Source organism: Streptomyces sp. NPDC001544 (assembly GCF_042894285.1).
GTDB lineage: Bacteria > Actinomycetota > Actinomycetes > Streptomycetales > Streptomycetaceae > Streptomyces.
The window spans coordinates 229,329-286,717 of the sequence record NZ_JBIAVN010000001.1; the positions used below are offsets into that span (position 1 = coordinate 229,329).

The following is a 57,389-nucleotide window of genomic DNA, read 5'->3' on the forward strand; positions in this document are numbered from 1 at the left end:
CCGTAGGCGTTGCGCTTGAAGTAGCGGCGGGCGCCCTCCAGGAAGGCGTCCCGGCCGACGTACGCCACCAGCTGCTTCAGCACGGAGGCGCCCTTGGCGTAGGTGATGCCGTCGAAGTTGAGCTTGGCGTCCTGCAGGTCGCGGATGTCGGCGGTGATCGGGTGGGTGGAGGGGAGCTGGTCGGCCCGGTAGGCCCAGGCCTTGCGGCGGTTGGCGAAGGTGATCCAGGCGTCGTCGAAGCGGGTCGCGCCGACGCTCGCGAACGTGCCCATGAAGTCCGCGAAGGACTCCTTGAGCCACAGGTCGTCCCACCACTCCATGGTGACCAGGTCGCCGAACCACATGTGCGCCATCTCGTGCAGGATGACGTTGGCCCGGCTCTCGTACGACGCCCGCGTCACCCTCCCGCGGAAGATGTACTCCTCGCGGAAGGTCACGAGCCCCGGGTTCTCCATCGCGCCGAGGTTGTACTCGGGGACGAACGCCTGGTCGTACTTCCCGAAGGGGTACGGGTAGTCGAAGTGGTCGTGGAAGAAGTCCAGGCCCTGCTTGGTGATCAGGAAGACGTCGTCGGCCTCGAAGTAGGGGGCGAGACCCTTGCGGCACATGGCGCCGAGCGGGATCTCCAGCCGGGTGCCGTCCGCGAAGGTGCGCGTGTAGAGGTCCGTCACGTAGTGGTACGGGCCCGCGACCACGCACGTGATGTACGTGGAGATCGGCTTCGTCTCCGCGAAGCGCCAGACGCCGTCGGTGAGCTCGCCGGTGCCGTTGCTCCACACCGTCCAGCCCTCGGGCGCCCGCACCTCGAAGCGGAAGGGGGCCTTGAGGTCCGGCTGCTCGAAGTTCGCGAACACCCGGCGGGAGTCGGCCGGCTCGTACTGGGTGTAGAGGTAGACCTCGCCGTCCTCGGGGTCGACGAAGCGGTGCAGGCCCTCGCCGGTGCGGGAGTAGGCGCACCGGGCGTCCACCGTCAGCTCGTTCTCGGCGGCCAGGTCCTCCAGGATGATCCGGGCGCCGTCGAAGACCTCACCGGGGTCCAGGTCCTTCCCGTTCAGGGTGACGGCGGTCACGCCCGGGGCGACCAGGTCGGCGAAGGTGGAGGCGCCCGGCTCGTTGCAGCGGAACCGGATGGTGGTGACCGAGCGGAAGGTGCGCGGCACCCCGCCCTCGGGGTCCCCGTCACCGACCGCGGACCGCAGGTCGAGGGACACCTCGTACCCGTCGACGGACAGCAGGGCGGCCCGCTCCCGGGCCTCGTCGCGGGACAGATTCTCACCGGGCACGGGCGGCAGCTCCCTCATCGTCGGACACACGGCTGAACAGCACCGATCCTGCCATGCGCCCCTGGCGCCGGACACCGGGAATACGTCGGCGGGCATGTTGTTGAGGGGCTAAACGACCCGTTTTTCGAGGAGAGCCATGTCCGAGACCACGACCGCCTCCGGCAAGACCCCCGTCGACTTCTGGTTCGACCCGCTGTGCCCCTGGGCCTGGATGACCTCCCGGTGGGTGCTGGAAGTGGAGAAGGTCCGGGACATCGAGATCCGCTGGCACATCATGAGCCTCGGCGTGCTGAACGAGAACCGGCTGGACGAGCTGCCCGAGGAGTACCGCGAGCTGCTCGAGACCAAGGCGTGGAAGCCGATCCGGGTGGTGACCGCCGCCTGGCAGAAGCACGGCGACGACGTCCTCGGCCCGCTCTACACCGCGCTCGGCACCCGCTTCCACAACAACGGCGAGGGCCCGACCCTGGAAGCCATCGCGGGCGCCCTGGAGGAGGTCGGCCTGCCCGCCGACCTGATCGACTACGCCGAGCAGGAGGACTTCGAGTTCGACGCCGAGCTGCGCGCCTCCCACAAGGAGGGCATCGAGAAGGTCGGCCAGGACGTCGGCACCCCGGTCATCGCGGTGCCGGGCCCCGACGGCGAGCAGATCGCGTTCTTCGGCCCCGTCGTCACCCCCGCCCCCAAGGGCGAGGAGGCCGCCCGCCTGTGGGACGGCACCCTCGCGGTCGCCTCCGTCCCCGGCTTCTACGAGCTCAAGCGGAGCCGGACCAAGGGACCGGACTTCAGCAACCTCTGACCGTCAGGTCTCCTCGGGAGGGGGGAACCAGCCGCCGTCGGTCCAGTTCCAGTTGCGCTGGTACCGGCGGCACCCCTCCCGGGTGCAGCGGACGTAGGACTCGGGCGGGTGGTTCGGCTTCTCCTTGCGGACGTGTTCCTTCTCCTCGTCGGTGAGCGGGCGGAACGCCTGCAGGGGGCCGCCGCAGCTCGGGCATCGTTTGAACTCCATGGACCGCCTTCCGTAGGGCACGGACACGGACTCCAACGGCGCGGGCGGCCCCGCGGTCACCGCCGCGCCCGGTCCCTCGCCCCGGCCAGCCGCTCCAGGTGCTCCTCGTAGCCCTTCGCGTAGTACACCGCCCGGTCGGCGTCCGGCTCCACCACGAGCGCCGGCCGGGTCCAGGCGTCCGCGTCCAGTGCCACCCCGTACCGCTCGGCCGCCGCCAGCACCGCGCCGCGGGCGCCCACCTCGCCCTCGACCACGCGTAAGGGGCGGCCCAGGACGTCCGCCAGCAGCCGGATCCAGGCGGGGCTGCGGGTGCCGCCGCCGCACACCGCGAGCGTTCCCGTCAGACCGGCCGCCGCCAGGCAGTGCCGGGCCGCGTAGCCGATGCCCTCGCAGGTCGCGCGGATCAGGTCGGCCGGGGTGGACTCCAGGCTGATGCCGGTGAGTTCGGCACGCAGCCGGGGCTCGACGAAGGGGGCGCGCTCGCCGGAGGGCGCGAAGTAGGGGAGCACCCGGACGCCGTGCGCGCCCGGCGGGGTGTCCGCCAGCAGGGCGTCCACCTCGTCGTGGTGCACGCCCGTCGTGGACAGCACCCAGTCCAGGGCCGCCGTGCCGACCATCGCGGGCATGGCCCGCAGCCGGTGGCCGGGGCGGTCGGTGGAGATGTACAGCCCGGCCGGTTCACCGGTCAGGTCCAGGCCGGTCGTGGCGACCAGGCTCGCCAGACAGGTGCCGACGATCAGCAGACCGTCACCGGGACGGGTGACCCCGGCGCCGAGCGCACACGCGGGCAGGTCGTACGGCCCGTTGACGATCCGGGTGCCGGCCGGCAGGCCCTCCCCGCGGGCCCGCCCGGTGGCCACCGGGTCGGCGACCGGGGCGAGCAGACGCCTGCGGTGGGTCAGGCCGAGCAGCTCGACCACCCGGTCGTCGTAGCGGCGGGTGCGTGGGTCGAGGAACGGCATCGACGCGTCCGACACGTCCGTCACCGCCCGCTCCGCGCCCGTCAGCCGCTGGAACACCATGTCCTTGCAGTAGACGGCCGCCGCCGCGGCGTCCAGCGACCCGGGCTCGTACCGGTCGAACCAGGCCAGCAGCGGGCCCGGACACCCCGGGAACATCGCGCTCCCCGTGCGCCGGAACACCGCCTCGAAGGTGCCGTCCGCAAGCCACCGGTCGAGCAGTTCGTGCGCCCGGCCGTCCATCCAGGAGGCCGCCGGCCGTACCGGTCGGCCCTCGGCGTCGACCAGCCACACCCCGTCGCCCTGCCCGGTCAGCCCGGCCAGCTCCACCGGCCCGGGCACCCGGGCGGTCAGCGCGCCGAGCACGGCGACGACCGCCCCGTACACCTCCGCCATGTCCTGCTCCACGTGCCCGCCGCGCAGCTCCAGCCCCACCGGACGGGCCTCGACGGCCAGTTGGCGTCCGGAGCCGTCGAACGCGGCGGCCTTCACCATGGACGTGCCCACATCGATCCCGATGTACATGACCCCTCCCGGTACGAGCTGTACGGCCGTCACGTCAGACAGTGCGCCAGCGGCTCCCCGCGCACCCAGCGCCCCACCTCCGCCGCCGCGATCCGCGCCGCCTTCTCGGCCACCGCCCGGCTCGCCCCGCCCAGATGCGGGGTCAGCACGACCCGATCGGCCAGCGCCGACAGCCGGGAGCGCGGCGGCAGCGGCTCGACCGCGTAGGTGTCGAGGGCCGCCGCCGACAGCCGGCCGCTCTCCAGCGCGTCGCACAGCGCGTCCTCGTCCAGCAGCGGACCGCGCGCCACGTTCACCACCACCGCGCCGGGCGGCAGCAGCGCCAGCTCACGGGCGCCGACCATCCCGCGGGTCTCCTCGGTGAGCCGGGCGTGCAGGGTGATCACCCGGGAGCGGCGCAGCAGCTCGTCCAGGGAGCCGAGCCGTAACCCGTGCACCTCCCCGCGGACATACGGGTCGTACACCATCACCCGCGCCCCGAAGGCGCACAGCACCCGGGCGACCCGGCTGCCCACCGCCCCGTACCCGACCAGGCCGACCGGCAGGTCCTCCAGCTCAAGACCGCTGTGCTCGTAGGTGTAGTAGGCCGCGCCGGCCCAACTGCCCTGCCGCGCCAGCAACTCGTGCGCCTGCGGGATGCGGCGCAGGGCCGCGAGGAGCAGACCGACGGTGAACTCGGCGGTGGCGGCGGCGTTGCGGCCGGGCGCGAAGCACACCCGGACGTCATGGGCCCTGGCCGCGTCCAGGTTGACGTTGACCGGGCCGCCCCGGCAGACCACGACCAGCCGCAACCGGGGGCAGGCGGCGAGGACACGCGCGGTCACCGGGCCCATCTGGGTCACCAGCACCTCCGCGTCCGCAGCTACGTCGATCAGCTCGTCCTCGGCGTCGCTCGCCTCACTGACCTCGGCGACCGGGCCGAACGGCTCCAGGGGCCAGCCAAGGGTCAACTCCCGTACTTCGCAGGCGGTTTCCCGGTGGACCGCGTCAGTGATCAGTGACGGCAGGACGAAGTGGTCACCGGCGGCCACGACCCGCACGCTGCCGACCGGGGTCATCGGTCCCCGCCCCCCTCCGGGCGGGTGACGCACACCTCGTACGGCACCTTGTGTTCGTCCAGGTCGCGCAGCGCCTCGGGCGAGGCGCCGTCGTCCACGAGCAGCAGGTCGAAACGGGTCAGCGGGGCGACCCGGTGCAGGGCGACCCGGCCCAGCTTGGTGTGGTCGACCAGCAGGACGTTACGGGCCGCCGAGTCGAGCATCGCCCGCTTCACGGACACGATGTGCTGCTCCTGGTGGTAGGCGTGGCCCCCGTGGACGGCCGACGTCGACGCGAAGCACACGTCCACCCGGAGCTGCTGCACCGCCTCCACGCAGGACACCCCGAGGAAGGAGGAGTGCAGCGGGTCGTAGTCCCCGCCGAGCGCCATCAGACGGATGCCGCGCCGGTCGGCGAGGAGGTTGATCGCCTCCAGGAAGTTGGTGACGACGGTCAGCGGGGTGATGTCGGCCAGGCGGAGCCGGCGCGCCAGCTCCAGCGCGGTCGTGGAGTCGTCCAGGAGGACCGCCATACCCGGCTCGACCGACTTCAGCGCGTGCTCGGCGATCGCCGCCTTCTGCGCCCGCATGGTCTTCAGCCGGTACTGCACGTTCGACTCGAACACCCCGGACGGCTGGGCGGTCACGCCGCCCCTGAACTTGCGCACCACGCCCTGCCGTTCGAGTTCGTCCAGGTCCCGGTGGATGGTCATCAGGCTCACCCCGAACCGCTCGGCCAGGTCCGCCGCGGTGGCCGAGCCGTCGGCCAGTACGAGTTCGGCCATGGCGGCCTGGCGGGCCGCGGGGCCCTGCTGCGCGTTGCTGCTGCTCATCGCTTTCCACACCTCGAGTCGACCCGATAACAGAGCGTGTAACAGCGAAAGAAGGCGGTCAACCCCTCGTGCGGGGTGAAATCTCAGTGCAGAGTGGGAAGTTCACAGGGGACGTCGCGATGTGTGGGAGGTCCGGATGGGAGCCGGGGCCGGGGCCTGGCTGGGCATCGACCTGGGGACGCAGGGTGTGCGCGCGCTCCTCGTGACGGCCGACGGCACGGTCGTCGGCCGCGGGTCCGCGCCGCTGCGGCGAGACCGGCGGGAGGGGCCGCGGCACGAGCAGGATCCGGGGGAGTGGTGGGAGGCGGTGTGCACCGCCACCCGGCAGGCACTGCCCGGGGTGAGCCACGTCGACGGGCTGGCGGTGTGCGGCACCTCCGGGACCGTGCTGCTGACGGACACGGACGGGCCCGCGCTGATGTACGACGACGGTCGGGCCTGGGCGGAGGCGGCGCGGCTGCGGAACGCCGGGCTCGCGGTGCAGGACACCTGGGCGCTGCCGAAGGTGCTGTGGCTGCTCCGCAACGGTGGTGGCGGAAAGAGCGGCGGCGTGAAGGGCGGCGACGCGAAGGCCGCCCACCAGCCCGACGTGATCAACGCCCGGCTCGTCGGCCACCCGGTCCCCACCGACTCCAGCCACGCCCTCAAGACCGGGTACGACCTCCGGCGCGACACCTGGCCGGACGTCCCCGGCCTCCCGGCGGACGCGCTCCCCGGCGTCGTACGTCCCGGCACCCGCCTCGGCGAGGTCTGCCCGGCCGCCGCCGAGGCCACCGGCATCCCCGCCGGCACGCCCGTCATCGCGGGCATGACCGACGGGTGCGCGGCACAGATCGCCTCCGGGGCGCTGCGCACGGGCGCCTGGAACTCGGTGCTCGGGACGACCCTGGTGCTCAAGGGCGCCACCGCCGAGCCGGTCCACGACCCCACGGGCGTGGTCTACAACCACCGTGCACCGGACGGGAACTGGCTGCCCGGGGGCGCCTCCGGCGTCGGCGCGGGAGTGCTGACCGCGCGTTTCCCGCGCGCCGATCCGGCCGCACTGGACGCCCGCGCCGCCGCCTTCGAACCGTCGAACGCGGTCGCCTACCCGCTCGTCTCACCGGGCGAACGCTTCCCGTTCCGCGCCGCGAACGCCACCGCCCTCCTCCTCGGCGACCCGGTGTCGGACGCCGACCTGTGGGCGGCCCTCCTGCAGGGCGTCGCCTTCACCGAACGCCTCTGCCTGGACTACCTCCACCACCTCGGCGCCCCCCTCGACGGCCCCCTCGCCTTCACCGGCGGAGCCGCCCGCAGCACCTACTGGAACCAGCTCCGTGCCGACGTCCTGGGCCGCCCCGCCCGAGTGCCCGAACTGACCGAACCCGCCCTGGGCATGGCCGCACTGGCCGCCTACGGCACGGGCGCCGCGCCCACGCTCACCGAGGTCACCGACCGCATGGTCCGCATCCGCACGGTCGTCGAACCCCGCCCGGGGCACACCGCCCGCTTCACCGAACCGTACGCCCGCCTCGTCGACGAGCTCCGGACACGCGGCTGGCTGCCCGGCCCGGTCGCCGCGCACGCCCGCGCCCGCCTGGACCGGGATACTGCGGACTCATGACGACCACCCTCCTCCTGGCCCGGCACGGGCAGACCGTCTGGCACGCCGAGAACCGCTACGCCGGGACAAGCGACATCGCCCTCACCGACACCGGCCGCATCCAGGCCGAGGCGCTCGGCCGGTGGGCCGCCGCGCACCCGGTCGACGCGATCGTCACCTCCCCCCTCTCCCGGGCCGTCGCCACCGCCGAGCCCGCCTGCCGCGCGCTCGGACTCACCCCAGGGCGCGAACCGGACCTGCGGGAATGCGACTTCGGAGTGCTGGAGGGCCGTACGCTGGCCGAGTTCGCGGCCGAGGACCCCGCCGCGGCGGACGCCTACCGCGCCGACCCGGTCGCCCACCCCTTCCCGGGCGCCGAGAACCCGCTGGCCGCCGCCGAGCGCGGTACCGCCGTCCTGCGCCGGGTCGCCGCCGGCCACCCCGGGGAGCGCGTCCTCGTCGTCGCCCACAACACCCTGCTGAGGCTGGTGCTGTGCTCGCTGCTGTCCATCCCGCCGGCCGACTACCGCCGGGTGTTCCCGCGCCTGGTGAACGCGGCCGTCAGCGAGGTCCGCATCGACGGGGACACCACGTCGCTGCTGTCGCTGAACGTGCCCTGCGCGCCGCAGGCCTGACTCAGGGCCGCCGCAGCAGACCCCGTTCCATCGCCACCACCACCGCACGCGTCCGGTCGTTCACGTCCAGCTTGGCGAACAGCCGCAGCAGATGGGTCTTCACGGTGGCCTCCGAGATGACCAGACGGCGGCCGATCTCGGCGTTGGTCAGCCCGTCGGCGACCGCGCCCAGGACATCCGTCTCCCGGGCGGTCAGCGGCTCCTGCACCGGGCGCCGCATCCGCGCGACCAGCTTCTCCGCGACCCGGGGCGCCAGCACCGTCTCCCCGCGTGCCGCCGACCGGATCGCCTCGGCCAGCTGCTCCCGCGTGGTGTCCTTCAGCAGATAGCCGATGGCACCGGCCTCGACACCCCGTTCGATGTCGGCGTCGGTGTCGTACGTCGTGAGGATCAGCACCTTGGTGCGCGGGTGGCGGGCGACGATCTCGGTGGTCGTGGCGACCCCGTCCAGCTTCGGCATCCGCAGGTCGACCAGGGCCACGTCCGGGTCGTGGCGGGCCACCAGGTCGAGAGCCGCGCGGCCGTCGCCCGCCTCCCCGACGATCTCGATGCCCTCCTCACCGCCGAGCAGGGCGACCACCCCCGCCCGCATCACCGTGTGGTCGTCCACCACCACGACCCGCAGCCTGTCCCCGCTCATGCCGCCCCCTCCCCGCCCGACGGCAGCACCGCCAGGATCCGTGTCCCGTCCCCGACCGAACTGGTCACCGTCAACCGGCCGCCCAGCTCCGCCAGCCGCTTGCGCATACCGTCGAGACCGAACCCCGTCGACGCCTCCACGACGAACCCGGTGCCGTCGTCGGTGACCTCCAGTTCCACCCCGTACGGCCGCTGGGCCAGCACCACGCCCACGGTGGAGGCGCGGGCGTGCTTGCGCACGTTGGCCAGCGACTCCTGGGCGCAGCGCAGCACCGCGATCCGGGTCGGCTGGTCGCAGACGAGATCGGCCAGCTCGGCCTCCACGGTGAGCCCGGTGTCCTCCGCGAACCGGGCCAGGATCCGGCGCAGGGTGTCCGCCACGGATCCCGCCGCAGCGCCTCCCGGCGCCCTGCCCGAGCCGACCAGCTCCCGGGCCTCGGCGAGGTTCTCCCGCGCGGTGGACTCGATGGACCGCAGCTGCCGGGCGGTCCGGGCGGGATCGGTGACGAGCCCGGCCCGGGCCGCCTCGGCGAGGACCACGATGGACGCGAAGCCCTGTGCGAGGGTGTCGTGGATCTCCCGGGCCATCCGCTCCCGCTCGTCCGCCGCGCCCTGCCGCTGGTGCGCCTCGGACAGCTCGGCCTGGGTGCGCTCCAACTCGACGATCAGACGGGCGCGTTCGGTGCTCTGTTCGACCACCGAGTGCGCCCACAGCCCGATCAGCACGCCCACCGCGACCACGATCAGCGTGGACACCGCCGTCTCGCCGAAGAACTCCGCCGACCACCCCTGCCGCACCCAGCTGCCCGCGAGCGTCCCGGCGGTGGCCAGCCCCAGGAAGGCCATCGACGCCCGCCGGGTCCGCCCGAACATCCAGTAGTGCGGCAGCGTCACCATGAACAGGGCCGCGTAACTGGAGCCCAGATAGGCCAGACCCCCGAGCGCGGTCACCAGCACCCCGAGGTAGCCGTGCGGCCGTACGACGGGGCCCGCCGGGAAGCGGTGCAGCACCGCGAAGCTCACCGCCACGCAGGCCAGCAGCGCCAGCGCAGCGTAGGTGTCCCGGCCGGAACCGCCCAGTGCGGCGATCCCGACGGCCATCGCGGCGAACAGCACCCAGCACACCGCGTTCCAACGGCGCAGCGACACGGCCCAGAAGGCGTCGGCGGAGGGCTCGGCGAGAGCGGTCATACCGATCAACGTACGTCGACCAGCGCGTTGTCGGGGACGGGTCGGGTGCGCGAGACCGGTCGCACCGGCCACCAGCTGCGCTCGCCGAGCAGCAGCAGTGCCGCGGGCAGGATCAGGATCCGTACGACGAACGCGTCCAGCAGGACGGCCGCCGCCAGGACGAAGCCGATCTGCTTCATCTCGATGATGTGCAGGAAGACGAAGCTCACGAAGACCGTCGTCATGATCACGGCCGCGCTGGTCACCACGCTCGCCGACCGGCGGACCCCGTCGAGCACCGCCTGCCGGGTCGGGGTGCCGGCGAGGACCGCCTCACGGATCCGGCTGACCACGAACACCTGGTAGTCCATGGACAGTCCGAAGAGGATGACGAACAGGAACAGCGGCACGCGCGAGCCGATCGACCCGGTGGAGTGGAAGCCGAGCAGCCCCTCGGCCCAGCTGTGCTGGAAGACGAGCACGAGCAGACCGAGCGCGGCCGCCGCGGACAGCACGTTGAGGGTGACGCCGATCAGACCGAGGACGACGGAGCGGAACGCGTACAGCGTCGTCAGGAACGTCACCAGGAGCAACGCGCCCAGGACGAGAGGGAGTTTGCCGTCCTGGTGGGCCGGATAGTCGGTGTAGCGGGCGACGTCACCGCTCACGCCGTACTCGGCGCCCGCGACCTTGCCGACGGTGGCGGGCAGGTAGTCGTGCCGGAGGTGGTCCAGAGAGGCGTACGCCTGCGGGGAGTTGCCCAGGTGGGGCACCCTCAGCTCCAGCGTGCTGATCCGGTGGTCGGCGGAGACCCGGATCCGGGACGCGTCGGTGAACAGCGGGTCGGCGGCGGCCCGCCGGGCCAGGGCGCGCAGTTGGGCGCCGACCTCCGCGGCCCGCGAGGCGTCGGCCCGTACGACGACCTGGTGGGTGACCCGCTGCTCGGGGAACGCCGCGTTGAGCCGGTCGTAGACCCGCATCGCGGGGATCGCGCGGGAGTGCGTGTCCCGGCTCATCTCGGTGATCCTCAGCCCGGTCAGCGGGAGGACCAGGGCGAGCAGGGCGAGGAGCGAGCAGCACAGCGTGGCCAGCGGGTGCCGGGCGGCGGGCCGCAGCAGCGCCGCCCAGAACCGGCCGCCGTCCTCGCTCCGGATCCGCCGGGAGGGCTTGCCCCGCACGGCCCGCCGCCGTGCCCGGCGCTCGGCCCGCCGGCCCAGCAGGGTCAGCAGGGCGGGCAGCGCGGTCAGCGAGCTGGCCACCGCGACCAGGACGACCACGATGGTGCCCGTGGCGAGCGAGGAGAAGATCACGTCGGAGGCCAGGTACAGGGTGGCGGTGGACGCGACGACCGCGAGCCCGGAGACCACGACCGCCCGCCCGGAGGTGGCCGCCGCCAGCTCCACCAGGGCCTCGCTGCTCAACCGGCCGCCCGAGCGGGCCCGTTCCTCCCGTTCCCGCTTGAGGTAGAAGAGCGTGTAGTCGACGCCGACCGCCAGCCCGATCATCAGGATCACATTGGTGCCCACCCCGGTGTCGGGGGTCAGGTGCGAGGCGACCATCGACAGTCCCACGGCCGCCGCGATCGACGACAGCGCGAGCAGCAGCGGTACGGCGGCCATGGTGACCGAACCGAAGACGACCAGCAGGGTGAGCAGGGTGACCGGCAGCGTGATCTTCTCGGAGAGGGCCAGGTCGTCGTCGCGCTGCCGGTCGACTCCCTTGCTGGTCGAGGCGGAGCCGGTCTCCTGGAGCAGCAGCTCCGGGTGGGCCTTCTGGGTGGCGGTGGTCTGCGCGACCAGCGCGTCGACCTTGTCGTCCGCGTCCCGTTCCTCGCCCCTGATGGACACCTCCACCATGAGGATGCGGCCGTCCGAGGACCGCACCGGGGCGGCCACGCCCGCGACCTCGGGCAGTCGCTTCATCCGGGCGGTGAGCTCCCGCGCGGCGGATGCGGCCCGGTCGCCCAGGGGGCCGGACCGCGCCGAGATCAGCACCTGCTCGGTGGACAGCCGCTCCAGGTGCCCCTCGGCCGCCATGGCCTCGGCCCGGCCCGCCTCGCCGACCCGGTAGTCCGCCGTCGTCGCCTCATGGGTGCCGACGCCGCCGCCGACACCCAGGCACAACGCCACGAACAGCACCCAGCCGACGACCGCCTTCCAAGGGTGCTGCGCACTCCAGCACGCGATGCGCACAGTCAGTGATTTCATGCCCCACAGCCTTGCTGTGCAAGGTGGTTGGGGGACACGGGTACCCGGTTGAACTCGGCGTCCACCGATCGGTGGACGCCGAAGGAGGGGAAAACCCCCGTGAGTCACGTCCTCACGGGGGTCTCCCTTGTGCCGCCCGCCGCCGTGAAGGGTGAGAAGACGATCACGAGGCGGGACGATCGGTGCGCGCGCCGTCCGTCAGGGCGCGAGCAGCAGCACGTCCGCGCGGGACTTCGCTGCCTGGTGACGGCGGGCGACGTCCTGCCAGTTGACGACCTGCCACATGGCCTCGACGAAGTCGACCTTCTGGTTCCTGTACTGGAGGTAGAAGGCGTGCTCCCAGGCGTCGAAGACCAGGACCGGGACCGAGCCCTGGCCGACGTTGCCCTGGTGGTCGTAGACCTGCTCGACGATCAGACGGCCGCTGAGCGGTTCGTACGCCAGCACGCCCCAGCCGGAGCCCTGGGTGGTGGCCGCGGCCTTGGAGAGCTGGGCCTTGAAGGCGGCGAAGGAGCCGAAGGACTCGGTGATCGCGTCGGCCAGGTCACCCACGCCGTCCTGCGCCAGCGGCTCGCCGCCGCCGTCCTTCGGGCCGGTCATGTTCTGCCAGTAGATGCTGTGCAGGATGTGCCCGGACAGGTGGAAGGCCAGGTTCTTCTCCAGGCCGTTGACCGAGCCCCACGACGCCTCGTCCCGCGCCTGCGCCAGCTGCTCCAGCGTGTCGTTGGCGCCCCTCACATAGGCCGCGTGGTGCTTGTCGTGGTGCAGCTCGATGATCTCGGGGCTGATCACGGGGGCGAGCGCGGAGTAGTCGTAAGGCAGGTCAGGAAGCGTGTAGACGGGCATGACCGGTCCCCTCGGAAGCTTATTGCACATTGCTTGCAACTGCACGCTAGCAACAAAAAGCCCCCGCGGGTGTACCGCGGGGGCGTTTCGGGGCGGGATGGGTCAGGATGTGGCGCGCGTCCGCTGCCGGATATAGCCGACCACCGCCAGGAACAGGGTCATGCCGCCGGACGAGCAGAGCTGGATCCGGGTGCCGGGTTCACGGGCCATCAGGACGAAGACCGCCGCCATGGCCGCCAGTGCCACCCAGGTCAGCACCGGGAACGCCCACATCCGTACGGCCAGACGCTCCGGTGCCTCCCGCTCCACTCGGCGGCGCAGCAGCAGTTGGGAGACGGCGATGAAGACCCAGACGATCAGGATGACCGCGCCGATCATGTTCAGCAGCCAGGGGAAGACGTCGTCGGGCCGCCAGTAGCTCAGCAGCACGCAGACGAAACCGAAGACGCAGGAGGTCAGCACGGCGACGCGCGGTACCCCGCCGGAGACCTTCGCCAGCAGCCCCGGGCCCTGGCCGCGCATGACGAGGGAATGGGCGATGCGCGAGGAGCCGTAGACGTTGGCGTTCATCGCGGACAGCAGGGCCACCAGCACGACGACGTTCATGAGCTGGCCGGCGCCCGGGATGCCCAGCCGGTCGAGGGCGGCGACGTACGGGCCCTTCTCGACGACCGCCGCGGAGTCCCAGGGGACGAGGGTGACGACCACGGCCATCGAGCCGATGTAGAACAGCGCGATCCGCCACATCGCCGTGCGGACGGCACTGGCCACGCCCCGCACCGGGTCCTCCGACTCGGCCGCCGCGATGGTGACGGTCTCCAGGCCGCCGTACGCGAACACGGAGGCGAGCAGGCCGACGACCAGGCCCTCGCCGCCGTTCGGGAGGAAGTCGGTGAGGTTGGCGGCGCCGGGGGAGTCGGTGCCGGGCAGCACGCCCGCGACGGCCAGCACGCCGAGGATCAGGAACAGGCTGATCGCGCCGACCTTCAGCGCGGCGAACCAGAACTCGAACTCGCCGAAGTTCTTCACGGCGGCCAGGTTCGTGCCGCAGAACACCACCATGAACAGGGCCACCCAGGCCCACTCCGGGGTGCCCGGCAGCCAGCCGGTGACGATGTGCGCGGCGCCGATGCCCTCCAGGCCGACCGCCGTGCACAGCAGCACCCAGAAGGACCAGCCCGCGGCGAAGCCCGCCCACGGGCCGATCGCCCGCTCGGCGTGCGCGGAGAACGAGCCCGACGACGGGTACGCGGCCGACATCTCGCCGAGCATCCGCATCACCAGCATCACCAGGAGGCCGGAGAGGGTGTAGGCGACGACGATCGACGGTCCGGCGGCGGCGATGCCCGCGCCGGAGCCGACGAACAGGCCCGCGCCGATCACGCCGCCGAGGGCGATCATCGACAGATGGCGCTGCTTGAGACCGTGGGAGAGGGAAGTGTCCGGCTCCGGTGGAGCGTTGACGGTGGTGCGGGGCATGGGCGCGGCTCGTCCAGTGCAATAGATGGGCAAAAACGCCCACAGTGTGGGCGGCCCCTCCCCTCACGCGAAGGAGCCGCCCAGCATCCGGACGCCGGCCGTACGGACGGTGTGCGTACGGTTACGCGGCCACGGGTGTCTGTACGGGCGTGTAGTGCGAGGCGTCGCCTTCGATCGAGTAGCTCTCCTTGCCGTCGACGCCGACCGGGACGTCACCGGCGACGGTCACCCGGTTCAGGCGGCGCGGCTGTCCGTCGTAGTTGTCGATGGCGTAGTGCTGGGTGATGCGGTTGTCGAACAGGACGAGCTGGTTCGGCGACCAGCGCCAGCGCAGGACGTTCTCCGGGCGGGTGACGTACGTCTGGAGCAGGTCCAGGATCTTCCGGGACTCGCCGGTCGACAGGCCGACGATCCGTTGGGCGAACCCGCCGATGAACAGGCCGCGTTCGCCGGTCAGGGGGTGCACGCGGACCACGGGATGGGCGGTGCGGTACGTGATGGACGTGAACTGGGCGCGCTGCGCGGCCTTCTCCTCGTCGATCGCCTCGTCCGGCACGGCGTAGTCGTAGTCGTTGGTGTGTTCCGCCCACAGGCCGTCGGCCAGCCGTCGCAGTGGCTCGGGCAGGTCGCGGTAGGCGGCGGCCGAGCTGGCGATCAGGGTCTCGCCGCCGTACGGCGGGATCGTGATGGAGCGCAGGGTGCTGGCCTGCGGCGGGTTGAGGACGAAGGTGACGTCGGTGTGCCAGTGGTTGGCGCGGCCGCGCTCGCTGTCCACGGGCAGCACGTTCGGGGCGCCCTCGACGGCGCCGACCGTCGGGTGGGCGGTGGTCAGGTCGCCGAAGTGGCGGGCGAAGGCCTGCTGGCCCTCGTCGTCGAGGTGCACGTCGTCGAAGACCAGCGCCTTGTGGACGTTGAGGGCCTCGCGGATCGCGGCGACGCTCTCCAGGTCTAGGGGCTTGGAGATGTCGATGCCAAAGACCTGGGCGCCGATGTTGGCGGTGACCTTGGTGATCTGGATGTCGCTCATGGGTGGGGGTCCTTTCAGACGAGGGCGGGAGCGGGAACGGGCGGGTCGGAGAGGTACTGGTTGGCGGGGCGGGGAAGGCCGTAGCGCTCCCGCAGGGTCCGGCGGGGGCCGTACTCGGTGCGCAGCAGCCCGCGGGCGCGCAGGATCGGGACGACGTGCTCGACGAACGCCTCCAGGCCGGAGGGCAGCACGGCCGGCATGATGTTGAAGCCGTCGGCGGCGCCCTGGGTGAACCACCGCTCGATCTGGTCGGCGACCTGCTCCGGCGTCCCGGCGAAGGTGAGGTGCCCGCGCCCGCCGCCGAGCCGCCCGATCAGCTGCCGGACGGTGAGCCGTTCACGCCGGGCCAGCTCCACCACGAGCGTGTAGCGGCTCTTGGCGCCCTCGATGGCGGACTCGGGAGGCAGGTCGGCGGGCAGTGGGGTGTCCAGCTCCAGGGTGCCGGGCTCCAGTTGCAGCAGGTTCTCCAGGCGGCCCACCCCGTGCGTGTACACGATGTGGTCCTCCAGCACCTGCTCGTTCGCCCGCGCCTCGGCCTCCGTGGAGCCGAGTACGGGGACGATCCCGGGTAGCACCTTGATGTGCTCGGGGTTCCGGCCGGCCGCCGACGTACGGGACTTGAGGTCGGCGTAGAAGCCTCGCGCGTCCTCGACGGTCTGCTGGGCGGTGAACACCGCCTCCGCGTACCGGGCGGCGAAGGCCTTGCCGTCCTCGGAGGAGCCCGCCTGGACGAGGACGGGGTAACCCTGCGGGGAGCGCGGCACGTTGAGGGCGCCGGCGACGCTGAAGTACGTGCCCTTGTGCCGGGGCGGATGGACCTTGGCGTCGTCGCCCCAGACCCCGGCCGCCTTGTCGGCGACGATCGCGTCGTCCTCCCAGCTGTCCCACAGCTTGAGGGCCACGTCGAGGAACTCGGCGGCGCGGGCGTAGCGCTCGGCGTGCGCCGGCTCGGCGTCGAGGCCGAAGTTGCGGGCCGCCTCGGCGCCGGCGGTGGTGACGATGTTCCAGCCGGCCCGGCCGCCGCTGATGATGTCCAGGGAGGCGAACTTGCGGGCCAGGTTGTAGGGGGAGTTGTAGGAGGTGGAGGCGGTGGCGATCAGACCGATGTGCTCGGTCGCCGTCGCCAGCGCGGTCAGCAGGGTGAGCGGTTCCAGGGCGCCCGCGGGGCGCTGGGCCAGATTGCCCCAGAGCTGGGGGCCGTCGGCGAGGAACAGTGAGTCGAAGGTGCCGCGTTCGGCGATCCGGGCCAGGTTGACGTAGTGGCCGAGGTCCACGTGGGCGTACGGATCGCTCTCCGGGAGCCGCCAGGACGCCTCGTGGTGGCCGGTGCTCATGAGGAACGCGTTGAGGTGGAGCTGTCTGGTCATGCGGTGCCCTTTGCTTACGAGCGCCGGTGCGGTTCATCAGCCCGTCCGGCGTGTGGGGACGAGGCCCGTTCAGGGCCGAAGCGGGGGTCCGGGGGCGGCAGCCCCCAGGGACGGTCACGACAACCGACGGTCACAGCCGACGGAGTCACCCCGCGTCTTCGGTCACGCCCAGCGCGGCGAGCAGCCGCTCCCGGTACTCACCCAACACCGGCTCGCGGTAGGAACGCGGATGCGGGCGGTCGATGGTCAGGTCGAGGCCGATGCGGCCGGAGTCGAGGACGAGAACCCGGTCGGCGAGCACGATCGCCTCGTCCACGTCGTGGGTGACGAGCAGTACCGAGGGCCGGTGCCGCTCCCAGAGCTGCCGGAGAAGATGGTGCATCCTGATGCGCGTCAACGCGTCCAACGCGCCGAACGGCTCGTCCGCCAGGAGGAGTTCGGGTTCGCGGACCAGGGAGCGGGCGAGCGCCGCCCGCTGGGCCTCGCCACCGGACAGCTCACCGGGCCAGGCCCGCTCGCGGCCCCCCAGGCCCACCTCCTCGAGGGCGGCCCGGCCGCGCTCCTCGGCGTCCTTGCCCTCGGTGCCGAGGAGCACGTTGGCCAGGACCCGGCGCCAGGGCAGCAGCCGCGAGTCCTGGAAGACCACGGACACCCGCTCGGGTGCGGTGAGCTGCCCGCTGCCCTCGACGCCGTGGTCCAGGCCCGCCACCGCCCGCAGCAGGGTCGACTTGCCGGAGCCGCTGTGCCCGAGCAGGGCGGTGAACTGCCCGGCGGGCAGGTCGAGGTCGATGCCGTCGAGGACCGTACGGCCCGCGAACGACCGGGTCAGGCCCCGGAGCTGGACGGCGGGTCGGGTCAGCTGCTCAGTGTGCGGCGCCACGACAGCACCCTCCGTTCGACGATGCGGACCACGCTGTCGGAGATCAGGCCGAAGATGCCGTAGATCAGCAGTCCGACGAGGATGACGTCGGTCTGGCCGTAGTTCTGCGCCTGGAACATCATGTAGCCGAGGCCGCTGGTGGCGTTGATCTGCTCCAGCACCACCAGGCCGAGCCAGGACCCGGTGACACCGAGCCGGAGTCCCACGAAGAATCCGGGCAGTGCCCCGGGGATGACGACCTGGCGGATGAACGCGAGCCTCGACAGTCCCTGGACCTCGGCGAGTTCGACGAACCGGCTGTCGATGCCGGACAGCGCGGCGTGCGTGTTGAGATAGATCGGGATGTAGACGACGATCGCGATGATGGCGATCTTGAAGGTCTCACCGATGCCCAGCCAGAGGATGAACAGCGGGATCAGACCGAGGGTCGGGATCGCCCGGTTGAGCTGCACGGTCCCGTCGATCAGCGCCTCCCCGACCCGGCTGAGCCCCGACGCGAGCGCCAGGACGACACCCGCGGTCAGGCCGATGGCGAAGCCGTACCCGGCCCGCCTGAGGGAGGTCAGCACATCGGTGGGGAGGGTGCCGTCGGTCCACAGGTGGCCGGTCGTCTTCAGGACCGTCCAGGGCGCCGGGATCGCGGCGGGGTCGAGGGCTCCGGCGGCGGAGGCCACCGCCCAGACGGCGACGACGACGGCGGGGCCGATCAGCCGGGCGGCGGGGAGCTGCCGGCCGGGGGCGAGCCGGCGGCGTCGGCGGACCCGGTGGGTCTCTCCCTCGGTGTCGGCGACGGCGGTCGCGCTCACTGTGGTGGTCACGGCGCTCACCTCCGGTACTCCGCGGGTACGGCCCTGGCCGCGATGGACTCGAAGCGGTGGTCGAAGAGCGAGGAGACGTCGAACTTCTTCACGAAGCCGCCCTCGGCCAGCAGGTCCGCGGTCTCCTGCTCCCACTTGATCGCCTCGTCCCAGCTGGGCGGGAACAGCGGCTTGTTGGCGAGATCACTGATCGACTTGGCCTGGGCGAGGGTCAGGTTCTGCGTCTTGACGTAGAACTCCTCGTTCCAGACGTCCGGGTGCTCGTACTGCCACACCAGGCCCTTGGCCCACTGCGGGATGTACGCGGCGATCGCGGCGGCCTTCGCGGGGTCGTTCAGCACCGACTGCGGTGCCCACAGCAGGTTGAGCAGGTCCACGACGTCGGTCTTGACGACGTGGGCGCCCTTCCCCCCGTACTGCTTCAGGTAGGCCGGGGCCTGGTTGTTGGCGAGCGGGGCGACGTCCACCTGCCCGGACTGCAGGGCGGTGAGGAACTGGTTGCTGGTCAGCGGGACCAACTTCACCTCGTCGTACTTCAGACCCGCCTTCTTCAGTGCCCGCAGCAGCACGACACCCTGCGCCTGGCCCTGGGAGAACGCGAGCTTCCTGCCCTTGAAGTCCGCCACCGTACGGATGTCGCTGCCGGGCTTGGTGGCGAACACGTAGTTGGGCTTACGGGTGATGTCGATCGCCACGATCTTCGCGGCGAAGCCCTGGTAGTGCGCCTGGATCGGCGGGATGCCCGCGTTGTTGGCGAGGTCCAGGGACTTGGCGCGGAAGGCGTTGATGATGTCCGGACCGGCGCCCAGGTTCACCCAGCTCGACACCTTGAACGGCAGCTTGGGCAGTTTCGCCAGCTTGAACTGGAGCTGTTGCTGGTTCTGGTAGGAGGCGATCTTCAGGCTGGTGCCCGCCGGAACCCTGTCGGCGAGCGGCTTGGTGGACGCGCCCTCGGCGTCGGCCGCGGCGCTGCCGCCCGCGCATCCGCTGAGCCCCGCGACCGCCGCGCCGGCGCCCAGCAGGGAGGTGAGAAACAGACGGCGGTCGAACCCGGAAACGGGCGGAGAAGACATGGGAGTGCTCCCTGAGTTGTTTCGTACAAGCAGGTGGGAATGCATGCGGAATTCCGGGCAGCAGAAGGCCGAGGAAGGGGAATTCACGCAGGGGGGATACGCGCATCGCGGCGCGTCAAGACGTCAGCAACAAAGGGTGCGACAGGTCATGACCAGGATGTTCCCGGTCATGAGCGCCCCCTGTCAACATTCGGAGTTTCTGAATTAACTGGCTCCAGGTGGCGCTGCCGTTCAGGTCCCAGCGGATCCCGATAGAGCACGTCGAGAACCACGGATCCACCCGCCACGGCCAGCACTGAATCATGGAAACTCGTCGCGACGACATTCCCGGCGCGATCCGCCCCGACCGCCTCACGCAAAGCGCTCAGGCAGTCCTCGCGGTGCATGGCACCCACCTCGGTCACCACGAGCGTCTCGGGGTTGAGCAGGTCCAGCAGCAGCCGTGCCGCCCGCCCGGTCGCCGCGGCCCGCTCGCGGAGCAGTCGCGCGGCCACCGCGTTCCCGGCCGCCGCGGCGCCGACCAGATGCATCGGGTTCACCCCGTCGATGACCCCCGCCTCCCGGGCCCGCCGGCACAACGTCCGCTCGCCGAGCTCGGCCTGGAGGCAGCCGACGCGCCCGCAGGCGCACGGCTCGCTGCCGCCCGGCACCGGCAGATGGGCGATCGCGCCCGCCTGGGAGCGCGGCCCGTAGTGCACCGCGTCATGGGTGGCGAAGGCCGCGTCGACCACGTTGCCGACGAACAGGTGCAGCACGCTCGTGCTGCCCCGGGCCCGCCCGAACAGCCGCTCCCCGTTCACCAGCGCCCGCGCGTGCCCGTCGACATGGACGGGCAGCCCGGTGCGCGCGCCGAGCACCTCCCGCACCGCCACGTCCCGCCAGCCCAGCAGCGGATGCTCGACGATCGTCCCGGAGTCCCGGTCCACCCAGCCCCCGGTCGCCACACCGACCCCCAGGGGCCGTGCGCCCGGTGACCCGGCGAGCAGCGCCGCCAGCCCGTCGGCCGCCCGCGCCAGCACCCGGCCGGGATCGGTGTGTTCGTGTTTCAGCTCCCGCCGGGCCAGCACCCGGCCGCGCAGGTCCAGCAGGGCGACCGTGGTGTACGGCACGGCGATGTGCACCCCGCCGACCACGAACCGCGAGTCGTCGAGGTCCAGGGGCACATGGGGCCTGCCGACCCCGTTCGAACGGCGGGGCGCGGCGGCTTCGCGGATCAGCCCGAGTTCGGTGAAGCGGGCGCAGTAGTCGGTGACGGACGCCGGGGACAGCCCGGTCAGCCGTGCGATGGTGCTGCGGGCCACCGGCCCGTGCTCCAGCACGGACCGCAGGACGACGCTGGCACTGGTGCGCCGCCGGTCACTGTCGGCGGCGCGGGCTATGGGAGAGGCGAGGGTGGATGCCGCGGTACGGGGCATGGGAAACCGTCCTTGAGGAACGGGGCCGACACGACTCGTGATCGAGGCGCGCCGAAACCGCTCCGCACGCCTCAGCCGGAGCGGCGACAGGTCGCGGTGCCCTGGCGTCGCAGGTCGACGTAGCGACGCGACGTGAAGTACCGGGCTTGGGCGACCATGGCTCGAAGGGTAGGGCAGGGAAGGTGAATCCCACCAGACCACTAGGATTCCTTCGGATGCATTTGGTGGGATCCCACAGCCGGCCGACAGCCCGTCAGGTGAGCGAGACCGCCCTGCCTCAGTGACCGGTATCACGCCGTACCGGGTGTAACCGCCATCCTTTGTCCGGAGCCCACCAAGCCCTCGCTCAAGCCTTTGTCGAGCGCTGACGGTGATCGACTCGAGGTGACCGGGATAGCGTCACGGTGTTCCCACCTGCCCACAACCTCCCGCGGAGTCCCCATGAGCACCGCCACCGCCACCGCTCGCCCCGGTGAAGTACTCGCCGACCTGCTGCCCGCGTCGCGCGTCCGCGACGTCGCGCTCGTGCTGGGCGGCGCGGTGCTCACCGGCCTCGCCGCCCAGCTGTCCGTCCCGGTGCCCGGCTCGCCCGTGCCGGTGACCGGCCAGACCTTCGCCGCCCTGCTGGTCGGCACCGCGCTCGGTGCGCGCCGGGGCTTCCTCTCCCTCGCGCTGTACGCCCTCGCCGGCGTCGCCGGTGTGCCGTGGTTCGCGGACGGCACCTCCGGCTCCGGCGCGGTGTCCTTCGGCTATGTGCTCGGCATGCTGCTCGCCTCCGCCGCGGTCGGCGCGCTGGCCAGGCGCGGCGCCGACCGCAGCGTGTGGCGCATGGCGGGCACGATGATCCTGGGCGAGGCGATCATCTACGCCGTCGGCGTGCCCTACCTGGCCTACGCCGCCGGCATCCCGGCGTCCGCCGCGATCGCGGCCGGCCTCACCCCGTTCCTGATCGGCGACGCCCTCAAGGCCGCCCTGGCGATGGGACTGCTGCCCACCGCCTGGAAGTTCATCGAGCGCTGATCGCGTAGTTCCTGCGGAAGAGGTTCGCCGGGTCGTACTGGGCCTTCAGACCGGCGAGCCTCTTCCGCGTCCCGTCGTCGTACAGCCCCTCGGGACGGTCACCGGCGCCCGCGGCGAAGTTGAGCGAACGGCCCAGCGTGGCGTCCGCCAGCAGCGCGAAGGCCGGGTCCAGCAGCGTCCGCGCCGTTTCCCGGTCACCGGCGGCCAGCAGCTGCAGCACGAACCGCCCGTCGCGGTACGGCACCGAGTTGGGCGCGGGCTCGGCGAGCGCCCCGCCCAGGTGCTTCACCTGCACCACGCACCTGGTCGGCGCGCCCGGCCCGGTGAGCTTCAGCAGTTCACCCGCGGCGGCCGGGTCCAGCTCGCTCAGCACCGCGCTGTCGCCGTGGTAGGCGTTCGGGACGTCCGGGTCGTTGTAGATGGTGTGGGCCTCGGCGTACGGCATCTCCCGCAGCGAGTCGCCGAGCACCGGGCCGATCCGCCGCAGCGGGGCGACGAGTTCCTCCCCGCCCGCTCCGGTGTGGGCCACGCGTACCGAGACGACGTACCGCCCCCGCAGATGCGGCGGCAGCGCCGGCACGTCCGGGTACGGGATGACGGCGAGCGCCGAGGTCAGCTCGTCCGGCACGGTCCGCGTCCACTCCTCGTACGCCCGCAGCACCGTCGCCGGGTCCACCTCCTGCCCGTCGAAGGCGAGCGAGCCGCCATAGATGGTGCGCACCGGTACGAGGTCGATCTCCAGCTCCGTGACGACGCCGAAGTTGTGCCCGGCGCCGAGGAGGGCCCAGTACAGGTCGGGGTCGGACTCCAGGGTCACGTGGCGCAGCCGGCCGTCCGCCCTCACCACGTCCAGCGAACGGACGTGGTCGGCCGTGTAGCCGAACTCCCGGGCCAGGATGCCCAGTCCGCCGCCCAGCGTGTAGGACACCGCGCCCACGCCCGGCGCGGATCCGTTGAGCGGCGCCAGCCCGAACGGCTCGGACGCCGCGACCACCTGCCCCCACCGCACCCCCGCCTGGACACGTGCGGTGCGGGCCTCGGGGTCGACGGTCACCCGGTCCATGCGACGGGTGGTGATCAGCACCCCGCCCTCCGACGCGTCGGGCAGTCCGTGCCCGGTGGCCTGCACACCGACCGGCAGTCCCTCGGCGGCGGCGTACCGTACGGCGGCGATCACGTCGTCGGCCGAGGAGACCGGGAAGACCACGGCGGGCCGCTGGGGTAACCCGGTCTGGAAACCGGCGAGTTCCTCGTCGTAGCCGGGGTCGCCGGGGCGGAGGGCGAGCAGGTCTGCGGTGTCGTCCACGAAGGTCATGGCGGACAGTATGGCCGCACCACCTCAAGCCGAAGTCGAGTGATGCGGCCATCGGTCCGGCTCGGTCGGTCCGGCTCAGTCCCGCCGCGGTCGCCGGGCCCACCACATCCCGGCCGCGCCGGCCGCGACCAGTGCGCCGCCGACCGCGCCGAGCGGCAGTACCCCGTCACCCGCACCGGTCCTGGGCAACCGGTCGCCGGCCGGACCCACCGGTTTGTTGTCGGTGCCGAGCAGCAGCGGGGTGGCCGGTGCGTCCGGTGACGGGTTGGCCGTCCCGAACGGCACCGGGCCCTGCTGCCAGAAGGTCTTCCTCCCGTCGGAGCTCTGCACCGGAAGGCAGATCTTCCCCGTCTTTCCCAGGTCGTACGTGGCGTCGACGGCGTACGACCTCGACTTTCCGGCGGCGAGCGAGCCGACCGGGCAGGCGAAGCCGCTGTTCGAACCTTTCGGCAGGTCCTTTTCCGCGAGCGCCGTGCAGCCCTTGACGTCGTCGATCTTCAGTCCGTCGAAACCGACCACCAGAAGTTTGATGTCACCGCTGTCCTTGCTTCCGTCGTTCTTCACCGTGGCGGTGATCGACGTCTTCCGCGAGCTGTTGTCGACGGAGATCCTCGACGGCAGCGTGGTGTTCAGCCGGACACCCGCCGGCGCCTCGTCAACGGCCTTTCCCCCCTTACCGCTTGCCGGTCCCTGGTCGTCCGCGACGGCCGTGCACGAAAGGATCAGCACGGCCGAAAAAGTTGCCGTGAGCAGCGATCCCGTGATGGCCGCCCTGCGACGAGAACTCATGTTCGTCCCCCTTGCAACCCCCTGGACTGCGCCTGAATTCGCAGTACTTGAAGAGGTACCACAAGATTTCTCCGCACTATGCTGGTACCGCACGAAGTGTGACCATTGTGTTTCGGCTGGGGCGGTCGTTGAGGGGGGTGCAGCGGATTGCCGGGGAACACGGGAAATACGGGAAATGCGGGAGATGCGGAAGGCCCTGGAATTACGGGGAGGGGTGGTGTTCCGGGGTTACTGGTGGCGGGCCGCTACCGGCTGGCCGAGAGCATCGGCCAGGGGGGAATGGGGCGGGTGTGGCGGGCCGCCGACGAAATCCTCGACCGGGAGGTCGCGGTCAAGGAGATGCGGATCGACGGGCTCGACGCGGAGGACACGCGCACCCGGCGGGAACGCACGCTGCGCGAGGCGCGGGCCACGGCCCGGATCGACCACCCCAACGTGGTCCGCGTCTACGACGTCGTCGACGCGGGCGAACGCCTGTGGATCGTCATGGAGTTGGTCGCCGGCCGCTCCCTGGAGCACATCATGGCGACCGAGGGACCGCTCGGCCCGCGCGAGGCGGCGCGGATCGGGCTGGGACTGGTGGCGGCGCTGCGGCAGGTGCACGCCGGGGGCGTGCTGCACCGGGACATCAAACCGGGGAACGTCCTGGTCGAGGCCGCCGGCAACCGGGTCGTCCTCACGGACTTCGGCATCGCGGCCATCCAGGACGCCAAGGCGCTCACCGTGGTCGGCATGCTGGTCGGCTTTTCCGACTACATGGCGCCCGAGCGCATCTCCGGCCGCCGCCAGGGACCGCCGTCCGACGTGTGGTCCCTGGGCGCCACCCTCTGCGCGGCCCTGGCCGGCCGCTCTCCCTTCTCCCGCGACACGACCCTCGCCACACTGCACGCCGTCCTCTACGAGGAACCGGAACTCCCGCCCGGAGCCGGTCCGTTGCACGACATCCTGGCCGCCCTCCTGGAGAAGGTCGCCGTCGCCGCGGTGGTGGCGGTCCTGCTGACCACGTCGGCCGACGGACCGGGGGACGACGCGCACGCGGGCTCGTCGCCCGGCACCTCCGCCGCGACCTCCGCACCCACCAGCCCGTCAGCCACGAGCCTGTCACCCACCGGCCCGGCACCCACCGTCGAGGGCACCTCCCGACCGCAGAGTCTCCCGCCCGGCGCACACAGGGAGGCGGGCGGATACGCCTGGCGGACACCGGAGGGCTGGCGACGGGATGTGAAGACCGGCGCCGAGGTGCACTACACCTCTCCCGACGGCCGCCAGGAACTGGTCGCCAAGTCCTCCCTGGCCCGCGGCGACCTCCTGGACACCTGGCGCGCCTCCGAGCGCAACGCCCGTCAGGGCAGGGACTACGCCAAGATCCGCCTGGCGGAGACGACCTTCCAGGGCCACCCGGCGGTGGTCTGGGAGTACACCTTCACGCTCAAGGACGTCGCCTGGCACGCCCGGCTGCTCGGCTTCGACGCGAACGGGAAGTCGTACCAGGTCAACACCTGGTACCAGCCGGAGATCGAGGACGGGGCGCTCAGCACGTACGACATGGTCAAGGACAGCTTCACGGTGCTGTGAACGAGCGAGGGGAGGGAGACCCGAGGGCCTCCCTCCCCTTCACCCGCTCACATGTGCCGGTGGATCAGACGGACACCTTGTCGGTCTCCGCCTCGACGCCACCCACCGGCCGGCGGTCGGCGGCCAGCCTCTCCTTCACCACGGCGACCACGATCACGACCGCCGCGACCAGCAGCGACAGCAGTACGGTGGTCCGCCCGCTGTTCGGGCCCTCCGTGTCGGTCAGCATGTAGCCGAGGACGAACACGATCAGCGCGGCCGTCGCCCAGGTCAGGTACGGGTACAGCCACGTCTTCACGACCAGCTTCTCCGGCGCCTCGGCCTGGATGATCTTCCGCATGCGCAGCTGCGAGAAGCAGATGACCAGCCAGACGAACAGGGCGACCGCACCGCTGGAGTTGACCAGGAAGTTGAAGATCGTGTCCGGGTACTTGTAGTTGAAGAAGACGGCGACGAAGCCGAACACCACGGAGGCGACGATCGCGGTCATCGGCACACCGCGCGAGGTGGTCCGGGAGAACGCCTTCGGCGCGTCACCGCGCTCGCCGAGCGAGAAGGCCATCCGGGAGGCGGTGTAGAGGCCGGAGTTGAGGCAGGACAGCACCGAGGTCAGCACGATGACGTTCATGATCTGACCGGCGTGCGCGATGCCGAGGGAGTCGAGGGCGGCGACGTACGAGCCCTGCTTCTTGATGGAGGGGTCGTTCCACGGCAGCAGGGAGACGACCACCAGGATCGAGCCGAGGTAGAAGACACCGATCCGCCAGATGATGCTGTTGGTGGACTTGGTCACCGCCTTCTGCGGGTCCTCCGACTCACCGGCCGCCAGGGTCGCGATCTCACTGCCCATGAAGGAGAAGACGACGAGCAGCACACCGGTCAGGATGGCGCCGGGGCCGTGGGGCAGGAAGCCGCCGTGGTCGGTGAGGTTGCCGAGGCCCGCCTTGTCGCTGTGCGCGCCGGGCAGCACACCGAAGACGGCGAGGCCGCCGATCACGATGAACGCGGCGATGGCGACGACCTTGATCCCGGCGAACCAGAACTCGAACTCGCCGTAGGAGCCGACGGACACCAGGTTGGTGGCGGTGAGCACGATCATCACGATCAGCGCCCAGCCCCACTGCGGGACCGCGGGGATCCAGCCCGCGAGGATCTTGGCACCGGCGGTGGCCTCCACGGCCAGCACCACCACCCAGAAGAACCAGTACAGCCAGCCGATGGAGAACCCGGCCCAGCGGCCGAGCGCGCGGTCGGCGTGCGCGGAGAAGGAGCCGGAGGTGGGATTGGCGGCGGACATCTCGCCCAGCATCCGCATCACCAGCACCACGAGCGTGCCGACGAGGGCGTACGAGAGGAGGATGCCGGGCCCTGCGGTGGCGATACCGCTGCTGGAGCCGACGAAGAGTCCGGCACCGATCACACCGCCGATCGCGATCATCGACAGATGGCGGTTCTTGAGTCCTGCTTGAAGTCCGGAACCAGGGGTCATGGACGGATTTCCTTTGCGCCGGTGGAGCGGTTTCCCGTACGCGGGGGGATGCCGTTGTGTGGCCTGTACGAGTCGGTCCAGTGAATCCGAGGCGAAGAAATTCGGGAACCTTTGATTCCGGATCGTTATTTGAGGTTCTCCTGAGGTTCTATGGTCTGACTCACACTTTTCCCTCCCGGCACCCGAGTGCTGCTGCCCGGAAACACCCGTGTCACACTCGTCCCATGCGCGTGTATCTCGGCTCGGACCATGCGGGCTTCGAACTCAAGAACCACCTCGTCGAATGGCTCAAGGCGGCGGGCCACGACCCCGTCGACTGCGGTCCGCACATCTACGACGCCCAGGACGACTACCCGCCCTTCTGCCTGCGCGCCGCGGAGCGCACGGCCGCGGACCCCGACTCCCTCGGCGTCGTGATCGGCGGCTCCGGCAACGGCGAGCAGATCGCCGCGAACAAGGTGAAGGGCGTCCGGGCGGCCCTGGCCTGGAGCGAGGAGACGGCCTCCCTCGGCCGCCAGCACAACAACGCCAACGTCGTGGCGGTGGGCGCGCGCATGCACACCGAGGAGGAGGCGACCAAGTTCGTCGAGACGTTCCTCGGCACGCCGTTCTCGGGCGACGAGCGCCACGCCCGCCGGATCGACATGCTGTCGGCCTACGAGACGACGGGCGACCTGCCCCCCATCCCGGCCCACCACCCCCAGCAGGGCTGAACGACCGGGTGCCGCCGCCCCCAGACCCCCGCTTCGGCCTGAACGGCCTCGTCCTCAAACGCCGGACGGGCTGAGTGACACCGACCGGAGCCCGGAGAGCACGGGCGAAGCCGGCCAGGGGGCAGGGGCGGAGCCCCGCCGGGGGTGCAGGGCCCAAGCCCGTCGGGGTGCAGGGGCGGAGCCCCGCGAGGGGTGCAGGGGACGCAGTCCCCGCCGGGGTCTGGGGCGGAGCCCCAGGTGGGGGACTTTCCAGTTGGCTGTGACGGGTGGGTGGGTGGGAAACCTCCCGGGGCCCGGGGCGGAGCCCCAGGGCTGGACCGTCCAGTTGGCAGCCACGGGTAGGTGGGTGGGTGGGAAACACCGGGGTCCAGGGGCGCAGCCCCTGGCGGGGTCCGGGGCAGAGCCCCGGGGAAAGGGACGGGCACCGTGCCAGAGGGGCACACGATCCACCGGCTCGCACACGACTACGCCGCCCACTTCTCCGGCACGGCCCCCCACGTGACCAGCCCCCAGGGCAAGTTCTCCGACGCCGCCGAACTACTCACCGGCACGGAACTCACCCGCACCGAAGCCCACGGCAAGCACCTCTTCCTCGGCTTCCGGGACCCCGAGGACACGGACTGGGTCCACATCCACCTCGGCCTCTTCGGCAAGGTCGCCTTCGGTGACGCCCCCGCACCCCCGCCCACCGACACCGTCCGCCTCCGCCTCGCGAACACCACCTCGTACGTGGACCTCCGCGGCCCCACCACCTGCGCCCTGATCACGGCCACCGAGAAGCAGGCGATTCACGACCGCCTCGGCCCCGACCCCCTCCGCCCCGACGCCGACCCGCAAGCCGCCTACCACCGCATCTCCCGCAGCCGTGCGACGATCGCCGCCCTCCTCATGGACCAGAAGGTCGTCGCGGGCGTCGGCAACGTCTACCGCGCCGAGGTCCTCTTCCGGCACCGCATCGACCCCTACCGCGCGGGCCGCGACATCACCCCCGCACAGTGGGAGGCGATCTGGGCCGACCTCGTCGAGCTCATGCGCGAGGGCGTCCGCAACAACCGCATCGACACCGTCCGCCCCGAGCACACCCCCGAGGCGATGGGCCGCCCGCCCCGTGTCGACGACCACGGCGGCGAGGTGTACGTCTACCGCAGGGCCACCCTGCCCTGCCACATCTGCGGCACCGGCATCCGCACCGCCGACCTCGCCGCCCGCAACCTCTTCTGGTGCCCCACCTGCCAGAAGCCCTGAGCCTCCTACTCCCCGACCCCTCGGGACCTCAGAATCTCAGAACCCGTGCGGCAGCCACGGTGCCACCGCCGACCCGAACCCCACCGACGCCTCCGCCAGCGCACCGTCCCGCAGCTCCCGCACCAGCCCGGCCCCCGCCAGCGAGGCGAGCGAGACGCCACCCAGGTAGACCCGCCCCAACTCGCGCACGCCGAGGGCGAGATCCGCCGGATCCGCGGTCCGTGCGCACGACGCGCCCTTCGCATCCCCCGTGAGCCGCCAACGCCCGGCGTTCCAGGGGCAGAAGGAGTCCTCGACCTCGAACACGACATCCAGCGGCACCTGGTAGGCGCGAGCCTCGAGTGCCGCGCCGACGTCCACCAGCCGCACGTGCAGCGAGTCCCGTACCAGCAGTTCGCACCGCCGGATGTCGGACACCAGGAACTGCCAGGGCTCGTCCACCGGCCGCCGTCGCGCGTCGATCACCGAGGTCAGGTCGATGTCGAACAGGAACCGCCACACCGCGGCGTGGGCCGCCGGGTCCAGCGCCTCCATGTTCTCCAGCAACACCGTCCCCCTGGCCCCGGCCGGCTCCCAGACCGGCTTGACCCGGAACCGCGCGTACCCCACCACCTCCCCGTCCCGCTCGGCGACCACGCACTGCAACGGCGACGCGCCGTCCCGCTCGCTCGCCGGGTCCAGCAGCATCAGCCGCTCCCAGCCGGGCGCCCGCGCCACCATTCCCGGCCGCAGCGGCACCCGCCGGGCGTACAGGGCCTCGCACGCGTCGAGGACGTCGGCGGGGGCGGCGTACCGCAGCCGTACGCCGTCGGTGCCGGGCGGTACCGACAGCCGTACCCGGGTCGTGTCGATCCGCGCGTTGACGTTGTACGTCCCCACGCCGTACCCGAACCGCCCGTAGATGGCCGGTTCGGACGCCGTCAGCACCGCCAGCGGCCGGCCCCAGGACCGTACGTCGTCCAACTGCCGCCGCATCATCGAGGTGAGCACACCACGCCGCCGGTGCGTGGCGGCCACACTGACCATGGTGACCCCGGCGGCGGGCACCGAGGCGCCACCGGGCACCGTCAGCCGGAAGTCGAAGGCCGACGCCGTGCCGATGACCGCGTCACCGTCCCAGACGCCGATCGAACGCCCGGTCTCGGTGAGCGAAGCCCACAGCTCCCGCTCCTCGGCCGCCTCCGGAACCCCGCCGAACGCCCGGAGCAGGCTGTCGTACCACTGGTCCCATTCACCCGGCCGCAGCGCCCGGGGACCGGTCACCGGACTACTCGCACGGTCTGTCGCCATGCACCATGCGTACCAGCGCGTCATCGGAGCGGGCGACCGAATTTCCGCGGGGTTGCGGCGGAACGGCGTCCGGTGAAGTTGACTGTGACGTTGAGCCCCGGACGGGGGATAAGTCGGACCTCCCGTGCCAAGCGGCTGGTCCGATGGATAGGGTCCCGAACTAATGGCAGCAGGACGAGAACGGCGCGCGAAGGCCGAGACGTTCACGGCCCGGTGGAAGATCCAGTGGCACCGGGCCCGCGTCGGCGTGCGCAGAAGCGCGGTGGACTACTTCCGCGGCGACGGCTCGGACTGGATCGCGCTGGCCGGACTGCTGCTGATCATCCCGGTGCTCGCGGCGATGACCCTCGCCAACTCGGTGTGGTGCTCACCGGCCACGCTGGTGCTGCCGATCGTGGCGGGCGGTCTGCTGCTGCGCCCCGCGAGCCTGCTCGGGCTGTACGCGGCGGCGGCCACGGCGCTGATCGTGGAGTCGGTGCGACTGGGGCCCTACACCGAGGGGCCGTCCAGGGTCACGCCGGGTGTGGTGCTCGTCGTCGCCGCCTGCGGGTTCTTCGGGCTGCTCACCGCGCAGTTCCGCAGCCGGGTGGGCGTGCCCTGGCGGCGCGGCGGCACGATGCTTTTCGACCTGCGCGAGCGGATCCGGGTGCAGAGCAAGCTGCCGAAGCTGCCGCAGGGCTGGCACCGGGAGATGGCGTTGCGGCCCGCGGGCGGGCAGTCGTTCTCGGGCGACTTCGTGGTGGCGGCCCGTACGAACGGCGGGCGGACGCTGGAGGCCGTGCTGACGGACGTGTCCGGCAAGGGCATGGACGCGGGTTCGCGGGCGCTGCTGCTGTCGGGGGCGTTCGGCGGGCTGCTGGGCTCCCTGCCCCCGCACGCCTTCCTGCCGGCGGCCAACGGCTATCTCCTGCGGCAGGACTGGGAGGAGGGCTTCGCGACCTCGATCCACCTGGTCCTGGATCTGGACTCCGGGGACTACGAGTTGTACTCGGCGGGCCATCCGCCGGGGCTGCAGCTCAGCGCGGGCAGCGGGCGCTGGGAGGAGAAGGCCGCCGAGGGCCCGCTCCTCGGTGTGTACGACGGCGCCCAGTTCGACCCGGTCAAGGGCTCGCTGCGCCCGGGAGACGTGTTGATGCTGTTCACGGACGGTCTGGTGGAGACCTCCGACCGCGACATCGTCGAGGGCATCGACCGTCTCACCGGCGAGGCCGACCGCTATGTCGCCGGCGGCTTCCACGGAGCGGCCTGGCACCTCATCGAGGCGGTCGCGAGGGACGTCAACGACGACCGGGCGCTGCTGCTGATCTGCCGTGAGGCCTCCTCGGCGGCACACTGAGCCGGGTCGGTCCTACAGGGCAGTCGCTCCGACCCGTGTGGCCGCGGTCAGCGGCGCCACCACCCGCCAGCCCACGGTCTCGTACAACGCGCGCCCCTCGACCGTCGCGCCGAGTACGGCCGCCCTCGCCCCCGCCTGGGCCGCGGTGCGGGCGAGCGTCCGCATCACCAGACGTCCGAGCCCCCGCCGCTGGTGCGCGGGATCGGTCTCCACCTGGTCGACGACGGCGGTCCCGCCGGTGACCGCGACCTGCCCGCGCGCCGCGAACCCACCGTCGGCGGCACGGACCAGCACACGGGTCACCCCGGCCCGGCTCCAACTGCTCAGCCGGTAGCCGTCCGGAACGTCGCCCGGCAATCCGCCGGTGGGCAGCGAGACGGCCATCAGGAAGCACCGGCCGCCCGCGAGCGCCCAGCCGGACGGCAGCCAGGCCTCCAGGGTCTGCGGCGCCACGAAGGTCTTCAGCCAGATCCCGTGCGCCGTGGCGTTCTCGGTGATCTTGCGCACGGTCGCCTCGTCGGCGGCGGGCAGCACATGCCGCGCCACCTCGTTGGGCAGTCCGACGTCGAGGGTGAATCCCCAGGGCCGAGGCACCGGTTCGGCGGTGCCCCGCGACACGGCCCATCCGTCGACCCACGCCCGGACGGCGTCCGTGGTGTTGGCGAACGTCACGAACCCTCCTGATGAATGTAATAGACCAAATAGGCCTTCATCCATTACATCATGCGGATGGTGGCGGATGCGAGGGATCCTGGCCCCTGCGGAATGTCGCCGATGCCGCGCTGCGCCGGGAGACACTGAGGGAGTGACCGAGACACGGACCCCGTTGACCCTGGCCGAGGTCGAGGCCCTCGCGTGTGCCGCCCATGCCGGGCAGACCGACAAGGCGGGGCGGCCGTACGCCGAGCATCTGCGGGCCGTCGCGGAGGAGGTGCGGAGCCGGGGCGGCGACGAGGCGCAGATCGCGGCGGGCTGGCTGCACGACGCGATCGAGGACGACGCCCTGTCCGCCGACTGGCTGGCGGCGGCAGCGCTGAGCCGCCGTACGAAGGACATCGTGCTGGCCGTCACCAAGCGGACCGGGGAGGGGCCGGAGGCGTACGCGCGGCGCGTCCTCGCCACGCCCGGCGCCCTGCTGGTGAAGGAGGCCGACCTCGCACACAACGCGGACCCGGACCGGCTGGCCGTACTGGACGAGGCGACCCGGAGACGACTGACCGAGAAGTGCACGCGGATGCGCGCACTTCTCGGTCTCGGGGGACTGCCGGGGATCGGCGACGGCTAGGCGCTGACCTTCTCGCGGTCCCGTTCGCGTTCCTTCTGCTGGCGTTCGCGGGCGAGTTCCGCGGCGTCCTGCTTGAATGCCCAGTTCATCTGCGGCTCCATGACGCAGCGGAACACGCGCCGCACGGGGGCGGTGCACAGCAGCGTGACGGCGGTGGCCGCGACGGCGGTCACCAGGATCTCGCCGAGCGGGTGGTGGAAGGCCGGGTTGTCGAGCCAGCCCCGGTAGTCGGCGTACTTCACCAGGAAGCCGTGCAGCAGGTAGCCGTACAGCGTGCCCGCGCCCAGCGTGGTGAACCACATCTTCCGCCGCGGCACCCAGGCGAAGAAGCAGGCGGTCAGCAGCAGGGAGCAGCCGAACATCGCGACCACCATGACCGGACCCGCCCACCACGGGGCACCCAGTTCCTGCGCCGAGTCCCGGTGGTAGAACCAGGCCGTGTTCATACGGGGCACCGCCCACCAGCCGAACACCAGCGCGGCCGCGAACACCGGCACGGCGGCGGCCCTGACCCAGGGCCGGCGCACCAGATGGAAGTGCTCGGGCTTCATGCACAGGCCCAGCACGAAGTACGGCAGGAACTGCAGCACGCGCTGCAGGTCCAGGTCGTCGCCGATGCTCGGGCTGACGGAGGCCAGCATGGCGATGCCGAGCGCGACCGGGAGCGGCCAGCGGACCAGCTTCCACACGGGCGTCGTCAGCCGCCACACGAACAGGGCGCACAGGAACCAGGTCAGGTACCAGGGGTCGAGGAGGCTGATCTCCTGGTCGGGGGAGTGGTCGACGAACCGCTTGAAGAGCGGGTACGCGGTCTCGAACACGACGTACGGCACGGCGACGCCCGTGATCAGCCGCTTCAGCCGGTCGGGGCGCATGTCGAAACTGCGCGAGAAGAAGCCGGAGATGATGATGAACGCCGGCATGTGGAAGCTGTACACGACCGTGTACAGGGCCTCGAGGATCCGGCTGTCGCCCTTCAGGGGCTCCCACGAGTGGCCCATGGCGACCAGCACGATCGCCAGGTACTTGGCGTTGTCGAAGAACGCGTCGCGCGTTTTGCCGGATCTGTCCGCCTGCGGGGACTGCCGCGCACCCGCTGGGGTACGCGGACTGGGCACTCCCTCGGCCGGCGACTGTGCCGGGGGGAGCGGCCTGCGGTGCTGGCCGTGGGACGAGGCGGCGTCAAACATCTCAGGGACCCTAGCGTCGGTTGTGCGATTTCGTAAAACCCCGTGCGTCATTCCTGGTTAACGGACTGCGGCTACCCCCGTATTGGCCGGAGTTGACATGCCGGACCGAGTGACGGCGGGCACATCAATGACCCGGGGGGAGGGCGCGCTCGGCCTTGATGTCCCGATTCATCCCGACGAATTGGTGCATAAGGGTGTCTCTGCGCCAACAATTCGAATTACCTGCGCACGGGATGTGTGGCCAGGGAAACGAAGTTGTGTAATTCCCTGTGGGGTCCCGGTGGATACACACCGGGGTGCGGCCTCTAATTAGTGTGCGCCGCACCGCACTTGGCCACGGCCGGGCGAACGTTGTGTCACGTGCCGCATAGGGCGGGCCCGTTGGTGGCACGATGGTTGCGGGAGTGCGGACCGACCGAGGGCGTGATCAGTTGTGGCCATTTCACTGTCTGTGGTGCTGCTGTTGGCGATCATCCTTGTGGTGCTGATCAGAGGGGGGAACATCAAGGCCGGACCCGCGATCGTCGCGGTGCTGTTCGGCTTCTTCCTGGCCTCGACCGGGATGGCTCCGTCCATCCAGCGGTTCCTGAACTCGATAGCGGACTCGATCAACTCCATCAGATTCTGACGTCCGGCCCGCGACCGCCGCCCTGGTCGCCGCCCCCGGCCTCCAGGGCCTCGAACCGCCGACAGGGTCAGGGGGCGCCCCAGGCGGCGTCAGCGGTGTTTCCCGGTGTTCCCCGCCGGATGCCGCCCGATCGGACGCGTAGGGGTCAGGCGCGGCGGCCTGCATGGCCATGGCGACGGTGCCGGCTTCCCGCGCCGGACGAAACGGCCTCGCACGCGCGGCTTGGCCGCAGCCCCGGAAAACGATCAGGGCCGGGCCGGAGGATGATTCCTCCGGCCCGGCCCTGAGCCGTACAGAGCGGGCGACGGGAATCGAACCCGCGTAGCTAGTTTGGAAGACTAGGGCTCTACCATTGAGCTACGCCCGCACACGTGCGCCGTGGTCCCCGGACCGCGGCACAGAGGCATCGTAGCGGGTCGGATGCCGTACGGGCGAACGGGTTGGGCCGCGGGTCCGCCCCCGGGGGTGATCGTCCGGGAAAGAGGCCGACGCTTCCGGTTCTGGGATGTACCCTACGTGTCGCACCAGACGGGGTGTGGCGCAGCTTGGTAGCGCGTCCGCTTTGGGAGCGGAAGGCCGTGGGTTCAAATCCCGCCACCCCGACCACCGACTCATGTCACCGGGATGATCGCCTTTTGGGGCGCCGACCGGTCGCGGTTACTATGCAAGCTGCGCGCCCGTGTGTCCCGGCCCACTCGGCCTACGAACTCCTCCGGGCGGCGTAATCCGCCGGACCTGTCTGGCTCCGGCAGAACCCAAGAAGTCAGCCACAAGGAGACCGAACCGTGAAGAGCGCCGTGGAGACCCTGAACCCGACCCGGGTTCGGCTCACTGTCGAGGTGCCCTTCGAGGAGCTCAAGGACAGCCTCGACGCGGCGTACAAGAAGATCAACCAGCAGGTCACGGTGAAGGGCTTCCGCAAGGGCAAGATCCCCGCCCGTGTCATCGACCAGCGGTTCGGCCGCGGTGCGGTGCTGGAGGAGGCCGTCAACGACGCGCTGCCGAAGTTCTACACCGAGGCGGTCAACGAGGCCGAGCTCAGCCCGCTGGGCCAGCCCGAGGTCGACATCACCGAGCTGAAGGACGGCGAGACGCTGAACTTCACCGCCGAGGTCGACATCCGCCCCGTCCTCGAGATCCCGGACTACTCCGGCATCGAGGTCGAGGTCGACGCCGTCGAGGTCAGCGACGAGGACGTGGAGAAGGCGGTCGAGCAGCTGCGCGAGCGCTTCGCCTCCACCTCCCCGGTCGAGCGTGCCGCCGAGGACGGCGACGTCGTGACCATCGACCTGCAGGCCAAGGTCGACGGCGAGGTCCTCGAGGACGGCGTCGCCGAGGGCGTCTCCTACACGATCGGCTCCGGCGAGCTGCTCGACGGCATCGACGACGCCGTGAAGGGCCTGTCCGCCGGTGAGGAGGCCACCTTCACCTCCGAGCTGAAGGGCGGCTCCGCCGCGGGCAAGGAGGCCGAGGTCACCGTCAAGGTCACCCAGGTCGCCGCCCGCGAACTGCCCGAGCTGGACGACGACTTCGCGCAGCTCGCCTCCGAGTTCGACACGCTCGAGGAGCTGAAGGCCGACAGCCGCAAGCGGCTGGCCGACACGAAGCAGTACGACCAGGCCACCCAGGCCCAGGAGCGTGTCCTCGACAAGCTGCTGGAGCTCGTCGAGGTGCCCGTCCCCGAGAAGCTGCTCGAGGACGAGATCAACACCCGTAAGCACAACCTCGAGCACCACCAGCTCGGCCAGATGGGCCTCACCCTCGACAAGTACCTGGAGCTCCAGGGCAAGAACGCCGAGGAGTTCGAGACCGAGACCCGCGAGGCCGCGGTCAAGGGCATCAAGACCCAGTTCGTCCTCGACGAGCTGGTCAAGCAGGAGAAGCTCAACGTCAACCAGGAGGAGCTCACCGAGCACCTCATGCGGCGTGCGGCCTCCTCCGGCATGTCCCCCGACCAGTTCGCCCAGGCCGTCGTCGAGGGCGGCCAGGTGCCCCTCCTCGTCGGCGAGGTCGCCCGCGGCAAGGCCCTGGCCGTCGTGGTCGAGGCCGCCACGGTGAAGGACACCAACGGTGAGATCGTCGACCTGAACGACGAGGAGGAGACCGAGGCCGCCGAGGCTCCGGCCGCGGAGGCCACCGAGGGCGCCGAGGAGAAGACCGAGGGCTGAGCCCCACGGCGCCTCTGAAGGACTCGGGACGGGCCCCGGGGACATCGTTCCCCGGGGCCCGTCCGCCTACCTGGAGGCCGTACTCCGCACCGCCGCCGCACAGCTCCCCACGGTCGCCGCACCCCCCGATCCGCCGGAGGCCGCCGCTACGCCCCCGGCGAACACCCACATCTCCGGGATTCCCCGAAGGGACCAGCGCGTTAGGGTCCATGAGTACGAGGGCAAGGGGACTGGAGTCCCCGGGCAAGCCCCCGGACGGGAACACGTGAGACGGCCCGGCGCCGTCGTAAAGACGAGCAGGTGGATACGTGACGAATCTGATGCCCTCCGCCGCCGGCGAGCCTTCCATCGGTGGTGGCCTCGGTGACCAGGTCTACAACCGGCTGCTCGGCGAGCGGATCATCTTCCTCGGCCAGCAGGTTGACGACGACATCGCCAACAAGATCACCGCACAGATGCTGCTCCTTGCCGCGGACCCGCACAAGGACATCTACCTCTACATCAACAGCCCCGGCGGCTCGGTGACGGCCGGCATGGCGATCTACGACACCATGCAGTACATCCCGAACGACGTGGTCACGATCGGTATGGGCATGGCGGCCTCGATGGGTCAGTTCCTGCTCACCGGCGGCACCGCCGGCAAGCGCTTCGCCCTGCCGCACACGGACATCATGATGCACCAGGGCTCCGCGGGCCTGGGCGGTACGGTCTCGGACATCAAGATCCAGGCCCAGTACCTGCTGCGCACCAAGAAGACCATGACCGAGCTGACCGCGCTGCACTCCGGCCAGTCGGTCGAGACGATCCTCCGCGACGCCGACCGCGACCGCTGGTTCACCCCCGAAGAGGCCAAGGAGTACGGTCTCATCGACGAGATCATCACGAACGCCTCGGGTATTCCGGGAGGCGGCGGCACCGGTGCCTGACCTGTCCGGTTTCGCCACGCACCGCCGATACTCCAGCCCCCAGAACGCCACCAGGACGGTGAACACCCCCATGAGCAACTTCCCCGGCGCCGCGAGCGGCCAGTACGAGGGGCCGCGCCCCGAGAGCCGCTACGTGATCCCGCGTTTCGTCGAGCGCACCTCCCAGGGCGTCCGCGAGTACGACCCGTACGCGAAGCTCTTCGAGGAGCGCGTGATCTTCCTCGGCGTCCAGATCGACGACGCCTCCGCCAACGACGTCATGGCGCAGCTGCTGTGCCTGGAGTCGATGGACCCCGACCGGGACATCTCGATCTACATCAACAGCCCCGGTGGCGACATGACCGCCCTCACGGCGATCTACGACACGATGCAGTTCGTGAAGCCCGACATCCAGACGGTCTGCATGGGCCAGGCGGCCTCCGCCGCGGCCATCCTGCTCGCCGCCGGTACGCCGGGCAAGCGCATGGCGCTGCCGAACTCCCGCGTGCTGATCCACCAGCCGGCCGGCTCCACCGGCCGCGGGCAGCTCTCCGACCTGGAGATCATCGCCAACGAGTTCACCCGGATGCGTGAGCAGCTGGAGAACATGCTGGCCAAGCACTCCAACCGGGGGCTCGAGCAGGTTCGCGAGGACATCGAGCGCGACAAGATCCTCACGGCCGAGGAAGCGCTGGAGTACGGCATCGTCGACCAGATCATCTCGACCCGGAAGATGAACAACGAATCCGTCCGCTGACGCGGGCGCGATGTTGTCGTCTGCCGTCCTTGGCACGGTTTGACCGTGTGCGCGTCAAGGTGCACGTCAAAGTGAACCGTGCCAAGGGGGGCCCGAACGGGGGGCCCGGCAAGGTACCGTCGGATATAAGGCAGCACCAGGAGCCGCTGGACTCGTTAGCGTCCAGGCGTCTCCCAGGCGAAGGGGAAGCACACCGTGGCACGCATCGGTGACGGCGGCGATCTGCTCAAGTGCTCGTTCTGCGGCAAGAGCCAGAAGCAGGTCAAGAAGCTCATCGCAGGGCCCGGTGTGTACATCTGCGACGAGTGCATCGACCTCTGCAACGAGATCATCGAGGAGGAGCTCGCGGAGACCAGCGAGGTGCGCTGGGAGGAGCTCCCGAAGCCCCGCGAGATCTACGAGTTCCTCGAGGGGTACGTGGTCGGGCAGGAGGCCGCCAAGAAGGCGCTCTCGGTCGCGGTGTACAACCACTACAAGCGGGTCCAGGCCGGTGAGAACGGCGGCGCGCAGGGCCGGGACGACGCCATCGAGCTGGCCAAGTCCAACATCCTCCTGCTGGGCCCCACCGGCTCGGGCAAGACGCTCCTCGCCCAGACCCTGGCCCGCATGCTGAACGTCCCGTTCGCGATCGCCGACGCGACCGCGCTCACGGAGGCGGGGTACGTCGGCGAGGACGTCGAGAACATCCTGCTCAAGCTGATCCAGGCGGCGGACTACGACGTCAAGAAGGCCGAGACCGGGATCATCTACATCGACGAGATCGACAAGGTGGCCCGCAAGAGCGAGAACCCCTCGATCACCCGTGATGTCTCGGGCGAGGGCGTCCAGCAGGCACTGCTGAAGATCCTCGAGGGCACCACCGCCTCGGTCCCGCCGCAGGGCGGCCGCAAGCACCCGCACCAGGAGTTCATCCAGATCGACACGACGAACGTGCTGTTCATCGTGGGCGGTGCCTTCGCCGGCCTGGACAAGATCATCGAGGCCCGCGCCGGCGCGAAGGGCATCGGCTTCGGCGCGACGATCCGCTCCAAGCGCGAGCTGGAGGCCAAGGACGTCTTCGAGGACGTCATGCCGGAGGACCTGGTCAAGTTCGGCATGATCCCCGAGTTCATCGGCCGCCTCCCCGTGATCACCTCGGTCCACAACCTCGACCGCGAGGCCCTGCTCCAGATCCTGGTCGAGCCCCGCAACGCCCTGGTGAAGCAGTACCAGCGCCTCTTCGAACTCGACGGCGTGGAACTCGACTTCGAGCGTGAGGCCCTGGAGGCCATCGCCGACCAGGCCATCCTCCGCCAGACCGGCGCCCGCGGCCTGCGCGCCATCATGGAGGAGGTCCTGATGTCGGTGATGTACGAGGTCCCGTCCCGCAAGGACGTCGCCCGCGTCGTCATCACCCCGGACGTCGTCCACTCCAACGTCAACCCGACCCTGATCCCCCGGGACGCCCGGGGACGGGGCTCCGGCGAGCAGAAGACGGCGTAACCGCCACGCCGGTCCGCGTACACCGAAGGGCCCCCGGTCAACCGACCGGGGGCCCTTCGGTGTTGTGTGTTGTGCCTGTGAAGGTCAGTCCTTGACGCGTACGTCGTTGCGGAGCTTGGCGGCGAGGTCGGCCGTGTCGTCGACCGACCCGCTCTCACCCGAGGCGAGCGACGCGAGGCTGAACGCCGAGACGTCGGCGACGGTGCTGTGGTCGCCCCAGATGCAGAAGGGCAGCTTCATGGTCTTCGGGGCACCCGTGCTCGACGTCGCGGCTTCGGAGTTGTCGATCTGCGCCACCTGGCACTTCATGATGCCGTCGAAGTCCGCCGGATGGACCGTCTGCGGGCTGCCCAGCAGCTTGCCCTTGGTCTTTTCGCCGCTCTGGTCCTTCAGCGACTCCTGCTTGACCTTGGCGAACGCGGCGTCCACGACGGCCTCGGGGTCGTCGATGGTGCCGTAGACACCGCTGAAGGAAAGGCCCTTGGCAGTCAGACCTGTCCCGTTCCGGTAGGTGGCGCCGGCGTGCTTGGCGTTCTTCACGCCCCACTTCTCGAAGTCGGCGAGGTCGTCGTCGCTCATCGAGCCCGTGGAGCTGCTGTCACCCGTCTTCTTGTACGTTCCGTCGATCACCGTGGCCGGCGTCGTCAGCTTGTGCGGGCCGTCGTCCGCGACGTCCGAGCCGCCGCTCCCGCCGATCAGGAAGGCCGCCCCCACCGCGATCGCGGCCACCACGGCCACCCCACCGATGATCAGCCCGGTCTTCTTCTTGCCGCCGCCGGCTACGGGCGGCTGCGGGACGGTGGGGTAGGGCTGCTGGCCGTACGGCTGCTGCTGGTAGGGGTTCGGCTGCTGCGGGGCGCCCTGCTGGGGGTAGCCGTAGCCGGGCTGGGCCGGAGGGGCCTGCTGGGGGTAGCCGTAGCCGGGCTGGGGGGTCTGCGGCGGCTGGCCGTAGGGCCCCGGCTGGCCGTACGGTCCAGGCTGCCCCGGCTGGCCGTACGGTCCAGGCTGCTGGGGCTGCCCGCCGTACGGGCCCGGCTGGTTGTGACTCATTTTCTGGGTTCCCCTCCAGACTGCTCATGTGTTCCTGACATCCTTGCCCAGGCACAGGAGGGGCGCGGCACCGGGGGCCCCACCGTTACAGAACAAACGCGTTTCGGGACCGCCCCGTGACACCTCTAAACTGACCCCGTGACCGAGAACGCTCAGCAGCAGCCACCAGCGCCCGACACCGAACTGCCGACCCAGTACGCGCCGGCCGATGTAGAGGGGCCGCTGTACGAGCGCTGGGTGGAGCGGGGTTACTTCGAGGCCGACGCGAAGAGCGACAAGCCTCCGTACACCGTCGTCATCCCGCCCCCGAACGTCACCGGCAGCCTGCACCTCGGGCACGCCTTCGAGCACACCCTCATCGACGCCCTGACCCGCCGCAAGCGGATGCAGGGCTACGAGACGCTGTGGCAGCCCGGCATGGACCACGCCGGCATCGCCACGCAGAACGTCGTCGAGCGGGAGCTCGGCAAGGAGGGCAAGTCCCGGCACGACCTGGGCCGGGAGGCCTTCGTCGAGCGCGTCTGGCAGTGGAAGGCCGAGTCCGGTGGGCAGATCAGCGGGCAGATGCGGCGCCTGGGAGACGGCGTCGCCTGGTCGCGTGAGCGCTTCACCATGGACGAGGGGCTGTCCCAGGCCGTCCAGACCATCTTCAAGCGGCTCTACGACGACGAGCTGATCTACCGCGCCGAGCGCATCATCAACTGGTGCCCCCGGTGCCTGACGGCCATCTCGGACATCGAGGTCGAGTACCAGGACGACGACGGCGAGCTCGTCTCCATGAAGTACGGCGAGGGGGACGACACCATCGTCGTCGCCACCACCCGCGCCGAGACGATGCTCGGTGACACCGCCGTCGCCGTCCACCCCGAGGACGAGCGGTACAAGCACCTGGTCGGCAAGCTGATCAGGCTGCCGCTGACCGACCGTTCCATCCCGGTCGTCGCGGACGAGCACGTCGACCCCGAGTTCGGCACCGGCGCCGTCAAGGTCACCCCGGCCCACGACCCGAACGACTTCGAGATCGGTCAGCGCCACGACCTGCCGTCCCTGACGATCATGGACGAGCACGCGGTCATCACGGCCCACGGACCCTTCCAGGGCCTGGACCGGCTGGAGGCCCGGTCGGCGATCGTCGCAGCGCTGCGCGCCGAGGGCCGGATCGTCGCCGAGAAGCGGCCGTACGTCCACTCCGTCGGCCACTGCTCGCGCTGCAAGACGACCATCGAGCCGCGGCTGTCCATGCAGTGGTGGGTCAAGGTCGGCCCGCTGGCGAAGGCGGCCGGCGACGCCGTCCGCGAGGGCAAGGTCAAGATCCACCCGCAGGAGATGGAGAAGCGGTACTTCGACTGGGTCGACAACCTCCACGACTGGTGCATCTCGCGGCAGTTGTGGTGGGGTCACCGGATCCCCGTCTGGTACGGCCCGGAGGGTGAAGTCGTCTGCGTCGGCCCCGACGAGGAGCCGCCGAGCGGTGAGGGCTGGCGTCAGGACACCGATGTCCTCGACACCTGGTTCTCCTCCGGCCTGTGGCCGTTCTCCACGCTCGGCTGGCCCGAACAGACCGAGTCGCTCGCGAAGTTCTACCCGAACTCCGTCCTGGTCACCGGCTACGACATCCTCTTCTTCTGGGTCGCCAGGATGATGATGTTCGGCCTCTACGCGATGGACGGCACCCCGCCGTTCCACACCATCGCCCTGCACGGCATGGTCCGCGACCAGTTCGGCAAGAAGATGTCGAAGTCCTTCGGCAACGCGGTCAACCCGCTGGACTGGATGGACGAGTACGGCTCCGACGCGCTGCGCTTCACCCTCGCGCGCGGCGCCAACCCCGGCGTCGACGTGCCGATCGGCGAGGCGTGGGTCCAGGGCTCCCGCAACTTCGCCAACAAGATCTGGAACGCGACCCGCTTCGCGCTGATGAACGGCGCGACGGTGGAGGGGCCCCTGCCGGACGCGTCCAGGCTCTCGGCGACGGACCGCTGGATCCTCTCCCGCCTCAACTCCGTCATCGCCGAAGTCGACGCGTACTACGAGGACTTCCAGTTCGCGAAGCTCTCCGACGCCCTCTTCCACTTCGCGTGGGACGAGGTCTTCGACTGGTACGTCGAGCTGTCCAAGACGACGTTCCAGGCGGGCGGTGAGGCGGCCGAGGTCAGCAAGCGGGTCCTCGGTGAGGTCCTCGACGTCACGCTGAAGCTGCTGCACCCGGTGGTCCCGTTCGTCACCGAGACCCTGTGGACCACGCTGACGGGCGGCGAGTCCCTCGTGATCGCGGACTGGCCGCAGGACAGCTGCTTCCGCGACCCGGCCGCGGAGCAGGAGATCGAGGCGCTGCAGCAGCTCGTCACCGAGATCCGCCGCTTCCGCAACGACCAGGGCCTGCAGCCCGGCCAGCGGGTCCCGGCCCGGCTGACCCTGGACGGCACGGCCCTCGCCCCGCACGAGGCCGCCATCCGGCAGCTGCTCCGGCTCCAGCCGGAGGGTGACTCCTTCACGGCCACGGCGACCCTGCCGGTCGCCGGCGCCGAGGTCGCCCTCGACCTCTCCGGCACGATCGACGTGGCGGCGGAGCGCAAGCGGCTGGCCAAGGACCTTGCCGCCGCGGAGAAGGAGAAGGCCCAGGCCACCGCCAAGCTCGGCAACGAGGCGTTCCTGGCGAAGGCGCCGGAGCCGGTGGTGGAGAAGATCCGCACGCGGCTCGCCAAGGCGGACGAGGACATCGCGCGGATCGCGGCGCAGCTGGAGCGGCTGCCGCAGGCGTAGGCCCCGGTACGTGGAGGAAGGCCCCCGGAAAAGCGGTTCCGGGGGCCTTCGCCCACCTCTGTCACCGGGGCTCCGTAGACTGGCCCCGTGAGCGACCTCCCCCCGCACGACGCCAGCGACCAGCCCGACCCCCTCGACTCCTTCGAAGAGATCATCGCGGCCGAGACCGACCGCGATCCCGACCTCGCGGTGATCGAGGCCGGCAGCCGTACCCTGCGCACGCAGGGCGGGCCCCCCGAGGCGGACATCCCGGCGCGGCCCGAGGATCCCGAGGTCGACAAGGCGCTGCGCGAGGTCGAGGCGGAGCTGGCGACGCGCTGGGGCGAGACCAAGCTGGAGCCCTCCGTCAGCCGGATCTCCGCGCTGATGGACTTCCTGGGCGAGCCGCAGCGCTCGTACCCTGCCATCCACATCACGGGGACCAACGGCAAGACCTCCACCGCCCGCATGATCGAGGCCCTGCTGGGCGCCTTCGAACTGCGCACCGGCCGCTACACCTCGCCGCACGTGCAGTCGATCACCGAGCGGATCAGCCTGGACGGCGCCCCGATCACCGCCGAGCGGTTCATCGAGACGTACCAGGACATCAAGCCGTACGTGGAGATGGTCGACGACCGTCAGGAGTACCGGCTCTCCTTCTTCGAGGTGCTCACCGGCATGGCGTACGCGGCCTTCGCGGACGCGCCGGTGGACGTGGCCGTCGTCGAGGTGGGGATGGGCGGCAGCTGGGACGCGACGAACGTGATCGACGGTGATGTCGCCGTCGTCACCCCGATCGACCTGGACCACACCGACCGGCTAGGGGAGACGCACGCCGAGATCGCCGGCGAGAAGGCCGGGATCATCAAGCAGGGCGCGACCGTGATCCTGGCCCAGCAGCCGGTGGACGCGGCGCAGGTGCTGCTGAAGAAGGCCGTGGAGGCCGACGCGACGGTGGCCCGGGAAGGGCTCGAGTTCGGGGTCGTGGCACGGCAGGTCGCGGTCGGCGGACAGCTGATGACGCTGCGCGGGCTCGGCGGTGAGTACCCGGAGCTCTATCTCCCCCTGCACGGCGCCCACCAGGCGCACAACGCGGTCGTCGCGCTCGCCGCCGTCGAGGCGTTCTTCGGGGTCGGCGCGCAGCGAGCGGAGCCGCTGGACATCGACACCGTCCGCAAGGCCTTCGCCGCGGTCTCCTCGCCGGGACGAATGGAGGTCGTACGGCGGTCCCCGACCGTCGTCCTGGACGCCGCGCACAACCCGGCGGGCGCGCGGGTGACCGCGGAGGCCGTGGGGGAGGCGTTCGACTTCAGCCGGCTGATCGGGGTGGTCGGGGCCAGCGGCGACAAGAACGTGCGCGGTCTCCTGGAAGCCTTCGAGCCGCTGTTCGCGGAGATCGTCGTCACCCAGAACTCCAGCCACCGGGCGATGGACGCCGACGAACTGGCCGCGATCGCCGTCGAGGTGTTCGGTGAGGAGCGGGTGCAGGTCGAACCGCGGCTGCCGGACGCCCTGGAGGCGGCGATCACCCTGGCCGAGGAGGAGGGCGAGTTCACCGGCGGCGGCGTGCTCGTCACCGGTTCCGTCATCACGGTCGGCGAGGCCCGGCTGCTGCTGGGAAGGGGCTGAGGACTGGCATGCGTACGCTCTGTTCGTCGACCCTGATCGGCGAGTTCTTCATCATCGGCTTCGCGGGACTGGTGGCGATGAAGGACCAGGACCTGTCGACGGCGACCGTGTGGACGGTCTGCGGCATCGCCATGTTCCTGAGCGTGGCACTGTGCGGCATGGTGACCCGGCCCGGCGGCGTGGCCCTCGGCTGGGCCCTGCAGATCGCACTGGTCGTCTCCGGGTTCTACGTCCCGATGATGTTCATCCTCGGCGCGGTGTTCGCGGCGCTGTGGTGGACGTCGGTGCATTTCGGGCGGAAAGTGGACGAGGCGAAGGCGAGATTCGCGGCGCAGGCGGAGAACTCCACCCCAGCTGACGCTGCGTGACACACCCAGAGCACGACCTTGTAATCTCGTGCCACCGCATATGTCAGTAAGAAGGAGCCCTCAGTGACCCAGCGCACCCTCGTCCTGCTCAAGCCCGACGCCGTCCGTCGCGGCCTGACCGGCGAGATCATCGGCCGTATCGAGCGCAAGGCCGGCTGGCAGATCACCGCGCTGGAGCTGCGCACGCTGGACCAGGACACGCTGGAGCAGCACTACGGCGAGCACAAGGGCAAGCCCTTCTACGAGCCGCTCGTGGAGTTCATGTCCTCCGGCCCGGTCGTCGCCATGATCGTCGAGGGTGAGCGGGTCATCGAGGGCGTGCGCGCCCTGGCCGGCCCCACCGACCCGATCGCCGCGCCCCCCGGCTCCATCCGCGGTGACTACGGCGTCATCGTCCGCGAGAACCTCATCCACGCCTCGGACTCCGAGGAGTCCGCCGCCCGCGAGGTGAAGATCTTCTTCCCGGCCCACGCGTAGTCCCTGCCGAGTTTCTGCGGGGGGCTGTACCGGGTGGGGGAGTGCGCCCGGGCCGCCCGCGGCAGGGTGCCGGCTTCGCGCCCCACTCGCACGCACCGGGCCATCGGCAGCCGCGCCCGGAAGTGTCCGGTCCCGTCCGACTTCGGGGGAGCGCGGGGTGGGGCGGGACCGGCCGTCGCGGCACCGCGCCGTGTCCGGACGACCTCCCGCCCCGACCAGGTCATCGGCGGCCGCGCCCAGCCGTGTGCGGTCAGGTCCGGTCCGGCCGGGAGCGCGCGGGGGAGCGCGGGGCGGGCCCGAAGGCCGCGGCCGCCGCGACGCACGGAAAGTCGCGTCGCCGCACACGCCACGACCACTCGCCCGGGGGCTGCGCGCTGTGCGCTGTGGGCGTCACCGGTTCCGGGTCCGCTGGTTCGCGGCACCCGGGGTGGGCGGGTGTGGCCGCGGTCGGCCGGGCCGGTGTGCGCCGCTTCCGGTCGCCGAACGCACGCGCCACGCCGCCTGGCCCACGACGCGCCCCCCGGGCGGGGCCGCGACGGTCGTGTTGCGCCCGGCGGGGTTGTGTGCTGCCGACCTGCCCGTGCCTGCATTCGGGTGGTCCGGTCGCGCCCGGCCGCTCCCCTCGGGAAGTAAGTTTTTCGAGGTTTTTTCTGAGGGTTCGTCACCTGGCATCAGCCGCTGAGCTGCGGCGGCCGTACCTTTTCGGCCGCCGATTGGCATATGCGCGCCGATCGGGGGAACGAGTGCCCCCGTTGGGTCGTCTCCACAAGCGAGGCGCTCGTCCATCTGCTGACAATGGCGAAGACCCTCGCGCAGTGTTCGTGCAGGCGCGTTTACGATGGAAGCCTTCACGTCACAGCACCCACCTCGCCGACCTGAAAAGCCCTCAAAAGCTCGTGGGAAGGCCAGACGAATCCTGATGGGGAACTCAATGTCGTTCATCGGCCGTGACATGGCTGTCGACCTCGGGACCGCCAACACGCTGGTGTACGTCAGGGGTCGCGGGATCGTACTCAACGAGCCGTCCGTCGTCGCGATCAACACGAACACCGGTGGCATCCTCGCGGTCGGCGCCGAAGCCAAGAAGATGATCGGCCGGACCCCGGGCAACATCGTCGCCGTGCGGCCGCTGAAGGACGGCGTCATCGCCGACTTCGAGATCACCGAGCGGATGCTCCGCTACTTCATCCTGAAGATCCACAAGCGGAGGTATCTCGCGAGGCCGCGCGTCGTCGTCTGTGTGCCCTCCGGCATCACCGGCGTCGAGCGCCGCGCCGTGATCGAGGCGTCGTCCCAGGCGGGCGCCCGCCAGGTGCACATCATCGAGGAGCCCATGGCCGCCGCCATCGGCTCCGGCCTGCCGGTCCACGAGGCCACCGGCAACATGGTGGTGGACATCGGCGGCGGCACCACGGAGGTCGCGGTCATCTCGCTCGGCGGCATCGTCACCGCCCAGTCCATCCGCGTCGCCGGCGACGAACTGGACAACGCGATCATCCAGCACATCAAGAAGGAGTACAGCCTTCTGCTGGGTGAGCGGACGGCCGAACAGATCAAGATCACGATCGGCTCGGCGTACGAACTCGACACCGACGAGCACACCGAGATCCGCGGCCGGGACCTGGTGTCCGGGCTGCCGAAGACCGTCGTCATCTCCGCGTCCGAAGTGCGCAAGGCGATCGAGGAGCCCGTCAACGCGATCGTCGACGCCGTCAAGACGACCCTGGACAAGTGCCCGCCGGAGCTGTCCGGCGACATCATGGACCGCGGGATCGTCCTCACCGGTGGCGGCGCCCTGCTGCGCGGACTCGACGAACGGCTGCGCCGGGAGACCGGTATGCCCATCCACATCGCCGAGGACCCGCTGGACAGCGTGGCGCTCGGCTCCGGCAAGTGCGTCGAGGAGTTCGAAGCGCTCCAGCAGGTGCTCGACGCCCAGCCGCGCCGATGACGCGACTCCTCGGTTCCGCCGTACGAGACGATCTCCTCTCGTACGGCGGATCGTTGATATAGAGACATAAGCTCCCGCACCTCGCGAGAGTTGCAACCCGCAAGTTGTATCCCACAAGTTCATCCCGCAAGTTGCATCCCCAGTCGCATTCCAATGAGGAAGGGCACGGCCGCCGCACGTGAGGGACACGAAAGAGAGCCGGCTGCTCCTGGTGCTGCTGATCGCCATCGCGTTCGCGCTGATCACGGTGGACATCCGCGGCGGCGAGAACTCCCCGGTCGACGGCGCCCGCCAGGCCGCGGCCGCGGCCTTCGGCCCGATCGAGAACGGCGTGTCGTCGGTGGTCGACCCGGTCGGCAACGCCGTCACCGCGGTCCGTGACTCCGGTGAGCGGCACGACCGGCTCGCCCGGCTGGAGCAGGAGAACGCGACCCTCAAGGCGAAGCTCGGCAGCAACGACCGTACGCGCAGCCGCCTCAAGCAGCTCGACAAGATGCTGAAGATCGCCGGCGAGGGCCAGTACGGCATCAAGGGCGCCCAGGTCATCGCCATAGGTTCGGCCCAGGGCTTCTCCTGGACCATCACCATCGACGTCGGCGCCGACGACGGCATCAAGCGGGACATGACCGTGCTCAACGGGGACGGCCTGGTCGGGCGCGTCACCACCGTCGGCCCGAACACCTCCACCGTACTGCTCGCCAACGACCCGGACTTCACCGTCGGAACCCGGATGGAGGGCAGCGACGAACTCGGCTTCGCCTCCGGTCAGGGCGACCGCCCGCTGCGCGTCGAACTCCTCGACGGCAAGGCGGAGGTGAAGAAGGGCGACCGGCTCGTCACCTTCGGCTCCCAGTCCGACAAGCCGTTCGTGCCCGGCGTGCCCGTGGGTGTCGTCTCCCGCGTCGACCCCTCCGGCGGCGGCCTGACCCGCACCCTCTCCGTCACCCCGTTCGTGGGCTTCACCAAGCTCGACATCGTCGGCGTGGTCGTCGAGGCCCCGAAGAAGGACCCGCGCGACGAGGTGCTCCCGGCCAAGCCCAAGCCGACCCCGACGCCGACGGTGACCGTGACGGTCACCCCGTCCGCCGACGCGACCGCCAACGCCCAGCAGCAGTAGGAGCCAGAAGTCCCATGCGCCTCAACCGGATCCTGCTCTCCACCGCGCTGGTCGTCGTCGCCCTGGTCGTCCAGGTGAGTGTCCTCGCCCGGCTGCATCTCCCGGGCGCGGTCCCCGACCTGCTGCTGCTCACCGTGCTGGGCCTGGCGATCGTCTACGGTCATGTGGGCGGCGCCCTCATCGGCTTCGGCGCGGGACTCCTCGCCGACGTCGCCCCGCCCGCGGACCACGCCGCCGGCCGGTACGCGCTGGTGCTGTGTGTCGTCGGCTACTTCGCCGGACTCATCAAACCGGAGAACGGCCGCCTGAAGTCGGCCACCGGCCCGATGGTCGTCGTGGTCGCCGCCGCGATCGGCTCGACGCTGCTGTACGCCGGGGTCGGCGCCCTCGTCGGCGACACCGCCGCCCGCCATGTCGGCCTGGTCAGTCTGCTCGTCACGGCCGCCGTCTACGACCTGCTGCTCGCGCCGTTCGTCGTCCCCGGGATCATCGCCCTGGCCCGCCGCCTCGACAACGACCCCCTGGCGGAGACCACCTCCGCGGCCAAGACGGCCGACATCTCCTCCGGCTGGCTCTCCTCCGGCACCGGGCTGCGCATCGGCAGCCAGCGCGGCGGCCTCGGCGCCCTGAAGGCCAGGACCCGCACCCGCACCGCGCGCGTGAGCCGCATCAAGGGGGTCAAGCGGCTGTGAGCACCGGAGAACCGGCGGTCGCAGGGACACGGGGTCAGCGCCCGCCCGCGCACAGCTTCGTCGTATATGACACATACACACACTGAGAGGGGGAGGCAGCCGCAGTGACCAACGCCCACCCGTCTCCCACCACCACCCTTCCAAGGAATGGGCTACGCCCATGACCAACATTCCGGAGACCGGGCGGACCCCAAGGGTCCAGATCCGGCTCGTCGTGATCCAGATCCTCGTCCTCTCCCTGCTCGGCACCCTCGGCGGCCGTCTGTGGTACCTGCAGATCCGGGAGGGCGCCGAGTACCAGAAGGAAGCCTCCGGCAACCACGTCCAGCAGGTCGTCCAGCCCGCCGTCCGCGGCTCGATCCTGGACGCGCGCGGCGTGCCGCTCGCCGACAACGAGACCCGGCTGGTGGTCTCCGCCTCCCGCACCGACCTGCTGAAGCAGAAGGACGACGGCAAGGCGGTCCTCGCCAAGCTGGCCGGGGTCCTCGGCATGGACCCCAAGGAGGTCATGCTGAAGGTCCGGCTGTGCGACGCCAAGACCCCGCAGCCGTGCTGGAACGGCTCCCCGTACCAGCCGATCCCGATCACCGACAAGGCCACTGCGAAGCAGGCCCTGCAGATCCGTGAGCGTGCCGAGGACTTCCCCGGGATCACCGCGGAACCCGAGGCCGTGCGCCGCTACCCGGCCCCCGGCAAGGCCAACACCGCGCAGGTGCTCGGCTACCTCTCGCCGGTCACCGACGGCGAGATCCAGAAGGCCAAGAACACCGACTCGCCCTACCTGCGCTCCGACATGGTCGGCCGCAGCGGTCTCGAGCGCCAGTACGACAAGGCGCTGCGCGGCAAGGCCGGCGTCACCCGCTACGAGGTCGACAACCTCGGCCGTGTCATCGGCAAGGCCCAGGCGGACGCCGCGAAGCCCGGTGCCAACCTCGTCACCAGCATCGACTCCCGGGTCCAGCGGGTCGCCGAGTACGAGCTGGACCACGCGATGAAGGTCGCCCGCCAGCAGTACGACAAGATCACCGGCAGGAACTACAAGGCCGACTCCGGCGCCGTCGTCGTGATGGAGGCCAAGACCGGCCGGATCGTCGCCATGGCGTCCGCCCCGACCTACGACCCCAACGTCTGGGTCGGTGGCATCTCCGGCAAGGACTACAAGGCCCTGACCGGCAAGAACTCCGACTACCCGCTGCTCAACAGGGCCATACAGGGTCAGGCCGCGCCCGGCTCGACCTTCAAGGTGGTCTCCACGGCCGCCGCGGTCCAGGCCGGCTACCCCTGGGACGGCGGCTACCCGTGCACCAGCTCGTACTCGGTGGGCGGCCAGGTCTTCAAGAACTTCGAGGGCGAGAACTTCGGCGACATCTCGCTCGGCCGCGCCCTCGAGGTCTCCTGCGACACCGTCTTCTACGGCCTCGCCGACCGCGAATGGAAGAAGGACGGCGGCATCAACCCGAAGAAGGGCGAGCCCAAGGACTACTTCTTCAAGACCGCCCACCAGTTCGGCCTCGGCAAGGAGACCGGCGTCGACCTGCCCAACGAGGTCACCGGCCGCGTCCCCGACCGCCAGTGGAAGCAGAACTACTGGAAGGCCAACAAGGACGCCTGGTGCAAGAGCGGCAAGAAGAACGGCTCGTACGTGGAGAGGATCGCGTACGAGAACTGCCTCGAGGGCAACAAGATGCGCGAGGGTGACGAGATCAACTACTCCATCGGCCAGGGCGACACCCTCGTCACCCCGATCCAGGAGGCCGCGATCTACGGCGCCGTCGCCAACGGCGGCACCATGTACCAGCCGACCATCGGCAAGGCGGTCATCAGCGCCGACGGCAAGAGCGTCCAGGAGATCAAGCCGAAGAGGACGGGGAAGCTGCCGGTCAGCCAGGCCACCCTCAAGGGCATGAACGAGGCCTTCGCGGGCGTCATCACCCGCGGTACCGCCGCCTGGAAGTTCGGCGGCTGGCCCCAGGACAAGATCGCCCTGCACGCCAAGACCGGTACCGCGGAGGTCTACGGCAAGCAGACCACGTCCTGGCTGGCCACCTACTCCAAGGACTACACGGTCATCATGACCATCGCCCAGGCCGGTACGGGTTCCGGCGCCTCCGGTGAGGCCGTGCGCAACATCTACAGCGCGCTCTACGGCGTCCAGTCGGACGGCTCGATCGACAAGAAGAAGGCGCTGCTGCCCGAGCCCCAGAAGGGCCTGCCGAAGGTCCGCACCGACGGCACCATCGCCACCCCCAAGGTCTCCGGCGACCCCGCCAAGGACATCCAGGCCACCCCGTCCGGCTCCCCGTCCCCGGACGACTCGCAGCCCGCCGCGACCACGGCCTCACCCGAGACCGGCAACCGCAACACCCGCAGAAGGCCTCGCAAGAGGGGAAGCCGGAGGATGCCCGCATGACCGGCGCCAACACCTTCTCCGTCTCCGGCTACGGCCCCGAGCGGGCCGGCTGGACCCGGCTGCTCGCCCGCGACTCGGTGGCCCGCCGACTGGACTGGCCGATGCTGCTCGCGGCCCTCGCCCTGTCGCTGCTCGGCTCCCTGCTCGTCTACTCCGCGACCCGCAACCGCACCGAGATCAACCAGGGCGACCCGTACTACTTCCTGATCCGGCACATCATGAACACCGGCATCGGGCTCGCCCTGATGATCGGCACCGTCTGGCTCGGCCACCGCGCCCTGCGCAACTTCGTGCCGATCCTCTACGGGCTGTCGGTCTTCGGCATCCTGCTGGTGCTCACCCCGCTCGGCTCCACGGTCAACGGTGCGCACTCCTGGATCGTGCTCGGCGGCGGCTTCTCGCTCCAGCCCTCCGAGTTCGTGAAGATCACGATCATCCTCGGCATGGCGATGCTGCTCGCCGCCCGGGTCGACGCGGGCGACAAGAAGTACCCCGACCACCGCACGGTCCTGCAGTCCCTGGGCCTGGCCGCCGTACCGATCATGATCGTGCTGCTCATGCCCGACCTCGGCTCGGTGATGGTCATGGTGATCATCATCCTGGGCGTGCTGCTCGCCTCCGGCGCATCCAACCGCTGGGTGTTCGGCCTCATCGGCGCGGGCGCGCTCGGCGCGATCGCGGTCTGGCAGCTGCACATCCTGGACGAGTACCAGATCAACCGCTTCGCGGCCTTCGCCAACCCCGACCTCGACCCCGCGGGCGTCGGCTACAACACCAACCAGGCCCGCATCGCGATCGGCTCCGGCGGACTGACCGGCGCCGGCCTGTTCCACGGCTCGCAGACCACCGGCCAGTTCGTGCCCGAGCAGCAGACCGACTTCGTCTTCACCGTCGCCGGGGAGGAACTGGGCTTCGTCGGGGCGGGCCTGATAATCCTCCTGCTGGGTGTGGTCCTCTGGCGGGCCTGCCGCATCGCCCGCGAGACGACCGAGCTGTACGGCACGATCGTGGCCGCCGGGATCGTGGCCTGGTTCGCCTTCCAGGCCTTCGAGAACATCGGCATGACCCTCGGCATCATGCCGGTCACCGGTCTGCCGCTGCCGTTCGTGTCGTACGGCGGCTCGTCGATGTTCGCGGTGTGGGTGGCGGTGGGACTCCTGCAGTCGATCAGGGTGCAACGACCGATGTCCGCATAGGAGGTCCAGCGGGGCGGATCGCGACTAGATTCGGTTCATGGCGGATGTGAAGCGGGAGACAGAGCGCAAGTACGAGTCCCACCAGAGCGGCCTGCCCGACCTGACCGGCGTCGGCGGGGTGACGGCGGTCCTGGACAAGGGCGTGGTGGAGCTGGACGCCACCTACTACGACACGCCCGACGAGCGCCTGGCCGCCGACGGTGTCACCCTGCGGCGCCGCACCGGCGGCTCCGACGCGGGCTGGCACCTGAAACTCCCGGTCGCCCCGGGAGTACGCGACGAGATCCGGGCGCCCCTGTCCGACACCGTCCCGGACGACCTCACCGCCCTGGCCCGCTCCCGCGTCCGCGACGCCGAACTGGTCCCCGTCGTACGGCTCCGCTCCGTCCGCGACGTACGCCACCTCGTCGACACCGACGGCCGGCTGCTCGCCGAGGCCAGCGTGGACGCCGTGACGGCGGAGCGGCTCACCGCCGCCGGCGGCCTCACCCAGTGGACCGAGATCGAGGTCGAACTCGCCGACGGCGGGGACCCGGCCTTCCTCGACCTGGTCGACAAGCGGCTGCGCAAGGCCGACGTACGACCCTCCAAGTCACCGTCGAAGCTGGCCCGGGCGCTCGCCGAGACCGCGCCGAAGAGGAAGAAGGGGAAGGCGGGTCAGAAAGGACAGCGCGGGCGGGAGGCCGCCCCGCCCGTCACCGCCGGCGACCACGTCCTCGCCTACCTCCGCGCCCAGCGGAACGCGATCGTCGCGCTCGACCCGGCCGTACGCAGGGACGTCGAGGACTCCGTCCACCAGATGCGGGTCGCCACCCGCCGCGCCCGCAGCGCGCTGCGGGCCTACCGGGCGCTGTTCGACCGGGCCGTCACCGACCCGATCGGCGCGGAGCTGAAGTGGCTGGCGGGCGAACTGGGCGTGGACCGCGACCGCGAGGTGCTGGCCGAACGTCTGACGGGCGACCTCGCCGCACTGCCGGACACCCTGGTCTCCGGCCCGGTCGGCGACCGGCTGCGCATCTGGGCGGAGGGCCGGCGCGGCGGATCACGGTCCCGTCTCCTCGGCGTCCTCGACTCCGCGCGCCACATGGCGCTGCTCGACGCCCTGGACGCCCTGCTCGCGGACCCGCCGCTGCGGGGGCCGGCGGGCAAGAAGCCCGGCAAGGTCATCGCCAAGGCCGTACGCGACGAGCTCCGCCGGGTCTCCGGGCTCGTCGAGCTCGCGATCGACACACCCCCCGGCCAGGACCGCGACGTCGCCGTGCACGAGGCCCGCAAGAAGGCCAAGCGCGCCCGCTACGCGGCCGAGGCGGCCGTCCCGGCCCTCGGTGACCCGGCCGCCGTCCTGGCCAGGTCCATGAAGTCCATGACGCAGCTCCTCGGCGACCACCAGGACAGCGTCATGGCCCGCCAGGCCCTGCGCGAACTGTCCGCCGTGGCGCACGCGGCGGGGGAGTCCGACTTCACGTACGGGCTGCTGTACGGGCGGGAGGAGCAGCGGGCGGCGACGGTGGAGGGCGAGCTGCCGGGTGCCTGGCGGAAGGCGACGTCCCGGGCGTCCGTCTGAGCGTACGGGAGAGGTCTCCGACCGGGTTACGCTAGACAGTCACTCTCCCCCAGCCTCCGGCCGGGGGTGCCCCCCGGTCAGCTCACGAAGGTAACCCCCGCGATGTCTGTCGAGTCGGTGTTCCCACAGCTCGAGGCCCTGCTCCCGCACGTGCAGAAGCCGATCCAGTACGTCGGCGGAGAACTCAACTCCACCGTCAAGGACTGGGACGAGTGCGACGTCCGCTGGGCGCTCATGTACCCGGACGCGTACGAGGTCGGCCTGCCCAACCAGGGCGTCATGATCCTCTACGAGGTCCTCAACGAGCAGCGGGGCGTCCTCGCCGAGCGCACCTACAGCGTGTGGCCGGACCTGGAGGCGCTGATGCGGGAGCACGGCGTCCCGCAGTTCACGGTGGACAGCCACCGCCCGGTGAAGGCCTTCGACGTGTTCGGCCTGTCCTTCTCCACGGAGCTGGGCTACACGAACATGCTGACGGCGCTCGACCTGGCCGGCATCCCGCTGGAGTCCAAGGACCGCACCGTCGACGACCCGATCGTCCTGGCCGGCGGCCACGCGGCGTTCAATCCCGAGCCGATCGCCGACTTCATCGACGCGGCGGTCATCGGCGACGGCGAGCAGGCCGTGCTCGACATGACGCGAATCATCAAGGAGTGGAAGGCGGAGGGCCGTCCCGGCGGCCGCGACGAGGTCCTCCTCCGGCTGGCGAAGACCGGCGGGGTCTACATCCCGGCCTTCTACGACGTCGAGTACCTGCCCGACGGCCGTATCGCCCGTGTCGTCCCCAACCGTTCCGGCGTCCCGTGGCGGGTCTCCAAGCACACGGTCATGGACCTGGACGAGTGGCCCTACCCCAAGCAGCCCCTGGTCCCGCTCGCGGAGACCGTCCACGAGCGCATGTCGGTGGAGATCTTCCGCGGCTGCACCCGCGGCTGCCGCTTCTGCCAGGCGGGCATGATCACCCGCCCGGTGCGCGAGCGCTCCATCACGGGCATCGGCGAGATGGTGGAGAAGGGCCTGAAGGCCACCGGCTTCGAAGAGGTCGGTCTCCTCTCCCTCTCCTCCGCGGACCACTCGGAGATCGGTGACGTCGCCAAGGGCCTGGCGGACCGCTACGAGGACGACAAGATCGGCCTCTCGCTGCCCTCCACCCGCGTGGACGCCTTCAACATCGACCTGGCCAACGAACTGACCCGCAACGGCCGCCGCTCCGGCCTGACCTTCGCCCCCGAAGGCGGCTCGGAGCGCATCCGCAAGGTCATCAACAAGATGGTCTCGGAAGAGGACCTGATCAGGACCGTCGCCACCGCCTACGGCAACGGCTGGCGCCAGGTGAAGCTGTACTTCATGTGCGGCCTGCCCACCGAGACCGACGAAGACGTCCTGCAGATCGCCGACATGGCCACGCGGGTCATCCAGAAGGGCCGCGAGGTGTCGAGGTCCAACGACATCCGCTGCACGGTCTCCATCGGCGGCTTCGTGCCCAAGCCCCACACCCCCTTCCAGTGGGCCCCGCAGCTCTCGGCGGAGGAGACGGACGCCCGCCTCGAGAAGCTCCGTGACAAGATCCGCGGCGACAAGAAGTACGGCCGCTCCATCGGCTTCCGCTACCACGACGGCAAGCCGGGCATCGTCGAGGGCCTGCTCTCCCGCGGCGACCGCCGCATCGGCGCCGTCATCCGCGCCGTCTACGACGACGGCGGCCGCTTCGACGGCTGGCGCGAGCACTTCAGTTACGACCGCTGGATGGCCTGCGCCGACAAGGCCCTCGCCCCCTTCGGTGTGGACGTCGACTGGTACACCACCCGGGAGCGCACCTACGAGGAGGTCCTCCCCTGGGACCACCTCGACTCCGGCCTCGACAAGGACTGGCTCTGGGAGGACTGGCAGGACGCGCTCGACGAGACCGAGGTCGAGGACTGCCGCTGGACGCCGTGCTTCGACTGCGGCGTGTGCCCCCAGTTCGACACATGGCCACAACTGAGCCAGAGCGGCAAGAAGCTCCTGCCGCTGACGGTCAAGAAGTCCTCTCCGACCAGCTGAAACGGGCTCTGACGTGAGTGATGATCCGCTGCGGCGCCTCGCCGGCGCTATGGCGGAAGTCACAGAGGAAGAGGCTGCGGCACTGTTGAGCATGCTCGGCGTGCAACGGGGGCGGCAGCAGTTGCCCCAGCAAGTGTCCAGAACGCCGCTGCCGGGGCCTGGAGGCTCGTCCGGCGTCT

At 70.7% G+C, this 57,389-nt stretch carries 48 protein-coding genes and 2 tRNA genes (1 of these 50 only partly in view); 26 read left to right on the plus strand and 24 right to left on the minus strand.

Annotated elements, in window-relative coordinates:
• On the minus strand, positions 1–1,283 hold the beginning of the coding sequence (pepN, locus tag ACFY0F_RS01030) for an aminopeptidase N (protein WP_388786972.1). Its footprint begins 1,306 nt before the window's first position; 1,283 of the gene's 2,589 nt are visible here — the first part of the coding sequence; the start codon lies at positions 1,281–1,283; its stop codon lies off the left edge, out of view.
• Positions 1,284–1,419: 136 nt separating this feature from the next.
• Here pepN and ACFY0F_RS01035 point away from each other — a divergent pair, with 136 nt between their 5' ends.
• Positions 1,420–2,082 carry a DsbA family protein gene (locus ACFY0F_RS01035; RefSeq protein ID WP_388786975.1) on the plus strand — a complete coding sequence of 221 codons (663 nt, stop codon included), beginning with the start codon at positions 1,420–1,422 and terminating at the stop codon, positions 2,080–2,082.
• A gap of 3 nt (positions 2,083–2,085) precedes the next feature.
• Here the strand turns inward: ACFY0F_RS01035 and ACFY0F_RS01040 are convergent, their stop codons facing one another.
• Genes ACFY0F_RS01040 through ACFY0F_RS01055 form a run of 4 tightly spaced genes read right to left on the minus strand, consistent with a single transcriptional unit; the run spans position 2,086 to position 5,646 of the window.
• Positions 2,086–2,292, minus strand: a complete 207-nt coding sequence (locus ACFY0F_RS01040) for a hypothetical protein (RefSeq protein WP_388786978.1) — start codon at positions 2,290–2,292, stop codon at positions 2,086–2,088.
• A 56-nt stretch (positions 2,293–2,348) separates the two neighbouring features.
• Complete coding sequence (locus ACFY0F_RS01045; RefSeq protein WP_388786981.1) at positions 2,349–3,776, minus strand: FGGY family carbohydrate kinase; 1,428 nt, start codon at positions 3,774–3,776, stop codon at positions 2,349–2,351.
• A gap of 29 nt (positions 3,777–3,805) precedes the next feature.
• On the minus strand, positions 3,806–4,834 hold the full coding sequence (locus ACFY0F_RS01050) for a 2-hydroxyacid dehydrogenase (RefSeq protein ID WP_388786984.1): 1,029 nt from the start codon (positions 4,832–4,834) through the stop codon (positions 3,806–3,808).
• Positions 4,831–5,646 carry a DeoR/GlpR family DNA-binding transcription regulator gene (locus ACFY0F_RS01055; RefSeq protein ID WP_388786986.1) on the minus strand — a complete coding sequence of 272 codons (816 nt, stop codon included), beginning with the start codon at positions 5,644–5,646 and terminating at the stop codon, positions 4,831–4,833. The genes ACFY0F_RS01050 and ACFY0F_RS01055 overlap by 4 nt, the downstream gene beginning before the upstream one ends.
• 136 nt (positions 5,647–5,782) lie before the next feature.
• Here ACFY0F_RS01055 and ACFY0F_RS01060 point away from each other — a divergent pair, with 136 nt between their 5' ends.
• Together ACFY0F_RS01060 and ACFY0F_RS01065 are read left to right on the plus strand one after the other, a co-directional pair.
• Positions 5,783–7,249, plus strand: a complete 1,467-nt coding sequence (locus ACFY0F_RS01060) for an FGGY-family carbohydrate kinase (protein ID WP_388786988.1) — start codon at positions 5,783–5,785, stop codon at positions 7,247–7,249.
• On the plus strand, positions 7,246–7,863 hold the full coding sequence (locus ACFY0F_RS01065; RefSeq protein WP_388786990.1) for a histidine phosphatase family protein: 618 nt from the start codon (positions 7,246–7,248) through the stop codon (positions 7,861–7,863). The genes ACFY0F_RS01060 and ACFY0F_RS01065 overlap by 4 nt, the downstream gene beginning before the upstream one ends.
• A 1-nt stretch (position 7,864) precedes the next feature.
• Here ACFY0F_RS01065 and ACFY0F_RS01070 read toward each other — a convergent pair whose 3' ends face one another.
• The 11 genes from ACFY0F_RS01070 to ACFY0F_RS01120 form a co-directional block, all read right to left on the minus strand.
• Positions 7,865–8,503, minus strand: coding sequence for a response regulator (locus ACFY0F_RS01070; RefSeq protein WP_388786992.1), 639 nt, complete (start codon positions 8,501–8,503; stop codon positions 7,865–7,867).
• Positions 8,500–9,693, minus strand: coding sequence for a sensor histidine kinase (locus ACFY0F_RS01075; RefSeq protein ID WP_388786995.1), 1,194 nt, complete (start codon positions 9,691–9,693; stop codon positions 8,500–8,502). The genes ACFY0F_RS01070 and ACFY0F_RS01075 overlap by 4 nt, the downstream gene beginning before the upstream one ends.
• Before the next feature lie 5 nt (positions 9,694–9,698).
• Positions 9,699–11,879: an MMPL family transporter gene (locus tag ACFY0F_RS01080; RefSeq protein WP_388786998.1), complete on the minus strand. Its 2,181-nt coding sequence runs from the start codon at positions 11,877–11,879 to the stop codon at positions 9,699–9,701.
• A 198-nt stretch (positions 11,880–12,077) separates the two neighbouring features.
• Positions 12,078–12,725 (minus strand): superoxide dismutase, encoded by a 648-nt coding sequence (locus ACFY0F_RS01085; RefSeq protein WP_388787001.1) that lies wholly within the window; start codon positions 12,723–12,725, stop codon positions 12,078–12,080.
• Between the two features lie 102 nt (positions 12,726–12,827).
• On the minus strand, positions 12,828–14,204 hold the full coding sequence (locus ACFY0F_RS01090) for an amino acid permease (RefSeq protein WP_388787004.1): 1,377 nt from the start codon (positions 14,202–14,204) through the stop codon (positions 12,828–12,830).
• A gap of 121 nt (positions 14,205–14,325) precedes the next feature.
• Positions 14,326–15,231 carry a TauD/TfdA dioxygenase family protein gene (locus ACFY0F_RS01095; RefSeq protein ID WP_388787006.1) on the minus strand — a complete coding sequence of 302 codons (906 nt, stop codon included), beginning with the start codon at positions 15,229–15,231 and terminating at the stop codon, positions 14,326–14,328.
• Positions 15,232–15,245: 14 nt separating this feature from the next.
• Positions 15,246–16,598: an LLM class flavin-dependent oxidoreductase gene (locus ACFY0F_RS01100; RefSeq protein WP_388787009.1), complete on the minus strand. Its 1,353-nt coding sequence runs from the start codon at positions 16,596–16,598 to the stop codon at positions 15,246–15,248.
• 145 nt (positions 16,599–16,743) lie between these two features.
• Positions 16,744–17,478 carry an ABC transporter ATP-binding protein gene (locus tag ACFY0F_RS01105; protein WP_388787012.1) on the minus strand — a complete coding sequence of 245 codons (735 nt, stop codon included), beginning with the start codon at positions 17,476–17,478 and terminating at the stop codon, positions 16,744–16,746.
• Positions 17,454–18,305 carry an ABC transporter permease gene (locus tag ACFY0F_RS01110; protein ID WP_388787016.1) on the minus strand — a complete coding sequence of 284 codons (852 nt, stop codon included), beginning with the start codon at positions 18,303–18,305 and terminating at the stop codon, positions 17,454–17,456. Before ACFY0F_RS01110 ends, ACFY0F_RS01105 begins: the two co-directional genes overlap by 25 nt.
• Positions 18,302–19,369 (minus strand): ABC transporter substrate-binding protein, encoded by a 1,068-nt coding sequence (locus ACFY0F_RS01115; protein WP_388787019.1) that lies wholly within the window; start codon positions 19,367–19,369, stop codon positions 18,302–18,304. The genes ACFY0F_RS01110 and ACFY0F_RS01115 overlap by 4 nt, the downstream gene beginning before the upstream one ends.
• A gap of 167 nt (positions 19,370–19,536) precedes the next feature.
• Positions 19,537–20,784 carry an ROK family protein gene (locus ACFY0F_RS01120; RefSeq protein ID WP_388787022.1) on the minus strand — a complete coding sequence of 416 codons (1,248 nt, stop codon included), beginning with the start codon at positions 20,782–20,784 and terminating at the stop codon, positions 19,537–19,539.
• A gap of 441 nt (positions 20,785–21,225) precedes the next feature.
• Here ACFY0F_RS01120 and ACFY0F_RS01125 point away from each other — a divergent pair, with 441 nt between their 5' ends.
• Positions 21,226–21,804, plus strand: coding sequence for a biotin transporter BioY (locus ACFY0F_RS01125; RefSeq protein ID WP_388787025.1), 579 nt, complete (start codon positions 21,226–21,228; stop codon positions 21,802–21,804).
• Here ACFY0F_RS01125 and ACFY0F_RS01130 read toward each other — a convergent pair.
• Positions 21,791–23,119: an FAD-binding oxidoreductase gene (locus tag ACFY0F_RS01130; RefSeq protein ID WP_388787028.1), complete on the minus strand. Its 1,329-nt coding sequence runs from the start codon at positions 23,117–23,119 to the stop codon at positions 21,791–21,793. The two genes, ACFY0F_RS01125 and ACFY0F_RS01130, sit on opposite strands and share 14 nt — an antisense overlap.
• Positions 23,120–23,194: 75 nt before the next feature.
• On the minus strand, positions 23,195–23,908 hold the full coding sequence (locus ACFY0F_RS01135) for a hypothetical protein (RefSeq protein WP_388787031.1): 714 nt from the start codon (positions 23,906–23,908) through the stop codon (positions 23,195–23,197).
• 234 nt (positions 23,909–24,142) lie between these two features.
• On the opposite strand from ACFY0F_RS01135, the gene ACFY0F_RS01140 reads away from it, so the two are divergent.
• Positions 24,143–25,483 carry a serine/threonine-protein kinase gene (locus tag ACFY0F_RS01140; protein WP_388787033.1) on the plus strand — a complete coding sequence of 447 codons (1,341 nt, stop codon included), beginning with the start codon at positions 24,143–24,145 and terminating at the stop codon, positions 25,481–25,483.
• Positions 25,484–25,547: 64 nt separating this feature from the next.
• On the opposite strand, the gene ACFY0F_RS01145 is transcribed toward ACFY0F_RS01140, so the two are convergent.
• A complete protein-coding gene (locus tag ACFY0F_RS01145) occupies positions 25,548–26,972 on the minus strand; it encodes an amino acid permease (RefSeq protein WP_388787036.1) in 1,425 nt (474 codons plus the stop codon).
• Between the two features lie 224 nt (positions 26,973–27,196).
• Between ACFY0F_RS01145 and ACFY0F_RS01150 the strand changes: the two genes are divergently transcribed.
• Entirely contained in the window at positions 27,197–27,685 is a 489-nt protein-coding gene (locus ACFY0F_RS01150) for a ribose-5-phosphate isomerase (protein ID WP_388787038.1), read from the plus strand.
• Between the two features lie 426 nt (positions 27,686–28,111).
• The gene (locus ACFY0F_RS01155; RefSeq protein WP_388787039.1) at positions 28,112–28,930 is read left to right on the plus strand and encodes an Fpg/Nei family DNA glycosylase; all 819 of its coding nucleotides are present in this window, start codon (positions 28,112–28,114) and stop codon (positions 28,928–28,930) included.
• Between the two features lie 36 nt (positions 28,931–28,966).
• On the opposite strand, the gene ACFY0F_RS01160 is transcribed toward ACFY0F_RS01155, so the two are convergent.
• Positions 28,967–30,220 carry a GNAT family N-acetyltransferase gene (locus ACFY0F_RS01160; protein ID WP_388787041.1) on the minus strand — a complete coding sequence of 418 codons (1,254 nt, stop codon included), beginning with the start codon at positions 30,218–30,220 and terminating at the stop codon, positions 28,967–28,969.
• Between the two features lie 163 nt (positions 30,221–30,383).
• Here ACFY0F_RS01160 and ACFY0F_RS01165 point away from each other — a divergent pair, with 163 nt between their 5' ends.
• Positions 30,384–31,556: a PP2C family protein-serine/threonine phosphatase gene (locus tag ACFY0F_RS01165; RefSeq protein WP_388787044.1), complete on the plus strand. Its 1,173-nt coding sequence runs from the start codon at positions 30,384–30,386 to the stop codon at positions 31,554–31,556.
• 12 nt (positions 31,557–31,568) lie between these two features.
• Here ACFY0F_RS01165 and ACFY0F_RS01170 read toward each other — a convergent pair whose 3' ends face one another.
• On the minus strand, positions 31,569–32,228 hold the full coding sequence (locus tag ACFY0F_RS01170; RefSeq protein ID WP_388787047.1) for a GNAT family N-acetyltransferase: 660 nt from the start codon (positions 32,226–32,228) through the stop codon (positions 31,569–31,571).
• Between the two features lie 133 nt (positions 32,229–32,361).
• Between ACFY0F_RS01170 and ACFY0F_RS01175 the strand changes: the two genes are divergently transcribed.
• A complete protein-coding gene (locus ACFY0F_RS01175) occupies positions 32,362–32,841 on the plus strand; it encodes an HD domain-containing protein (RefSeq protein ID WP_388787049.1) in 480 nt (159 codons plus the stop codon).
• Here ACFY0F_RS01175 and ACFY0F_RS01180 read toward each other — a convergent pair.
• Entirely contained in the window at positions 32,838–34,031 is a 1,194-nt protein-coding gene (locus ACFY0F_RS01180) for an acyltransferase family protein (RefSeq protein WP_388787052.1), read from the minus strand. The two genes, ACFY0F_RS01175 and ACFY0F_RS01180, sit on opposite strands and share 4 nt — an antisense overlap.
• 433 nt (positions 34,032–34,464) lie before the next feature.
• On the opposite strand from ACFY0F_RS01180, the gene ACFY0F_RS01185 reads away from it, so the two are divergent.
• Positions 34,465–34,659, plus strand: a complete 195-nt coding sequence (locus tag ACFY0F_RS01185) for a hypothetical protein (protein ID WP_388787054.1) — start codon at positions 34,465–34,467, stop codon at positions 34,657–34,659.
• 296 nt (positions 34,660–34,955) lie between these two features.
• On the opposite strand, the gene ACFY0F_RS01190 is transcribed toward ACFY0F_RS01185, so the two are convergent.
• Positions 34,956–35,026 (minus strand) — tRNA-Gly (locus ACFY0F_RS01190).
• 162 nt (positions 35,027–35,188) lie between these two features.
• On the opposite strand from ACFY0F_RS01190, the gene ACFY0F_RS01195 reads away from it, so the two are divergent.
• The 5 genes from ACFY0F_RS01195 (at position 35,189) to clpX (ending at position 39,971) form a co-directional block, all read left to right on the plus strand.
• Positions 35,189–35,265: transfer RNA gene (locus ACFY0F_RS01195), tRNA-Pro, on the plus strand.
• A gap of 179 nt (positions 35,266–35,444) precedes the next feature.
• Positions 35,445–36,827 (plus strand): trigger factor, encoded by a 1,383-nt coding sequence (tig, locus tag ACFY0F_RS01200; protein ID WP_388787057.1) that lies wholly within the window; start codon positions 35,445–35,447, stop codon positions 36,825–36,827.
• Positions 36,828–37,147: 320 nt separating this feature from the next.
• Positions 37,148–37,753, plus strand: a complete 606-nt coding sequence (locus tag ACFY0F_RS01205; RefSeq protein ID WP_388789119.1) for an ATP-dependent Clp protease proteolytic subunit — start codon at positions 37,148–37,150, stop codon at positions 37,751–37,753.
• A 70-nt stretch (positions 37,754–37,823) separates the two neighbouring features.
• Positions 37,824–38,489 (plus strand): ATP-dependent Clp protease proteolytic subunit, encoded by a 666-nt coding sequence (locus ACFY0F_RS01210; RefSeq protein ID WP_388787060.1) that lies wholly within the window; start codon positions 37,824–37,826, stop codon positions 38,487–38,489.
• Positions 38,490–38,684: 195 nt separating this feature from the next.
• Positions 38,685–39,971: an ATP-dependent Clp protease ATP-binding subunit ClpX gene (gene clpX, locus ACFY0F_RS01215; protein ID WP_388787063.1), complete on the plus strand. Its 1,287-nt coding sequence runs from the start codon at positions 38,685–38,687 to the stop codon at positions 39,969–39,971.
• Positions 39,972–40,055: 84 nt separating this feature from the next.
• Here clpX and ACFY0F_RS01220 read toward each other — a convergent pair whose 3' ends face one another.
• Positions 40,056–41,021, minus strand: coding sequence for a hypothetical protein (locus tag ACFY0F_RS01220; RefSeq protein WP_388787065.1), 966 nt, complete (start codon positions 41,019–41,021; stop codon positions 40,056–40,058).
• A gap of 138 nt (positions 41,022–41,159) precedes the next feature.
• Between ACFY0F_RS01220 and ACFY0F_RS01225 the strand changes: the two genes are divergently transcribed.
• The 11 genes from ACFY0F_RS01225 to ACFY0F_RS01275 all read left to right on the plus strand — a co-directional run bounded on the left by ACFY0F_RS01225 (position 41,160) and on the right by ACFY0F_RS01275 (position 57,210).
• Positions 41,160–43,784: a valine--tRNA ligase gene (locus tag ACFY0F_RS01225; RefSeq protein ID WP_388787067.1), complete on the plus strand. Its 2,625-nt coding sequence runs from the start codon at positions 41,160–41,162 to the stop codon at positions 43,782–43,784.
• Positions 43,785–43,871: 87 nt separating this feature from the next.
• On the plus strand, positions 43,872–45,392 hold the full coding sequence (locus ACFY0F_RS01230) for a bifunctional folylpolyglutamate synthase/dihydrofolate synthase (RefSeq protein WP_388787070.1): 1,521 nt from the start codon (positions 43,872–43,874) through the stop codon (positions 45,390–45,392).
• 8 nt (positions 45,393–45,400) lie between these two features.
• Positions 45,401–45,760, plus strand: coding sequence for a DUF4233 domain-containing protein (locus ACFY0F_RS01235; RefSeq protein WP_388787072.1), 360 nt, complete (start codon positions 45,401–45,403; stop codon positions 45,758–45,760).
• Positions 45,761–45,823: 63 nt separating this feature from the next.
• The gene (gene ndk, locus ACFY0F_RS01240; protein WP_388787074.1) at positions 45,824–46,237 is read left to right on the plus strand and encodes a nucleoside-diphosphate kinase; all 414 of its coding nucleotides are present in this window, start codon (positions 45,824–45,826) and stop codon (positions 46,235–46,237) included.
• 931 nt (positions 46,238–47,168) lie between these two features.
• Entirely contained in the window at positions 47,169–48,188 is a 1,020-nt protein-coding gene (locus ACFY0F_RS01245) for a rod shape-determining protein (protein ID WP_388789121.1), read from the plus strand.
• A gap of 178 nt (positions 48,189–48,366) precedes the next feature.
• Positions 48,367–49,305, plus strand: coding sequence for a rod shape-determining protein MreC (gene mreC, locus ACFY0F_RS01250; protein WP_388787077.1), 939 nt, complete (start codon positions 48,367–48,369; stop codon positions 49,303–49,305).
• Between the two features lie 14 nt (positions 49,306–49,319).
• On the plus strand, positions 49,320–49,997 hold the full coding sequence (mreD, locus tag ACFY0F_RS01255; RefSeq protein WP_388787079.1) for a rod shape-determining protein MreD: 678 nt from the start codon (positions 49,320–49,322) through the stop codon (positions 49,995–49,997).
• A gap of 160 nt (positions 49,998–50,157) precedes the next feature.
• Entirely contained in the window at positions 50,158–52,407 is a 2,250-nt protein-coding gene (mrdA, locus tag ACFY0F_RS01260; protein WP_388787082.1) for a penicillin-binding protein 2, read from the plus strand.
• On the plus strand, positions 52,404–53,603 hold the full coding sequence (gene rodA, locus ACFY0F_RS01265) for a rod shape-determining protein RodA (RefSeq protein WP_388787084.1): 1,200 nt from the start codon (positions 52,404–52,406) through the stop codon (positions 53,601–53,603). The genes mrdA and rodA overlap by 4 nt, the downstream gene beginning before the upstream one ends.
• Positions 53,604–53,640: 37 nt before the next feature.
• Complete coding sequence (locus ACFY0F_RS01270; protein WP_388787087.1) at positions 53,641–55,167, plus strand: CHAD domain-containing protein; 1,527 nt, start codon at positions 53,641–53,643, stop codon at positions 55,165–55,167.
• A gap of 102 nt (positions 55,168–55,269) precedes the next feature.
• The gene (locus tag ACFY0F_RS01275; protein ID WP_388787090.1) at positions 55,270–57,210 is read left to right on the plus strand and encodes a TIGR03960 family B12-binding radical SAM protein; all 1,941 of its coding nucleotides are present in this window, start codon (positions 55,270–55,272) and stop codon (positions 57,208–57,210) included.
• Positions 57,211–57,389: the final 179 nt, after the last annotated feature.

Excerpts from the sequence above, each read along its gene's own strand:
- ACFY0F_RS01035 (WP_388786975.1), top strand. The coding sequence starts at position 1,420 with ATGTCCGAGACCACGACCGCCTCCGGCAAGACCCCCGTCGACTTCTGG.
- ACFY0F_RS01040 (WP_388786978.1), bottom strand. The coding sequence starts at position 2,292 with ATGGAGTTCAAACGATGCCCGAGCTGCGGCGGCCCCCTGCAGGCGTTC.
- ACFY0F_RS01045 (WP_388786981.1), bottom strand. The coding sequence starts at position 3,776 with ATGTACATCGGGATCGATGTGGGCACGTCCATGGTGAAGGCCGCCGCG.
- ACFY0F_RS01050 (WP_388786984.1), bottom strand. The coding sequence starts at position 4,834 with ATGACCCCGGTCGGCAGCGTGCGGGTCGTGGCCGCCGGTGACCACTTC.
- ACFY0F_RS01055 (WP_388786986.1), bottom strand. The coding sequence starts at position 5,646 with ATGAGCAGCAGCAACGCGCAGCAGGGCCCCGCGGCCCGCCAGGCCGCC.
- ACFY0F_RS01060 (WP_388786988.1), top strand. The coding sequence starts at position 5,783 with ATGGGAGCCGGGGCCGGGGCCTGGCTGGGCATCGACCTGGGGACGCAG.
- ACFY0F_RS01065 (WP_388786990.1), top strand. The coding sequence starts at position 7,246 with ATGACGACCACCCTCCTCCTGGCCCGGCACGGGCAGACCGTCTGGCAC.
- ACFY0F_RS01070 (WP_388786992.1), bottom strand. The coding sequence starts at position 8,503 with ATGAGCGGGGACAGGCTGCGGGTCGTGGTGGTGGACGACCACACGGTG.
- ACFY0F_RS01075 (WP_388786995.1), bottom strand. The coding sequence starts at position 9,693 with ATGACCGCTCTCGCCGAGCCCTCCGCCGACGCCTTCTGGGCCGTGTCG.
- ACFY0F_RS01080 (WP_388786998.1), bottom strand. The coding sequence starts at position 11,879 with ATGAAATCACTGACTGTGCGCATCGCGTGCTGGAGTGCGCAGCACCCT.
- ACFY0F_RS01085 (WP_388787001.1), bottom strand. The coding sequence starts at position 12,725 with ATGCCCGTCTACACGCTTCCTGACCTGCCTTACGACTACTCCGCGCTC.
- ACFY0F_RS01090 (WP_388787004.1), bottom strand. The coding sequence starts at position 14,204 with ATGCCCCGCACCACCGTCAACGCTCCACCGGAGCCGGACACTTCCCTC.
- ACFY0F_RS01095 (WP_388787006.1), bottom strand. The coding sequence starts at position 15,231 with ATGAGCGACATCCAGATCACCAAGGTCACCGCCAACATCGGCGCCCAG.
- ACFY0F_RS01100 (WP_388787009.1), bottom strand. The coding sequence starts at position 16,598 with ATGACCAGACAGCTCCACCTCAACGCGTTCCTCATGAGCACCGGCCAC.
- ACFY0F_RS01115 (WP_388787019.1), bottom strand. The coding sequence starts at position 19,369 with ATGTCTTCTCCGCCCGTTTCCGGGTTCGACCGCCGTCTGTTTCTCACC.
- ACFY0F_RS01120 (WP_388787022.1), bottom strand. The coding sequence starts at position 20,784 with ATGCCCCGTACCGCGGCATCCACCCTCGCCTCTCCCATAGCCCGCGCC.
- ACFY0F_RS01125 (WP_388787025.1), top strand. The coding sequence starts at position 21,226 with ATGAGCACCGCCACCGCCACCGCTCGCCCCGGTGAAGTACTCGCCGAC.
- ACFY0F_RS01130 (WP_388787028.1), bottom strand. The coding sequence starts at position 23,119 with ATGACCTTCGTGGACGACACCGCAGACCTGCTCGCCCTCCGCCCCGGC.
- ACFY0F_RS01135 (WP_388787031.1), bottom strand. The coding sequence starts at position 23,908 with ATGAGTTCTCGTCGCAGGGCGGCCATCACGGGATCGCTGCTCACGGCA.
- ACFY0F_RS01145 (WP_388787036.1), bottom strand. The coding sequence starts at position 26,972 with ATGACCCCTGGTTCCGGACTTCAAGCAGGACTCAAGAACCGCCATCTG.
- ACFY0F_RS01150 (WP_388787038.1), top strand. The coding sequence starts at position 27,197 with ATGCGCGTGTATCTCGGCTCGGACCATGCGGGCTTCGAACTCAAGAAC.
- ACFY0F_RS01160 (WP_388787041.1), bottom strand. The coding sequence starts at position 30,220 with ATGGCGACAGACCGTGCGAGTAGTCCGGTGACCGGTCCCCGGGCGCTG.
- ACFY0F_RS01165 (WP_388787044.1), top strand. The coding sequence starts at position 30,384 with ATGGCAGCAGGACGAGAACGGCGCGCGAAGGCCGAGACGTTCACGGCC.
- ACFY0F_RS01180 (WP_388787052.1), bottom strand. The coding sequence starts at position 34,031 with ATGTTTGACGCCGCCTCGTCCCACGGCCAGCACCGCAGGCCGCTCCCC.
- ACFY0F_RS01205 (WP_388789119.1), top strand. The coding sequence starts at position 37,148 with ATGCCCTCCGCCGCCGGCGAGCCTTCCATCGGTGGTGGCCTCGGTGAC.
- ACFY0F_RS01210 (WP_388787060.1), top strand. The coding sequence starts at position 37,824 with ATGAGCAACTTCCCCGGCGCCGCGAGCGGCCAGTACGAGGGGCCGCGC.
- ACFY0F_RS01220 (WP_388787065.1), bottom strand. The coding sequence starts at position 41,021 with ATGAGTCACAACCAGCCGGGCCCGTACGGCGGGCAGCCCCAGCAGCCT.
- ACFY0F_RS01235 (WP_388787072.1), top strand. The coding sequence starts at position 45,401 with ATGCGTACGCTCTGTTCGTCGACCCTGATCGGCGAGTTCTTCATCATC.
- ACFY0F_RS01245 (WP_388789121.1), top strand. The coding sequence starts at position 47,169 with ATGTCGTTCATCGGCCGTGACATGGCTGTCGACCTCGGGACCGCCAAC.
- mreD (WP_388787079.1), top strand. The coding sequence starts at position 49,320 with ATGCGCCTCAACCGGATCCTGCTCTCCACCGCGCTGGTCGTCGTCGCC.
- mrdA (WP_388787082.1), top strand. The coding sequence starts at position 50,158 with ATGACCAACATTCCGGAGACCGGGCGGACCCCAAGGGTCCAGATCCGG.
- rodA (WP_388787084.1), top strand. The coding sequence starts at position 52,404 with ATGACCGGCGCCAACACCTTCTCCGTCTCCGGCTACGGCCCCGAGCGG.
- ACFY0F_RS01270 (WP_388787087.1), top strand. The coding sequence starts at position 53,641 with ATGGCGGATGTGAAGCGGGAGACAGAGCGCAAGTACGAGTCCCACCAG.
- ACFY0F_RS01275 (WP_388787090.1), top strand. The coding sequence starts at position 55,270 with ATGTCTGTCGAGTCGGTGTTCCCACAGCTCGAGGCCCTGCTCCCGCAC.